Source organism: Neisseria sp. P0004.S004 (assembly GCF_051963335.1).
GTDB lineage: Bacteria > Pseudomonadota > Gammaproteobacteria > Burkholderiales > Neisseriaceae > Neisseria.
In genome coordinates this window covers 1-57,671 of the sequence record NZ_JBQCUK010000001.1, presented here as the reverse complement: position 1 = coordinate 57,671, position 57,671 = coordinate 1, and the positions used below count along the sequence as shown (strand labels likewise).

The following is a 57,671-nucleotide window of genomic DNA, read 5'->3' as shown; positions in this document are numbered from 1 at the left end:
CATTGCCGGTACGCACGGTAAAACTACAACAACCAGTCTGACTGCTTCTATTCTCGGCGCGGCAGGTCTCGACCCCACTTTCGTTATCGGCGGCAAACTCAATGCCGCAGGTACCAACGCCCGTTTGGGCAAAGGCGAATACATTGTTGCTGAAGCCGACGAATCCGATGCTTCTTTTCTGTATCTGACGCCGATTATGTCCGTCGTAACCAATATCGACGAAGACCATATGGATACTTACGGCCACAGCGTTGAGAAACTGCATCAGGCGTTTGTGGACTTCATCCACCGTATGCCGTTCTACGGCAAAGCCTTTTTGTGTATTGACAGCGAACACGTCCGCGCGATTTTGCCGAAAATCAGCAAACCTTACGCCACTTACGGCTTGGACGATACTGCCGATATCTACGCGACCGATATTGAAAACGTCGGTGCACAAATGAAATTTACCGTTCATGTTCAAATGAAAGGACATGAGCAAGAGCCGTTTGAAGTTGTTTTAAATATGCCCGGCCGCCACAACGTCCTCAATGCTTTGGCGGCTATCGGCGTTGCGCTGGAAGTTGGCGCATCGGTTGAAGCCATTCAAAAAGGCTTGCTCGGCTTTGAAGGTGTCGGCCGCCGTTTCCAAAAATATGGCGACATCAAATTGCCAAACGGCGGAACCGCGCTGCTGGTGGACGATTATGGTCACCATCCTGTCGAAATGGCGGCAACTCTGGCCGCCGCACGTGGCGCATACCCTGAAAAACGCTTGGTCTTGGCTTTCCAACCGCACCGCTATACCCGCACGCGCGATTTATTTGAAGACTTTACCAAAGTCCTCAATACTGTCGATGCGCTGGTGTTGACCGAAGTTTATGCCGCAGGCGAAGAGCCGATTGCTGCAGCCGATTCCCGCGCCTTGGCACGCGCCATCCGCGTATTGGGCAAACTTGAGCCGATTTACTGCGAAAATGTTGCCGACCTGCCGCAAATGTTGCTGGATGTTTTGCAGGACGGCGATGTCGTACTGAATATGGGTGCCGGCAGCATCAACCGCGTTCCGTCTGCATTGGTGGAATTGTCGAAACAATCATAATAAACAGGCATATTTGCCTTTGAGGGCACATAGGTCGTCTGAACAATATTTCAGACGGCCTGTATCAGTATTTAAGAAAGTAGAAATTATGCAGAATTTTGGCAAAGTGGCCGTGTTGATGGGCGGCTTCTCCAGCGAGCGCGAAGTTTCTCTGGACAGCGGCGCCGCTATTTTGGCCGCCTTGAAAAGCAAAGGCGTCGATGCCCATGCGTTCGACCCCAAAGAAACCCCGTTGTCTGAATTGAAAACCCAAGGGTTTCAGACGGCCTTCAATATTTTGCACGGCACTTTCGGCGAAGACGGCGCGATTCAAGGCGCGTTGGAACTGATGGGTATTCCTTATACCGGCAGCGGTGTGGCCGCTTCCGCGCTGGGTATGGACAAATACCGCTGCAAACTGATTTGGCAGGCCGTGGGTTTGCCTGTTCCTGAGTTTGCCATATTGCATGACGACAGCGACTTTGATGCCGTTGAAGAAAAATTGGGCCTGCCGATGTTTGTGAAACCCGCCGCGGAAGGCAGCAGCGTCGGTGTGGTAAAAGTCAAAGAAAAAGGTCGTCTGAAAAGCGTTTACGAAGAATTGAAACATTTGCAGGGCGAAATTATTGCCGAACGCTTTATTGGCGGCGGCGAGTATTCTTGCCCGGTATTGAACGGCAAAGGCCTGCCGAGCATTCATATTATTCCGGCTACCGAGTTTTACGATTACGAAGCCAAATACAACCGCGACGATACGGTTTATCAATGCCCGTCGGAAGATTTGAGCGAGGATGAGGAAAACCTGATGTGCGAACTGGCCGTACGTGGCGCGCAGGCGATTGGTGCGGACGGCTGTTCGCGCGTGGACTTCCTGAAAGATACGGACGGTAAGCTGTATCTTTTGGAAATCAATACATTGCCCGGTATGACCAGCCATAGTTTGGTGCCAAAATCTGCAGCCCATACCGGCGTAGATTTTGCTGATTTATGTATTGAGATTTTGAAGACCGCTCATGTGGGATGATGCAGGCGCACTGGGTCGGCTGACCCGCCGGCTATTGTTGCTGATGGCCTTTCTGCTGATAGGTTCGGGCATAGCTTGGCTTTACAATTCCAAATATTTCCCTGTGAAACAGATTGCCATTCAGGGCAAGCTGAAATATGCTTCCGGCAAAGAATTGCAAACTGTTGCACGAGAGCATATCAGGGGTAATATGTTCCGCGCCGATATTGATGCGGCGCAGGCCGCTTTTCAGGAGTTGCCTTGGATTGACTCGGCAATGGTGCGCCGACGTTTTCCGGAAACCGTGGAAATTATCCTGACCGAGCGCGTGCCGGTTGCACACTGGCGCGCTGGCGGCTTGGTGGACAGTAAGGGTAATGTGTTTGCCGCAAGCCTGAAACAGGATCTGCCTATATTTGAAGGGCAGCAGGGGACAGGCAAAGACATGGTCAAACATTATGCGGACTTTTCCGGTATTTTGAGTCCGTTGAAACTGACCATCAAAGAATTGATCTACACGCCGCGTTCGGCATGGCTGCTTGTATTGGACAACGGCATTACCGTACGCTTGGGGCGTGAAAATGAAATCAAACGTTTGCAGCAGTTTGCCCAGATTTGGCCGTCGCTGCTGCGTAAAAAACAAAGTCGTATCGAGTATGTCGATATGCGTTATAAGGATGGTTTTTCAGTCCGTTACAGGCCGTCTGAAAACCCTTCCGACAGTGAATAGCCGATTAGACGTGAAGCAATCTTGTTTCAAAAATAATCAAACCGTCAGTCAGACAACATAGCGAACGAGCAATTATGGAACAACAACAAAATAAATATATCAGTGCCTTAGACATTGGTACGTCCAAGGTCATCGCCTTAATCGGCGAGATTCGGGAAGATAATGAAATCCACATTGTCGGCTTGGGCCAAAGTCCTTCACGCGGCCTGCGTGCAGGTATGGTGACCAATATCGACGCTACCGCGCAAGCCATTCGTCAGGCGGTAGAAGATGCCGAATTGATGGCAGATACCAAAATTTCCCACGTTGTCACCGGTATTGCCGGTAACCATATCCGCAGCCTGAATTCACAAGGCGTGGTCAAAATTAAAGATGGCGAAGTATCGCAAGCCGACATCGATCGTGCCATCGAAACAGCCAAAGCCATCAATATTCCGCCTGATCACAATATCTTACATACCGTGGTTCAAGAGTACATCATCGACAACCAACCCGGTGTGAAAGAGCCTATCGGCATGAGCGGCGTGCGTTTGGATACCCGCGTGCACATCATTACCGGTGCGAACACTGCTTTGCAAAATATCCAAAAATGTATCCAACGCTGCGGCCTGCAAATGGATCAAATCATGCTTCAGCCTTTGGCGAGCGGTCACGCCGTTTTGACTGAAGACGAAAAAGATTTGGGCGTGTGCGTCATCGATATCGGCGGCGGTACGACCGATATCGCGGTTTATACCAATGGCGCCATCCGCCATACCGCGGTTATTCCCGTTGCCGGCGATTTGATTACCAAAGACTTGGCGCAAGCCCTGCGTACGCCGCACAGTGCAGCCGAGTACATCAAAATCCATTACGGCGCCGCTATTCCGACTATGGACGGCTTGGATGAAATGATTGAAGTTCCTAGTGTTGGTGACCGTCAATCACGTCAAATTTCACGCCGTGTATTGGCTGAAATCATCGGTCCGCGCGTAGAAGAGATTTTGGAATTGACGCTGAACGAATTGCGCCGTTCCGGCTTCCCTGAAGAAGTGCTGACTTCCGGTATCGTTTTGACCGGCGGTGCTTCTATGTTGACCGGTATTGTTGAGTTGGCGGAAGAAGTCTTTAATTTGCCGGCACGTATCGGGGTTCCACAAGAAATGGGCGGCGTATCCGAGCGTATCCGCAATCCACGCTATTCAACAGCAATCGGCCTGCTTCAGACGGCCTATGCTGCCGAAGAGGGGGAGCAAACCAGCCGAACCGGTGCAATTGCCCTGAATGATTCAGGCAAAAAAATGGGTCTGTGGGAAAAAATCCAAAGATTCTTCAGAGACAATTTCTGATAAAAGCGTTCAGGGCAGACGGTGTAGCAACCGTTTGTCCTGAATATTTAAGTAGAATTAAACGGTTTTAAATAATTGCCAAGTGAATAATTTAAAACTTGTATATTTTCTGTTAAAAATTGTAGTAAAAATATAACGCCGACAGTCGGATGATAAGAAGATTTTTGCCAGTATCAGGATACTTCTTATATAATACGGATAATAAGTTATTTTTGAACCGTCCTTATAAAGCGGGGCGCGGAGGATTATTGAATGGAATTTGTTTACGACGTAGCAGAATCAGCAACAAGCCCTGCTGTTATTAAAGTTATCGGTTTGGGTGGCGGCGGCTGTAATGCCATCAACAACATGGTTGCCAACACTATTCATGGTGTTGAGTTCATCAGTGCCAATACCGATGCGCAATCATTGGCTAAAAACAATGCGGCTAAACGCATTCAATTGGGTACAAACCTGACTCGCGGTTTGGGTGCCGGCGCAAATCCTGAAATCGGCCGCGCCGCAGCCCAAGAAGATCGCGAAGCCATTGAAGATGCCATCCGCGGTGCAAACATGCTGTTCATCACTACCGGTATGGGTGGCGGTACAGGTACCGGTTCTGCTCCTGTTGTGGCTGAAATCGCTAAAGAAATGGGTATTCTGACCGTTGCGGTTGTAACCCGTCCGTTTGCTTACGAAGGCAAACGCGTACACATCGCTCAAGCAGGTTTGGATCAACTCAAAGAGCGCGTTGACTCCCTGATTATTATCCCAAACGACAAATTGATGACTGCCTTGGGCGAAGATGTGACCATGCGTGAGGCTTTCCGTGCGGCCGACAATGTACTGCGTGACGCGGTTGCCGGTATTTCCGAAGTAGTGACTTGCCCGAGCGACATGATCAACTTGGACTTCGCCGACGTGAAAACCGTGATGAGCAATCGCGGCATCGCCATGATGGGTTCAGGTTTTGCGCAAGGTATCGACCGTGCCCGTTTGGCTACCGATCAAGCTATCTCCAGCCCACTCTTGGATAATGTTACTTTGGATGGCGCACGCGGTGTATTGGTAAACATTACCACTGCTCCTGGCTGCCTGAAAATGTCTGAGTTCAACGAGATTATGCGCATCGTCAACCAAAATGCACACCCTGAAGTGGAATGCAAATTTGGTGCTGCCGAAGATGAGAGCATGAGCGAAGACGCTATCCGTATTACCATTATTGCTACCGGCTTGAAAGAAAACGGTACTGACAACCAACTGCGTGCTGCTGCCCGTACCCAACAATTGGTACGCGGTGCGGAAGAAGCGCCTCAAGCTCAAAGCCAAAGCAGTGCTGAAAGCCTGGTTCGTACCAACCGCAATATCCGTTCTATGAATCTGACTGCGGCTGATTTCAGCAACCAGTCTGTACTGGATGACTTTGAAATTCCGGCAATCTTGCGCCGTCAGCAACACACTCTTGAGAAATAATCAGGATAAAGTATGAAAAGATCTGCCTTTAAGGCAGGTCTTTTTTATTAGTAAAATATACTTAAGGCCGTCTGAAAATTTTCAGACGGCCTTAAGTTCAAATAAAGCAAATAACAAACTTACCCTTTATTGAGAATTTGCTTGTTTTCACCCTCACGACGCAACTCTTTGGGCAAGACAAATACAATGCTTTCTTCTGCACCGTCACCTTCACGTATGGTTTCATGTCCCCAATCTTGAATGGTTTGTAAGACTTCTCGAACCAAGACTTCGGGAGCGGATGCGCCGGCAGTAACACCGACCTTGGTTTTGTTTTCAAACCATTCTTTTTTCAGATAGGAAGCATTATCGACCATATAGGCATCAACTCCGCGCAATGCGGCTACTTCACGCAAGCGGTTGCTGTTGGAAGAATTGGGCGAGCCGACGACAATCACGAGATCGCATTCTTCCGCCAATTCTTTAACAGCGGTTTGGCGGTTGGTTGTGGCGTAGCAGATGTCTTCTTTGTGCGGATTGCGGATATTGGGGAAGCGTTGATTCAAAGCTGCAATGATGTCTTTGGTTTCGTCCACCGATAAAGTGGTTTGGCTGACGTAGGCAAGTTTGTCAGGATTTTTGACGTTCAGTCCGGCTACATCGTCCACTGTCTCAACCAAAAACATTTTACCCGGAGGCAATTGTCCCATCGTTCCTTCTACTTCGACGTGGCCTTTGTGGCCGATCATGATGATTTCGTAATCTTGGGTATCGAGACGGGCTACTTCTTTGTGGACTTTGGTTACCAAAGGGCAGGTGGCATCAAAAACGCGGAAACCGCGTTGTGCTGCTTCTTCCTGTACGGCTTTGGATACGCCGTGAGCCGAGTAAATCAGCGTGGCCCCCTTGGGTACATCCGCCAAATCATCGACAAATACGGCACCTTTTGCCCGCAGATTGTCCACGACGAATTTGTTGTGAACGACCTCATGGCGGACGTAAATAGGCGCGCCGAATTCTTCGAGTGCACGTTCAACAATGCTGATGGCGCGGTCAACGCCGGCACAAAAGCCACGGGGATTGGCAAGGATAATGGTTTTTTGAGTCATGTGTGTTCCGTTTTCAGACGGCCTTTGTGTCGTTTGAAGATGTTTTTTTGTGCAGCAAACCATCTAATACCAAGCAAACCGCGCCAACGCAGATAAAGCTGTCGGCAATGTTAAATGCGGGATAGAACCAGTTTTGCCAATAGAAAAGCAGAAAATCGACAACGTGGCCGTGAATCAGACGGTCAACCACATTGCCAATTGCGCCGCCGATAATCATGGCTGCCCCCAGTTTGCCCCAGCGTCCAAACTCATCGCGCCAGATGGCACGGGCCAAATACAGGCTGATGACGACGGCCAGACCTAAAAAGAAGAATTTTTGCCAGCCGCCTTGGTCGGCCAAAAAGCTGAATGCCGCGCCTGGATTATAGGCAAGCGTCAGGTCAAAAAAATCTGGAATGATATTGAGGCGTTCGCCTTCGGTAAAGTGTTTCAAGATTTCCCATTTGCTCAGTTGGTCAAGAATGATGGCAACGAGGGAAAGTAAGAAAAAGGGTGTTTTTGCAGAAGAGGATGAACTCATGTTTTCAGACGGTTTATGTAATAAAGGGCTTATTTTACCTGAAAGCGGGCTGGAAGTGTTTGCGATGGCAGCGACGTTAAGGCCGTCTGAAAATAGAAACGCCGCCACTTGAATGTATCAAAGGGCAGCGTGGTAAGCATGTGCGGGCTTATTGGTTTTTAAGCAATGGGAAGCCCAGTTTCTCGCGGCTTTCAACGAATTTTTGTGCAACGATACGGCTCAGTGCACGAATGCGGCCGATGTAGGTTGCGCGTTCGGTAACGGAAATGGCACCGCGTGCATCCAAGAGGTTGAATGTATGACCGGCTTTGAGTACAAGCTCGTAAGCGGGCAGGGCAAGACTGGTGTCTTCAACTGCAAGCAGGCGTTTGGCTTGTTCTTCGTAGTCGTTGAATTGGCGCAAGAGCCAATCGGCATCGCTGTATTCGAAGTTGTAGGTGGATTGTTCAACTTCGTTTTGATGATAAACGTCGCCGTAAGTGACGATGTTGCCATCAAGGGTTTTTGCCCAAACGAGGTCGTACACATTTTCCACGCCTTGCAGATACATGGCGAGACGCTCGATACCGTAGGTGATTTCCCCAAGTACGGGGGAGCAGTCGATACCGCCGACTTGTTGGAAGTAGGTGAATTGGGTTACTTCCATGCCGTTGAGCCAAACTTCCCAACCCAAACCCCAAGCGCCGAGAGTAGGGTTTTCCCAGTCGTCTTCGACAAAGCGGATGTCGTGTACTTTAGGGTCGATACCCAATTCGCGCAGGGAATCGAGGTAGAGGTCTTGAATATTGGCGGGAGCTGGTTTAAGCGCAACTTGGAATTGATAGTAGTGTTGCAGGCGGTTGGGGTTGTCGCCATAGCGGCCGTCTTTGGGGCGGCGGCTGGGTTGAACGTAAGCGGCAAACCAAGGCTCCGGGCCTAAGGCGCGCAGACAGGTGGCTGGATGGGAAGTACCGGCACCGACTTCCATATCGAAAGGTTGGATAACGGTGCAGCCTTTGTCTGCCCAGTAGTTTTGTAATTTGAAAATAATTTGTTGGAAGGTGAGCATGGTGGATGGAATAGGTTGGAATAAAGAGGGTATTTTACTGTTTTGAGCCTGTTTTGGATAGGCTGAAGGAAGCGGCGTAGGTTATTTGCCGTCCAACAGGTCTGAAAAAAGGTCGTCTTCTGAAGAAACGGTGTATTTTTCTTGCGCCCATTCGCCTAAATCAATGAGTTTACACCGTTTGCTGCAGAAAGGGCGGTAGGGGCTGTCGGTATTCCAAACGACTTCTTTGTGGCAGGTCGGACATTTTACAACAGGAGCGGTCATGCAGTTTCTTTCAGTGATTGTGCAATGGATTGATAGTATTGATGCAGGCGGGCAACCTTGATTTTTGCTTCTTCCAAGCTATGGGTATTGTCCAATACATCGTCGGCATGAAGTAGTCTGTCAGATCGAGAAGCTTGGGTGGCCATGATTTGACGCGTTTGTTCTTCTGAAAAACCATTGCGTTGGTGTACGCGTTCGATTTGGACGGATTCTGGAACATCTATAACTAAAATGCGGTCGGTCTCCGCTTTAAATGCCGGATTCTCAATTAAAAGCGGGACATCGACAATGCCGTAGGCAGAGGAAGCAAGCTTTTGTTTCTGCTGTTGGATTTTGTTTAAGATTAATGGCAGAAGCAGCTTTTCCAGTTGTTTTTTAGATTGAGGCCGTCTGAAAACCTCTTCCCGTAAAGCCGTACGATTCAGACGGCCTTCATGATCAAAAACCTCATCGCCGAAAAGCTGGCGGATGGCTGGAAGCGCTTCGCCGTTTTCAGCGGTCAGTGAGCGGCTGATGGCATCGGCATCGATAATGGGTACGCTAAGTTCGGCAAACATTTGGGCGATAGATGATTTGCCGCTGCCGATACCGCCGGTCAAGCCTATCCATAATGTCATTATCGGAATCCTGATTGTACGAGCCACCATTGTACCAGTTGGGTAATAGGTGCATTGGCAACCAAAATAATCCATCCTGCCACAGCAAGGCTGGGACCAAAAGCAAAATATTGACCTTTACCGACGCGGGCAATGAGTGCGCACACCAGTCCGACCAAGGCAGCCATGAAGATTAGAACAGGCAAGATACCTACGCCCAGCCATGCCCCAAGCGCGGCCAAAAGTTTGAAGTCGCCATTGCCCATGCCGATTTTACCGGTCAGAAGTTTATAGACGGCGCATAAAGTATAAAGGCTCATATAGCCTGCGATTGCACCCCAAACGGCTGAATGCAGGGGCACGAATGTATCGTTCAGATTAAACAGCAGGCCGATCCAAATTAGGGGCTGAGTCAGGCTGTCGGGCAAATATTGCGTATCGGCATCGATAAAGGTCAGCGCAATCAATATGGCAGTCAGAATCAATCCGCCAATAGTTGCCCATGACCAGCCGTATTGCCACGCAACAATACCGAATAAGACACCTGTCAGCAGCTCAATCAACGGATAGCGTATGCTGATATGGGTTTTGCAGGTGTGGCATTTTCCACCTAGGAAAACATAGCTGAGGATGGGTATATTTTGCCAAATTCTGATCGGACTTTTGCATTTTGGGCAGTGTGAGTCTGGTTTACGCAGATTAAATGGCTGTTTTTCTTCGTCTGTCAGCTCGATGCCCAAATGCTCTTTGGAAAATTGTGTCCATTCACGCTCCATCATTATCGGCATGCGATAAATGACGACGTTCAGAAAGCTACCAATCAGTAATCCTAAAATAACAGCTAAAGGAATGGCGAATGGTGAAAGAACGGAGAGGGCGTCGATGGCAGAGTAAATACTATCAAGCATATCAACCTACGACATTACCCAAGTTAAACAGCGGCAGATACATGGCAATCAGCAAAATACCGATGAGCGAACCCAATACCACCATGATGATAGGCTCCATCAAGTGAGACAATCGGGTGACGGAGTTGTCTACTTCATCTTCGTAGAATTCGGCTGCTTTGTTCAGCATATCATCCAAAGAGCCTGACTCTTCGCCGATGGCCGCCATTTGGATCACCATGTTGGGGAACATATCTGTACTTTGCATACTGGATGTCAGCGACAGACCTTGGGTTACCTTGGCGCGGATGTCTTGAGTGGCTTCTTCATAGAGAATATTGCCGGATGCGCCTGCAACTGAATCTAATACTTCCACCAAAGGAACGCCGGCTGCGAAGAGGGTAGAAGTCGTACGCGCCCAACGGGCAATGGTCGCTTTTCGGACGATGGCGCCAAAAACAGGCAGCCTCAAAATCAAAGCATCGATTCGTTTTTGGAAGGTGGGCGATTTCTCATGGAGTTTGTACAGGCCGAAGGCGGAAGCAATCAAAAGGATGATCATAATCCAGCCGTAATCGACGAATAAATCGGACAAGTTCATGACGAGTTGGGTAAGGCCTGGCAGCTCTGCACCCATATTGGCATAAACTTCTTTAAAGGCTGGCAGCACAAACATCATCATGATGAAGATAAGCGCAATGGCCACCACGATAATGGCAATCGGGTAGGTCAGCGCGGTTTTAACCTTTTTCTTAATGGCTTGGGTTTTTTCTTTATAAACAGCCAGTTTGTCCAATAGGCTTTCTAATACGCCGCCGGACTCGCCTGCGCTGACCAGGTTGCAATAGAAACGGTCGAAATATTTTGGATATTTGGAGAACGATTTGCCTAATGCGCTACCTTGTTCGACATCGGAGCGAACCTGCATCAGCATTTCGGTCATGCTCGGATTGGAGTGGCCGCGCGCAACGATTTCAAAAGCCTGCATCAGCGGTAAGCCTGCCTTCATCATCGTTGCCAGTTGGCGGGTGAACACTGTAATGTCTTCTTGGGTAATACGGCGTTTGCGTGCGGTTTTAACTTTGCTGATACGCAAAGGGCGAATGCCTCTGCGCTGGAGTTTTTTGCGCGCCTCTTCTTCATCTTTGGCAACTACTTCACCACGGACAAGACGTTCGGTCTCGATGTTTTTTCCTTCAAATGTAAAACGCTTACCTTTGCTTCTTGAACCGAACAGACTTCTTTTTTGCTCTGCTTGAGCCATGAGTTATCCCTTGTTAGTAAGAAATAAAGCGGACTGTTTCCCCGTGCCGCTTTATTGTAATTTTCGAAAATATGGCAGTTTAGTCATTGGTATGAGCAGTTACTTCTTCCAACGAAGTCAGGCCCTGCATGACTTTCATGAGGCCGGCACGACGCAGGTCTACCATGCCTTCCTGATAGGCCATGTTCATGATATCAACTTCCGTACCGTTGTTCATAATGACTTTTTGCATTTCATCGCTGACCGGCATGACTTCATAAATACCGACGCGGCCTTTAAAGCCTTTGCCGCGGCAGCTGTCGCAACCAACCGGGCGGTAGAGCTTCCAATCTTGAGCCAAGTCCGCATCGGTAAAGCCGGCTTTTTTCAATGCCGGAACCGGCGGGCGCTCCACTTCGCGTTTGCAGCTTGGACACAGTCTGCGCAACAGCCTTTGCGCCATAATCAGGCTGACCGAGCTGGCGATGTTGAAAGGCGCGACACCCATGTTCAAAAGGCGGGACAGCGTGGCCGGTGCATTATTGGTATGCAGGGTAGAGAAAACCATGTGGCCTGTTTGGGCGGCTTTAATGGCGATGTCGGCGGTTTCCAAGTCACGGATCTCACCGACCATAATAATATCAGGATCTTGACGCAAGAAGGATCGGAGTGCGGTGGCAAACGTCAGGCCTTGTTTTTCATTGACGTTGACTTGGTTGACGCCCGGCAGGTTAATCTCGGCCGGATCCTCTGCCGTTGAAATGTTCACATCTTCCGTATTCAAAATGCTCAGGCAGGTATAGAGCGAAACGGTTTTACCCGAGCCTGTCGGGCCGGTAACCAATACCATGCCGTAAGGGCGGTTGATGGCCTCAAGCAGCATTTCTTTTTGGAAAGGCTCTAAACCGAGCTGGTCGATATTGAGCGATGTACCATCGGAATTTAGGATACGCATCACCACTTTTTCGCCAAACAACGTTGGCAAAGTGCTGACACGGAAGTCAATCGGACGGCCGTGTTTGTGGAAGGCAATTTGAATTCTGCCGTCTTGCGGAATACGTTTTTCAGAAATATCCAAACGTGCCATCACTTTGATGCGCGATGCTAACTGACCGCGCACGGCGACAGGCGGCTGTACAACTTCTCGCAACTGTCCGTCCACGCGGAAACGGACGCGCGCCATTTGCTCGTAGAATTCAAAGTGGATGTCCGATGCGCCTGCGTTTAGGGCATCGGATAAGGTTTTGTGGATGAAGCGGGGGATAGGGCCGTCTTCAGCCTCTTCATTATCGATATAAAGCGACTGAGATTGCTGCGTTGCTTCATGTTCTTCGTTGATTTCTTTCAGAATAGTGGTCGAACGCTGACCCAACCATTCCAGCAAGGAGCTGAGTTGGTCATCGGGAACTACCACCAAATCAACACTTAAACCTGAAGAAAAAGCGATTTTTTGGAAGTTTTGGATTTGAGTCGGATCGGATACGGCGAAATAAACCTTGCGTCCGCGTTTGAAAATCGGAACGCAACGGTTTTGCACCATTTGCTCTTCCGTCAGAATATCACCGACCACATTGTTACGCGGATAGTAGTGTAAATCCAAAAGGGGATAGCTGAAAACGCGCGCAACCAATTCGCCCAAGGCTTTAGGGGAGATGATGCCGTCTGAAAACAGGTTGGGCAGGATTTCTTTGCCCGATTGTAAAAGGCTGTTGTAATGTTCCGCTTGTTGATTTGAGATGGTTTGGCTTTGAACCAAAACACGCAATAATCCGACACTCATTTTATTTTCCGTTTCTTGTGCAGTTTTCCCTTTAATTTAGAGGAAAGCCGTATTATTTTATCATTATTATGATTAAAGCATATGTTTAATTATGCAAATCTGCTTAAGTTGCAAAGACATGCTTCTGCTTTAATTGTATTTTTCTTTCAGACGGCCATTATAAAGCAAGGAGAATAGGCGTTAAACTCAATATTTTAGGATGATGATGAAAAAACAACAATTTTGTCATATGAATCCAATCAATAACGAAATTATATTTCATGTTGCTATCGCTTGTCGGGAGACGGCAGAAAAGGTTGTTTTGATGGACAGACGGTTGGAATTTGAAATATGAAAAGGCCGTCTGAAACTGAGTAATCAGGTTTCAGACGGCCTTTTAGCTATTTAAATCCGATAGGATTGATTAGGCTTTGTTTTTCAGACGGCCATGCAATTCCTGTACGCTGTACACGTCCAAGTGTTCGCGGCTTTTTGCGCCTTCGCTCATGGCTTCGCCGCCGGCGATGGTGGTGTATTGCGGTACGCGTTGGGTGAGGGAGGTGCGGCGGATGCTGTGGCTGTCGGTCACAGATTGTACTGTGCTGCCGACGGTGTTGACCACCAGTGCGATTTCGCCGTTTTTAATGGCGTCCACGATGTGTGGGCGGCCTTCCTGCACTTTGTTGACCGCTTGCACGATGATGCCGTGTTCTTTCAAGTATTCGGCGGTACCGCGTGTGGCGCAGACACCGTAGCCGAGTGCTTGGAAGTTTTGTGCGGTTTTGACGATGAGCGGTTTGTCTTCGTCGCGTACGGCAAGGAAGATTTTGCCGGTTGTGCTCAAGCGTTCGCCTGCGCCGAGTTGGGCTTTGAAGTAGGCTTCGCCGAAGCTTGCGCCTACGCCCATGACTTCGCCGGTAGAGCGCATTTCAGGGCCAAGAATGGTGTCCACACCCGGGAATTTGATGAATGGGAACACGGCTTCTTTAACGGCGTAGAAGTCTGGAATGACTTCTTTTTCTACGCCTTGCTCTTTCAGCGAAATGCCTGCCATCACGCGTGCACCAACTTTGGCAAGCGGTACGCCGGTGGCTTTGGATACGAATGGTACGGTACGGCTGGCGCGTGGGTTTACTTCCAGTACGAAGACCACGCCGTCTTGTACGGCAAACTGTACGTTCATCAAGCCGACCACGCCCAGTGCGTATGCCATGGCTTTGGTTTGGCGGCGGATTTCGTCTTGAATCTCTTCGCTCAAAGAGTATGGAGGCAATGAACAGCCGGAGTCGCCGGAGTGGATACCTGCTTGTTCGACGTGTTGCATGATGCCGCCGATCACGACGTCTTGGCCGTCTGAAACGCAGTCTACGTCCACTTCGATGGCGTTGTTCAAGAAGAAGTCGAGCAATACGGGGCTGTCTTCGGAAACTTGTACGGCTTCGCGCATGTATTTTTGCAACTCTTCGGCAGAGTGAACAATCTGCATGGCTCGGCCACCGAGTACGTAAGAAGGACGGACAACCAACGGATAACCGATTTCTTCGGCTTTAACGAGGGCTTCTTCTTCGTTGTGGGCGATGCGGTTAGGCGGTTGACGCAGGCCTAAGTCGTTCAACACTTTTTGGAAGCGTTCGCGGTCTTCGGCGGCGTCGATGCTGTCGGCGGACGTGCCGATGATGTTCACGCCGTTTTCAACTAATGCGTTGGCGAGTTTGAGCGGGGTTTGGCCGCCGTAATGCACAATCACGCCCCATGGGTTTTCGGTGCGGACGATTTCCAATACGTCTTCCAAGGTCAGCGGCTCGAAGTACAGGCGGTCGCTGGTGTCGAAGTCGGTGGATACGGTTTCCGGGTTACAGTTGACCATGATAGTTTCAAAACCGGATTCGCGCAGGGCGAGTGCGGCATGAACGCAGCAGTAGTCAAATTCGATACCTTGGCCGATACGGTTTGGACCACCGCCGAGGATCATCACTTTTTTACGGTCGGAAGGACGGGATTCGCATTCTTCTTCGTAAGTGGAGTAGAGGTAGGCGGTTTCGGTGGCAAACTCGGCGGCGCAGGTATCGACGCGTTTATAGACAGGATGCAAGTTCAGCGCGTAGCGGTGTTCGCGGACTTCTTTTTCGCTTACGTTCAACAATTGTGCCAAACGTTTGTCAGAGAAGCCTTTGCGTTTCAGACGGCGTAAAGCGGCGTAATCTAAGTCTTGCAACTGGCCGTCTGAAACCGATTTTTCTTCTTTTACCAAGTCTTCGATTTGCGCCAAGAACCAAGGGTCGATGGCACAGATTTCGTGGATTTCTTCCAGCGTGAAGCCCGCGCGGAACGCGTCTGCCACAAACAGCATACGTTCAGGGCCAGGGTTGGCCAGTTCGCGGCGGATTTCCGCTTTGTCTTCGCTGCGAGGGTTGAAGCCGCACAAGCCGGTTTCCAAACCGCGCAGGGCTTTTTGGAAGCTTTCTTGAATGGTACGGCCCATCGCCATTACTTCGCCCACCGATTTCATCTGCGTGGTCAGGCGGTCGTCTGCAGCGGGGAATTTTTCAAACGCAAAACGCGGGATTTTGGTCACGACATAGTCGATAGAAGGCTCGAACGAAGCTGGGGTGCGGCCGCCGGTAATGTCGTTGCGCAACTCGTCCAGCGTAAAACCGACAGCCAGTTTCGCCGCCACCTTCGCAATCGGGAAGCCGGTTGCTTTAGATGCCAACGCGGAAGAACGGCTTACGCGCGGGTTCATCTCAATGACAATCATCTCGCCGTTTTCAGGGTTTACTGCAAACTGAACGTTTGAGCCGCCGGTATCCACGCCGATTTCGCACAATACTGCCAACGAAGCATTACGCATGATTTGGTATTCTTTGTCGGTCAATGTTTGTGCAGGTGCAACAGTGATGGAGTCGCCGGTATGCACGCCCATCGGGTCGAAGTTTTCAATCGAGCAAATGATGATGCAGTTGTCGTTTTTATCGCGTACAACTTCCATTTCGTACTCTTTCCAGCCGAGAACGGATTGCTCAATCAGCAACTCATGAGTAGGCGATGCATCAAAACCGCGTTCGCAAATCGCCAAAAACTCGTCTTTGTTGTAGGCAATGCCGCCGCCCGAACCGCCCATGGTGAAAGAAGGGCGAATCAGAGTAGGGAAGCCGACCTGTTCTTGCGCTGCCAAAGCCTCGTTCATGGTGTGGCAGACAAAAGATTTCGGGCAAGACAAACCGATTTTTTCCATCGCTTCTTTAAAGCGGCCGCGGTCTTCCGCCTTGTCAATCGCGTCTTCGGTTGCACCGATTAATTCAACATTGTATTTCGCCAACACGCCGTTGCGCGCCAAATCCAGCGCACAGTTCAGCGCAGTCTGACCGCCCATCGTGGGCAGAATCGCATCAGGACGCTCTTTGGCGATAATCTTCTCCACCGTCTGCCACATAATCGGCTCGATGTAGGTAACATCCGCCATTTCAGGGTCGGTCATGATGGTGGCGGGGTTGGAATTCACCAGAATGACTTTATAGCCTTCTTCACGCAAGGCTTTGCAGGCCTGTGCGCCCGAATAGTCAAATTCGCAGGCCTGACCGATAACGATAGGGCCGGCGCCGATGATAAGGATGGATTTTAGGTCGGTACGTTTAGGCATGATGTTTCCTGTTGGATTAAGTCTAAAGTTAATCTATTTTAACTGAAGGTAATGTTTTCAATGAATTGAGAAAGTTATGCCATTCTGCAACTTCCTCCTGTTTCTCAATAATTTTTTCAAATGGCAATAAATTCTCAAAGGTTAGGAAATTAACGCAAAATTTAATGGCGGTATCTATTTTATTTTTTAAATTTGGAATTTCTTTTACTTCCTTTGCCCAATATGCTAAGTCTTTGGATGATAATAAATCAATTTTATCTATTGGGAAATTTTCTATAAATTTTTTTAGTGTATCAGTAATTAGAAGTTTTAAATTATTCTGATCATACATTGCTTCTATACCAGAAACTGTAGCTATATTTTCTTCGATATATTTAATTCCGGTCCTACCTATATTTTCGTAGATAGCTTTTTCTTTTTCTGTCAGTTCTCTTTCAATTGTTATTTGATAAGTCCTATCTCTAGACATTTTTGAAATTTTTTTTCGAACAGTTTCCGGAATTTCTTTGCCATCTCTTAATTGACTAATATATCGATTAATATTTTTTGCAATTTTAAGTCGTGTCTCACACCATTCATTTAAGTTGTTTAAATTGAAGGTATGTAATTCTTCTCGATTAGTGTAGTCTTTGATATCTTGAGTTAATTTCGATGACATAGTTTTAAAATCAACCCCAAAATATTTTTCACCACAATCTTTTCCAATATTTGTAATATGTCCATCAGTAGATACTACAATGTAACCATTTTGATGTTGGGTGTGGCAATTTTTCAATCCACATATAACTTTTCCATGTTCTCCACTATACTGACCTATAATTTCTTTTAATTTGGTTTCTTCTGGATTTATCTCTCTTCTAAAACCAGCCATTTCTTCTAAGTCAGACCAGTTTTTTATGTAAACTAAGTTTCTATCTTTTTTTAAAGTAATCATGATAAGTCTTTAAGATGCAGTAATGTATATATAGAGTTGAATGATCTTTTATTGCTTTAAAAGTTATCTGAAAATTAGTTGACTCTTCTTGAGAGTAAGCCATAGCCCGCATGTATGGTGTGTGCGGTACGCACGCGTTCTTCATTTTCCCTGCAATCCCAACCCACTGCGTGTGTGTCTTGCGGTACATACCCCACCGATGGGTTCAAAGGTAGTCTGAAAAAACGCTTAAGACGTTTGTTCCATCTGCCTTTCGATAAAAAGCTACCTGAAAAATTCCTGCCGTTGATATTTTGGTGACTCTTTTTCAGACGGCCTTTTGTGTTTTTATGTTGCACAGGCCGTCTGAAAACTTCCTTAAAAACTAGTGATAAACGTAATCAAACCCAAAATGATACCCGGGGCGTTTGCCAGCATGACGGGGTAGTCGCGTTTTTCTTTCAAAAAGCCGTAGGCAACCCATAATGTGCAGTTGATGGCGGCGACGAGGGGTTGCAGCGGCGAGCCGGGGTTGCCTGCCAGGTTGTTTTGGATTTGCGGGATATAGGAAACGTACATGCCTACGGCGGTCAGGGTAGCGACAACGGAGAGGATGCGCATTTGTTTTTCAGTCATGGGAGTTTCCTTTCTGACTTGAGTTACAGGATTTTGAATCGCTTGATTTTCAGACGGCCTGCCGGATTTGACGGCCGTCTGAAAAATTCGCTTTATTGCTTCGCCGCTTTCATATTGTCAATGAATTTGTCAAACAGATAGCCGACATCCTGCGGGCCGGGGCTGGCTTCGGGGTGGCCTTGGAAGCAGAACACAGGTTTGTCTGTCAGTTCGATACCTTGCAAGGTGTTGTCGAACAAGGATTTGTGGGTAATGCGTGCATTGGCGGGCAGGGTGTCGGCATCGACGGCGAAACCGTGGTTTTGGCTGGTAATGACGACTTTGCCGCTGTCCAAATCTTGTACTGGGTGGTTGGCACCGTGATGGCTGAAGCGCATTTTCAGGGTTTTTGCACCGATGGCGAGGCTGATCAGCTGGTGTCCCAAGCAAATGCCGAAAATCGGTTTGCCGCTTTCCATTAATTTTTGTACGGCTTTGATGGCGTAGTCGCAAGGCTCGGGGTCGCCGGGGCCGTTGGATAGGAATACGCCGTCAGGATTGAGTGCCAATACTTCTTCCGCGCTGGTTTGTGCGGGAACGACGGTCAGGCGGCAGCCGCGCGAGGCGAGCATGCGCAGGATGTTGGTTTTCACGCCGAAATCGTAGGCGACGACGTGGAACGGTTGTTCGGCAGGGGTAACGAAACCTTTGCCCAATTCCCATTCGCCTTCGGTCCATTCGTAAGTTTCTGTGCAGGAAACTTCTTTTGCCAAATCTTTGCCGACCATGCTGCCGAATGCGGCAATCAGTTCTTGTGCTTTTTCAACCGTTGCGTCCGCACCGGTCAAGATTGCACCGCCTTGTGAACCTTTTTCACGCAACAGTGTGGTCAGGCGGCGGGTATCGATGTCGGCGATGGCGACGGTTTTATTGCGTACCAAATAGTCGTGCAGGCTTTCGGATGCGCGGAAGTTGCTGTGCAAGAGAGGCAGGTCGCGGATAATCAAACCGGCGGCGTAAACGCTGCGGCTTTCTTCGTCTTCGGCGTTGGTGCCGGTATTGCCGATGTGGGGGTAGGTGAGGGTAACGATTTGTTTGCAGTAGGAAGGGTCGGTCAGGATTTCTTGATAGCCGGTCATGGAAGTGTTGAACACGACTTCGCCGGAAGTCGAACCTTCGTAACCGATTGATGTGCCGTGAAATACGCTGCCGTCAGCGAGAACGAGAAGAGCCGGAGTGGTCATGATGGAATCCTGTTTGCCTGATGATGGTCGGTTCGAAAAAAATGGGTCGGGCCGTCTGAAAAATAAAATTGTTTACAAAAAAGACAGCCTTCGGAAATCTCGGCTAAAAAAAAACACGCTCCGCAGCTTTGATTTTGCTGTGTAACGTGCTTTTTCAGACATAGCGGTCTATGCCGTAGAAGCAGTGTATTTTAAGTCAAAATGATAGGAATTTCAAGCATAGAGCAAGGAGTCGATAATTTAAAAATGTTTTACCTTTACGGGACAATCCCTTGCTTTTGGAATGCCTGATGAGTAAGGTTGAACTAAATATCCAGTCGGGCCGTCTGAAAACTGATCAGGCAGATTGTTTCATTTTTGTTGTGTTTGAAATGTAGGCGTAGGGAAATTCAGCTGAATCAAACATGGAACAGGCTGTTTATGCTAAAATCGTAGCCTTATAAAAAATAAAAACAATGTCATTTTTAGCTGAGATTATCCGATGAAAAAAGAACACATTATGCAAAACGCTCCATCAGGCCGCCATCGCCTCATTCATGCAAGCGTCGCTTCCGCTTTAGCGCTTATCAGCTTTTCCGTTCAGGCAAATACGCAGCAATTTGCCAAAGTCCCGTTTTACCTGCAAAACGAAACCGCCGTCAGCGGCCAACCCAAAGTCAAACACAATATTATGTTTTTGATTGATGACTCGGGCAGTATGCAATGGAATGTACAAGGTAAGGAAACATCTGTATGGGCTGATAAAAGAATAACGATTACTAAGGAGGCCCTAAAATCGGTATTGAAAGAGTATGGCGAAAAACAACGATTCCAGTGGGGTTTGCAAACCCTGCATAACAATGGTCGTACTGATATTCGAGATGAGGAGGGCTTTACCGATGATTGGAAGGATGTTCAAAGGAGGGTAGATCGTATCGACCCCGGTCATGCTACGCCAATCACACGCCGCTACTATGAAGTAGTCAAAAACTTTGTGATGCCCAACATCAAATACCGTTGTCAGAAGTCTTATGTGATTGTGATGTCGGACGGTGATGCCAATATGAGTTGTAGTAACCAGGTTCCAGGCGAAGATCCTCGCTTATCTCGTAATACTAACTTCAACTATGATCGGGATTATTACTATTCAAACTATTACCATCGTATTGAACGTAGTGCAAATACACTTGCATACCAATATTTTGGGCCGTCTGAAGTAAAAGCTTATGAAGATAAACATGAGCAAGGTAAGAAATTTTCAGGAAATGGCCTTGAAGGATATTTTGATCTGCCAAATTATGATCCGAGATCGAATACTCCTGAAGGGGAGAAAAAGTTTCAATGCCAATATACTAACTATCAAAAAAATGCTTCAGGGAATTGGATACCTTTAGGCGAAATTATTGTTCCTTATTGGGATAGAAACTATAAAGATGAAAAACGCGGTCTGCGTTTCTTCAGTCAAACTTTGGCAGAAAAAGACATTAAAACTGCGGCAAAAGATGGTGTAGATGCTGCGGGTAAAAGCTGGGATGGTGATCCAAGCGATCCCAAAGGTGTAGATTACAGCAAGCAATTGGTTCAGACTTTTACTGTGGGTTTTGGTGAAGGAATTTCTGAAGTCGGGAGAGAGTATCTGGAAAACGGTGCAAGCCGTAAAAACTGGTATTTTAATGCTGCGAAAAAAGAAGATTTGCTTGTAGCTTTTAAAGCCATCGTCGACAATATTGAAAATGACAGCAAAAATACGAAATTTGAAGGAGTATCCTCTACTGCGCCGGCAACGACCAGTACAGGTATTCCCGATATGGCGGCAACGGTTCATTTGAATACCGGCTCTTGGAGCAGTCAATTGCGGTTTTATAAATTAAACCGTGATGGTACGCCTATCAATACGACAAAGTTTGACCAACCATCATTTAATAATCGCCTTACTTTGGTTAATGACGGCAGTAAGACCTATTTTATCGATAGAGTTGCAGACAATGAGGCTTCAAATGCCAAATTTGGCATTTCAGACGGCAGTGCAAAAGATAAGTTGGAATGGAAAAATGCATTGCTGAAATGGACTGGCCGAGCAGGTAGTGATGAAGCCATCAAAGCGGATGCAGGAGCAAAAGGTTATAGCCAGTCTTATCGTATCCGTCCGACTGACCCTAATGATCCAAATAAAGATGAACGTAATTTGGGCGATATTTTAGACGGTTCGGTTGCTGCTATTGGGAATAAGGATAAAGGCCGTCAAGAGTTTTTGGTCGCCGCTGCCAATGACGGCATGGTACATATTTTCCGTAATGATACGCCTAGCAATCCTTATGACTTGAAACTCAGCTATATTCCGGCAGGCATGGAACGCGAGGACGATCAAGGCCAAGCAACAACTTTAGGTAAAGTTCTGAAAGATATTGCACGCGATGGTTACGGCTCCAGCACGCCGCACCGCTATATGGTTAATGGTGGTTTTGTTCTCCGCCAAACACCTGATAAGAAGCAAACCTTTATGTTTGGTGCGATGGGTCAGGGTGGACGCGGTGCGTATGCGTTGAATATTGGTGCGGTAGCTAACAGCGATCGTAGTGGTTGGAATAAGACTGTGCCTTTGTTTGAAACAGAAAAAGGCGCTGGCAATAAGCTGGGTTATACCATTGGTTCGACACAAATCGGTCGTGTTTCCATCAAGCGCGATACCACTCCGGTCAATCTGGAATCGAATGTGCGTTATGCGGGCTTCTTGGCCAGCGGCTATCGTACTGAAGACGTGAACAGTGAGGATAATGACACGGCTTTATATGTCTATGATATGACGGGTAAAGAAGCGGGCACAAAAAATAATGGTGATCAGGTTTCTAAAGCCGGTATACTTTTGGGGGATAAAAAAATTCCTGCACCAAATGGCAAAGGTGGACTTTCTACACCGACTTTGGTGGATACCGATTTTGACGGCATTGTCGATATTGCCTATGCAGGCGACCGTTACGGCAATATGTTCCGCTTCGACTTGAGAGGTAAAACCCCGTCTGAATGGTCGGCGCAAATGATTTTCCAAGGCTCGGGTAATCAACCGATTACGTCTGCGCCTGCGGTATCACGTCGCGGTAAAGACAAGTATGTCGTTATTTTTGGTACGGGTAGCGAGATTTATCAGAATGAATTGAATAATACCAACGGTCAAATCAATGCCGTTTACGGTATTTACGACGATGTGTCTACTGATGAATCCAAAAAAGCAGTTTTGGCAAAAAGCAGTGAGTTGGAACAGCAAACCAGAGAAAGTGACGGCGACCACATTTACGTCAGCGACAATAAGGTTGGTGAAGGTAAAAAAGGCTGGAGTCTGACTTTAGATCCGAATGAACGTGTGACTGTCAAACCGACGATGATTTTGCGTACAGCCGTCGTGACCATCCGCAAGTATGAAACCAAAACAATTCATACTGACTCTTCCAGTACCGATGTTTGTTTGCCGGACAGTACGTCCACACAAACGACTGCGAAAACGATTATTCTGGGTGTAAATGCGGAAAATGGCGGCCGTTTGGGTTTGCGTGATGCGCGTATTTCCGATAAAAACCGCCAATTCATCAAACGTGAAAACAACGGTCAAGTCTATTACGCCAGCGGTATGGTGTTTGACGGTGTGGTCAACTTTACTTATCTGAACGGCTCTAAGGCCGATGATTCTCCGGTAACCGCCGATGGCGATAGCGGCGGCACGGGTACGGATAAAGAGTTGAACGCTACGCCGAGCGTGCCAAACAATAAATGTTTTGCAACCCAAGCCGAGCGCAGTCTGTTGACCAACTCTGATAAGATGCACAGTCTGAAAGTAGAAGGCCGGAAATGCGGACTCAAACGCATCAGCTGGCGTGAATTGTTCTTTTAATCGGTAAGGCTTAAGTATCGAGGCCGTCTGAAAATATCTTTTCAGACGGTCTTTGATTTAAAAAGAGCGAGTCAAAGAGAACATTTAGATGCTGTTTTTAATGATTTTCCGCAGGGTGGACAGTTGTCGGCGGCTGACGGGCAACGGGGTCGGAATATCGAGAATTTTTGCGCCCCATGTGGATGCGTATTCGTCGTTTTCGTCATCGTCCAGTCGAATCAGGCTGTCGAGGGTGTGGCGGAAGACGAGGGCGTTGCGGTGGATGCGGATGACTTTGTCGCCCAGTAATTCTTCCCAGTAAACTAGGGTCTTCGGTAATTCGTAGCTGTGGCCGTCGCCGGTAAACAGATAAACGGTTTTGTGTTCCGCCATCAGGTAACGCGCCTGTTGCCAGGGGATTTCAACCATGCGCTCGCGGTTGTACACTTTGAAATGGGTGAAGCTGTCTGCTTTTTCGCGGTTTTTCTCGATGATGCGGTCAAGTGCGGTTTGCAAGCGGGTCATTTTGATTGGTTTGAGCAGATAGTCTGCGGCAGCCAGCTCAAACGCGCGCAGGGCGTGTTCTTCGTAGGCTGTGGTGAAGACAATCTCCGGCTGGCGTTTGGCGGTACGCTTGATGCGTTCGACAAACTCGAGACCGTCGATTTCCGGCATGCCGATGTCGGCAAAGACGATGTCGACTTCGTGGACGCTCAGCCACTCCAATGCTGGCATGGCATGGTGAAAGACGTTGAGCAGTACGACATTGCATTCTTCCAATAATACACGCAAGCGTTCTGCTGCTAATACTTCGTCTTCTACAATAATGGCACTTGGCATAGCGGTATTTCTTTTTGTTGTATCGTGGGAGATCTGCCGCGCTTTGTCATCCTCAATAACGCGTCAGCCGTATGTTGTTGCAATCTTGAAATTATCACTTCGCAACAATTTTAGGAAATTTTTAAAATATACATGATTTTTCGCTTCTTGGGCGTGATTTGGAATGAATCTGAAGATTACTTACATAATTTTATGAAATATTGTAATACCTAGAGTAATTTTGTTGTAATCGTGCTAATTCATTTCGTGATAATGGACGATTTTGGGATTTTGCCCATTTGCCAGTGCGCCACCGCCCAATCGAGTAATTCTTGCGGCCGGTTTACGGCGGGTGCATCGGGTAGGTTGAGGTAGGTCAGGACTTGGCGGAGGAGTTGTTCTTTTTGATTCAAATCCAAAGCCGGAGCAAGGGTTTGTTTCGACCACTTTTGCCCTTGGTTGTTGGTCAATAGCGGCAGGTGGGCGTAGGACGGCGTAGGAACGCCGAGGCATTGTTGCAGATAGATTTGACGCGGCGTGGAAACGAGCAAGTCCTGACCGCGGACAATATGCGTTATGCCTTGATCGGCATCGTCGGCAACCACGGCAAGCTGATAGGCCCAATAGCCGTCGGCACGAAGCAGGACGAAATCGCCGATGTCGTGTGCCAGATTTTGTGCGTATTGTCCGACAATGCCGTCTGAAAAACCGATCACGCGATCGGGGACTTGAATGCGCCATGCCGGCATTTTGTTTTGCGTGTCGGGTTGTTGCTGTGGATTGCGGCAACGGCCGTTATACACAAATCCGTCTGCGCCATGTGTTGCCGCCGCCTGCCAGTCTTTGCGGCTGCAATAGCAGGGATACACCAGCCCGGCTGCTTTGAGGCGGTCGAGTGTGTCTTGATACAGGTCGTAACGGCGGCTTTGATAGGCGACTTCGCCGTCCCACTCAAAACCGAAAGCCTCAAGCGTGCGTAGAATGTCGGCAGCGGCGCCGGGCATTTCGCGCGGGGGGTCAAGGTCTTCAATGCGGACCAGCCATTTGCCCTGATGGGCGCGCGCGTCGGCATAGGAGGCGACGGCGGTCAGCAGGGAGCCGATATGAAGCAGGCCGGTAGGGCTGGGGGCGAAACGTCCTATATACATGGCAGGGTGTTTGTGTAGGGCAGGGGCAGTATGCCTGCACGGTATTTAAATCGTGATAGAAAAGGGCGTGCCGTACACGCCCGAATTTGGGTTTCAGACGGCCTGAGACTTTTCAAAATGATTTAAGTTTCAATCGGCCGTCTGTTTAATCTGCTTAAGCCAAGGGAGCCAGCAGTTTGGCGAAAGCGTCTTCAAATTGTTTCAAACCGTCTTCCTGCAAACGCGTTGCCAAAGTTTCGACATCAATGCCGAGTTTGGCGGTTTCGGCAAGCTGCGCTTGGGCTTCGTCCGTACCTTCGGTCAACGTGGCTTTGGCGGTGCCGTGGTCGATAAAGGCTTTGAGTGTCGCATCGGGAACGGTGTTGACGGTATGGGCACCAATCAGGCTGTCAACGTACAACGTGTCAGGATAGGCAGGGTTTTTCACACCGGTAGATGCCCACAAAAGTTGTACGCGGTTGGCACCTTTTTCGGCAAGTGCGGCAAATTCGCTGCTGCCGAAGTATTGCGCCCAATCTTGATAGGCGGCTTTGGCCAGCGCAATGGCGACTTTGCCTTTGAGGTGGTTAGGCAGGGTGGCGTCCAATGCGGCATCGACACGGGAAATAAAGAAGCTGGCGACAACTTGGATATGGGAAACATCATGTCCCGCTTCCAAACGTTTGGCAATGCCGCGCGCGTAGGCCGCATAGGCTTTGAGGGTTTGGGCACGGGAGAAGAGCAGGGTCAGGTTGACGCTGATGCCGTCTGAAACGAGGGTTTCGAGTGCTTCGATGCCTTCGTCGGTTGCCGGTACTTTAATCATGGCATTTTTACGGCCGATAGCGGCGTGCAGGCGGCGCGCTTCTTCAACCGTGCCTTGTGCGTCTTTGGATAATTCGGGCGAAACTTCGAGGCTGACGAAGCCGGTTTTGCCGCCGGTGGATTCGTGTTCGGTAAGGCATACGTCGCAAGCAGCTTGTACGTCGGCAACCGCCATGGTTTCGTAGCGTTGTTTCGGGGTCAGGTCTTGCTGTTTGAGCGCGGCTACTTCGTCGGCGTACAGGGCATCGCCTGCAAAGGCTTTTTGGAAAATGGCAGGATTGGAAGTTACGCCGCACACGCCCTGTTTGAGCATTTCGGCCAATTCGCCGCTTTGTACCAGCGAACGGGAGAGGTTGTCCAACCAGATTTGTTGTCCTAATGCTTTAACGTCCGATAAAATAGTCATCTCTGATTCCTTTTACATAATAGGTTTGTTTGTGAAGTGGCGGTAATGCTACGCCGATTCGATGAATTTGAACAGTTTACAGCCGATTAATTTGGGCAAAACAAACCTAAATTCAAGCATGAAAGGCGGCTTTGATGGCGGAAAACACACTTTATCTCGACTGGGCGCGCGATGTATTGGATACGGAAGCTGAAGGTTTGCGTGAAATTGCGGCGGCTTTGAACCATGATTTTGTCCGTGCGGCGGAAGCGTTGTTGCACTGCAAGGGCAGAGTGGTCATTACCGGCATGGGCAAGTCCGGACACATCGGCCGCAAAATGGCGGCGACCATGGCTTCCACCGGTACGCCTGCGTTTTTCGTCCACCCTGCCGAAGCGGCGCACGGCGATTTGGGCATGATTGTGGACCACGATGTTGTGGTTGCCATTTCCAATTCCGGCGAAAGCGATGAAATTGCGGCGATTATTCCGGCGTTGAAACGCAAAAACATCACGCTTATCTGCATCACTGCCCATCCGACTTCCACCATGGCGCGTCATGCCGATATCCATATTACCGCGGCGGTTTCCAAAGAAGCCTGCCCGCTCGGCCTTGCGCCGACTTCCAGTACGACCGCCGTGATGGCGTTGGGCGATGCGCTGGCGGTTGTATTGTTGCGCGCACGCGCGTTCACGCCCGACGATTTTGCTTTAAGCCATCCGGCCGGCAGCTTGGGCAAACGCCTGCTGTTGCGTGTGGCGGATATTATGCACAAAGACGAAGCCCTGCCTGCCGTTTTGTTGGGTACGCCGTTGAAAGAGGCCATTGTCCGCATGAGTGAAAAAGGCTTGGGCATGTTGGCGGTAACCGATGCCGAAGGCCGTCTGAAAGGCGTATTTACCGATGGCGACTTACGCCGTCTGTTTCAAGAACGCGACAGCTTTGCCGGTTTGAAAGTGGACGACATCATGCACGCTTTGCCGAAAACCATCTCCGCCGACCGCCTGGCCACCGAAGCCTTGAAAGCCATGCAAAGCGGCCATGTGAACGGTTTGCTGGTGGTCGAAGAAAACGGCATGCTGATTGGCGCGCTGAACATGCACGATTTATTGATGGCACGAATTGTCTGAATCGACGGCAAAAACGTTTTCAGACGGCCTTATGCTAGAATAGGCCGTCTGAAATAAGGAAACCTTATGCAAAACCTCTCTTCCGACCTGCAACAACGCGCTTCAGGCATCAAACTGCTGATACTGGATGTGGACGGTGTTTTGACCGACGGCCGCATTTTTATCCGTGACAACGGCGAAGAAATCAAATCGTTCCACACTTTGGACGGACACGGTTTGAAAATGCTTCAGGCCGGCGGTGTGCAAACTGCAATTATTACCGGCCGCGATGCGCCTTCCGTCGGTATCCGCGTGAAGCAGCTCGGTATCAACTATTACTTCAAAGGCATTCACGATAAACGTGCCGCCTACGCCCAATTGCGCGAACAGGCCGGTGTGGAGGAACATGAGTGCGCCTTTGTCGGCGACGATGTTGTCGATTTGCCTGTGATGGTGCGTTGCGGATTGGCGGTTGCCGTCCCTGAAGCGCATTGGTTTACTTTGCAATACGCCCATTATGTAACCCGACGTTCCGGCGGCGCAGGCGCAGTGCGTGAAGTGTGCGATTTGATTATGCAGGCGCAAGGTACGCTTGAACCTGCTTTGAAAGAGTATGTACGATGAAAATCAGATGGCGTTACGGAATCGCCTTTCCGCTGGTGTTGGCCGTTTCACTCGGCGCATTGGCGGCGTGGCTCGGCCGCATCAGCGAAGTGCAGGTCGAAGAAGTCGTCCTCAATCCGAATGAGCCTCAATATTCGATGAAAGGCATCAACGGCAAACGTTTTGACCAAGAAGGCCGTCTGAAAGAAAACCTGAGCGCGGCCGATGCCGTCCAATATCCGAATAGCGCGGACGTGCATTTGGACAAACCGCATCTTTCGTTTTACCGCGACGGCAGCCTGCTGTACGAAGTCGGCAGCGATAAGGCCGCGTACAATATTCAAAACAAAAAAGTCGTTTTTGAACAAAATGTCGTCTTAAACAAAGCGGCAGATGCCAAGCGTTTGGCCGGCATCGTCAAAACCGAACGTTTGAATGTCGATACCGAAGCGCAATACGCCCATACCGACAGCCCCGTTACTTTCCAATACGGACAGTCTAGCGGTCAGGCAAACGGCATGACTTATGATCACAAAACCGGTTTGCTGAATTTCCCTTCCAAAGTGAAAGCCACAATTTATGATACAAAAAATTTGTAAAACCTTAGCCCTTGTTGCCGTTTTTGCCGCCAGCCCGGCCTTTGCCCTGCAAAGCGACAGCAAGCAGCCGATTCAAATCGAAGCCGACCAAGGCTCGCTTGACCAAAACAACCAAAGCACCACCTTTTCCGGCAATGTCATCATCAAACAAGGCACGCTCAATATCCGTGCTGGCAGCGTAACCGTTTCACGTAACGACAAAAGCGAGCAGTTGATGAAAGCCACCGGCTCGCCCGTCAAATTCAGCCAAGAGTTGGACGGCGGCAAAGGCGTAGTCAACGGCCAAGCCAATACCGTCATGTATTCTTCCGCAGCCAACCTCGTTACTCTGTCCGGCAATGCCAAAGTACAGCGCGGCGGCGATGTGGCCGAAGGTGCGGTCATCACTTACAACACCAAAACCGAGGTTTACACCATCAACGGCAGCGCCAAATCCGGTGTGAAATCCGCCGCCAAATCCGGCCGCGTCAGCGTTGTTATCCAGCCGTCCAGTACGCAGAAAAACAAATAAGAAAACACACAAAAAGGCCGTCTGAAAAAGGTTCAGACGGCCTGAGGTCAATATCGAAAGTCAACAGAATATGAGCGCAAACAACAGCCGTCTTGTGGTTCAAAACCTGCAAAAAAGTTTCAAAAAACGCCAAGTCGTCAAAAGCTTCTCCCTTGAAATCGAAAGCGGCGAAGTCATCGGCCTGCTCGGCCCCAACGGCGCGGGTAAGACCACCAGCTTTTACATGATAGTCGGCCTGATTGCCGCCGATGCAGGCAGCGTAATGTTGGACGGCCAAGAGTTGCGCCACCTGCCCATTCACGAACGCGCCCGCCTCGGCGTCGGCTATCTGCCGCAGGAGGCCTCGATTTTCCGCAAAATGACCGTGGAACAAAATATCCGCGCCATTTTGGAAATCAGCATGAAAGACAAAAGCCGCATTGATGCCGAACTTGAAAAACTGTTGGCCGATTTGAACATTGAACGCCTGCGCAACAACCCTGCGCCGTCTTTGTCCGGTGGCGAACGCCGCCGTGTCGAAATCGCGCGCGTGTTGGCCATGCAGCCGCGTTTCATTTTGTTGGACGAACCTTTTGCCGGCGTTGACCCGATTGCCGTCATCGATATTCAGAAAATCATCGAGTTCCTCAAATCACGCGGTATCGGCGTATTGATTACCGACCACAACGTGCGCGAAACCCTCAGCATCTGCGACCGTGCCTACATCATCAGTGATGGTACGGTATTGGCTTCAGGCAAGCCGGATGATTTGGTCAACAATGAACAAGTCCGTTCGGTTTATTTGGGTGAAAACTTCAAATATTGAGTTTAGGCCGTCTGAAAAGGTGTATCTGTGTTGAAACGAATTTTTTTGTCTTCCTTTGCCGTTTTGGCAGCTACTGCCGTGCATGCCATGCCCGAACAGTCATGGCAGGATATGGGTGTGCGCTAAGGCGTGATAGATAAAAATGGCAAGCCGATAACCGGTATCGTAACGGCGACAGCTATCGTGGATAAAGAAGGTAAGCTGGGAAAAAGCCTCCATTGGGAAGTGGATGCGCTGGAATTGTTGAAACTTGCTCAAGAAGTAGGTTTGCCAAAACAAGTCGAGCCTTATAAAGAGTGTACTTATAATCAGAAAACCCAACAAACGGATTGTAAGACACTGGAAAGCCTTAAAAAATTCAGATTCTTTTATACTGTGCCAAATGGATTCAAAGAAGAGATAAAGACGAAACCTGTCCAAGTTGCTCCCCCACCTTATCCACAGCTTTCTACAGAGAATGGCGAGGAAGGGACTGTAGTATTAAATGTCTTTATCAATATAGATGGCAAAGCATTTGTATGGATACAAAAGAGTAGTGGGTCCCCGCGTTTAGATGCGGCAGGACGAAAAGCAGTTTTGAAGACAAAATTTCAACCCGCTACCTATCGCGGGAAGCCTGTTGCCATGGTTTTTGTTCTGCCTATTACGTTTGCTTTACCGTTAGAAACCATCTCTACTGTTGAATAATTCATTTATCGGTTGATAAAAGAATAATATATTGAAATAATCATCCAATATATAAACAATATATTTGATACTTTCAGACGGCCTGTATCTGACGGGCCGTCTGAAATCCATAAAGCACATTTACTATCAAACATTATGTCTTCACTCGTCCTTAAACTCAAACAGACCCAGCAGCTCAACCAGCGGCTGCAGCAGTCTTTGCGCATCTTGCAGATGTCGGGTCTTGAGCTTGAGCGCGAAGTGGAAGACTGGTTGTTGGACAATCCTCTGCTTGAGCGTCCGGAAACCGATGAGTTTGCCGATAGCGGGCTCAACCGTGCCGTCACCATGCCGCGTGCAGGTCAGCAGTTGAGCGGCGACGATGCCGAAGATATTTGGAGCAACATCGCCGAAGAAGAGGATTTCAAACACTATCTGCATGCCCAAGTGTGCGAGCATCCGCTCTCGCAAGTGGAAGCGGCCTATGTTCACGTCTTGATTGATTTTCTGAACGAACAAGGCTACCTCACCGACAGTCTCGAAGAAATCATCGACCACACGCCGTTAGAATGGATGCTGGACGAAGAGGTCCTGCAAAACGCGCTGGATGTATTGCAAACCTTTGATCCGCCCGGCGTGGCTGCGGCCGACTTGACCGAGTCGCTCATGCTGCAATTAATGCGTTTGCCGGCTTCTCCGGCTAGACAAATGGCCGCGCATTTGGTGCAAAGTTCGCTTCAAGACTTAGGCAAAAACCGCAAACAAAACGTTTTGCGTTTCCGCAAACTCTATCCCGATACCGACAGCGAAACCATAGAAGCCGCGCTCGATATGATTGCCGGGCTCAATCCCTATCCGGCCTACGGCTTTGCCTCCGCTACGCCCACGCCTTATATTCAGCCTGACGTTTGGGTCAAAGAGGGCAAGGACGGCTGGGAAGTCATCAGCAATGAGGCGGCTTGGCCGAAGCTGCGGCTGAATCAGGAGTATTGCGATCTGATGAAATCAGCGGAAGAGGGCGCACCGGAGTGGAAGGAAAAAATCAACGAGGCTAAGCAGCGCATTGATTCTTTGGAGCTGCGCAAAAGCACAGTCCTCCGCCTTGCCGAGTATATTGTCAAAAATCAGGAAGATTTTTTCATCTTCGGCGAAATTGGCCTGTCGCCCATGCTGATGAAAGATGCCGCCGCCGAATTGGGTTTGGCGGAAAGCACCATTTCGCGCGCCGCCAACCAGAAATATTTGTCTTGCCCGCGCGGCCTGTTTGCGTTACGCTATTTCTTCACACAGGCAGTCAATGCCGACGATGATGGCGAAGGGTTCAGCCAAGGCGCAATCAAAGCCGTATTAAGCCAGCTGATTGAAAGTGAAGACAGCAGCAAACCCTATTCGGACGAGGCCCTCGTCAAATTATTAAAACAACGCGGCATTGAAATTGCCAGACGTACAGTTGCTAAATATAGAGAATCATTAGACATCCCGCCGGCACACAAACGAAAATTTACCGAGTAGATATATTCCGATCCGTTTTGACGGACTAATCAACCGAAGGAGCTGTATCATGAATCTGAAAATCACCGGTCTGAATTTTGATGTTACCGAAGCCATCAAAAACTACGTTTCCGACAAGTTGGCACGAATCAGTCGCCACGCCGACAACATCATTTCCGTGACCATCACGCTCTCGGTGGAAAAAGTCAGCCAGAAAGCTGAAGCCGATGTGCATTTGGCAGGCAAAGATTTGCACGTTGAAGCGATTGAACAGGATATGTATGCCGCGATTGATGTTTTGATGGACAAGCTCGACCGTGCTGTTTTGAAACATAAAGAAAAAAGCGGCGATGTCCGCAGTACTGTCAAACCTGCTGCCGAATAAAGCTTTTGTATGATAAAGGCCGTCTGAACATTCAGACGGCCTTTTGTTTTTAAGGATTTAAAGAAGAGTTTAATTGTTTGCTTTTTCGCCACTCCACGGTGCCACTTTAAACAGCAACAACATACCCGGTATGCCCAAAGCGAAACACAGCCAGTAGAAATTGAAGTAACCCATCGCTTCAATCAGATAGCCTGCCGAAGCATTGATAAATGTACGGGGAACAGCTGACAGGCTGGTAAAGAGGGCCAATTGTGTGGCCGTGAAAGCAGGATTGGTTTCACGGGCCATATAGGCGACAAATGCCGCCGTACCCAAGCCTACACCTGCTGCTTCCGCACCAATCACGGCGGCAAGCATCATTTGTTCCGTCAGGGTAATGGTTTCAAATTTACCGAAACCCGCCAGCCAGGCAAAGCCTAGAATCGTTACCCATTGGGCTACGCCGAAAACCCACAAAGCCCTGTTGATACCGAGCTTTATCATCCAAATACCGCCTACAATACCGGCAATGACAGCAGGCCACAGGCCGGCATTTTTGGCAATGAGGCCGATGTCGGTTTTGCTGAAGCCCATGTCCAGATAAAACGGCGTTGCCAGGGAAGTCGCCATGCTGTCGCCCAGTTTGTAGAGAAAGATAAACAGCAATACCAATATGGCCTGTTTGATTCCTTTGCGGGAGAAGAACTCACTAAAAGGGTCGGAAACCGTTTGGGCAAATGTACGCGACACAGATGGTGGAATGTCAGGCTCTTTAGCTAAAAACAGGGTCATCAGCAGACCGGGCAGCATAAATAGTGCAGTAATGATGAATACGTTGTGCCAAGGCATCAAGTCGGCCAAAATCAAGCTGAGCGAACCAGGTACCAAAGCGGCGATACGGTAGGCATTGACGTGGATAGAGTTGCCCAAGCCTAATTCTTCATCTGACAAAATTTCGCGGCGAAATGCATCCAATACAATATCTTGGCTGGCAGAAAAAAAGGCGACCACCAACGATAAGCCCATAATTACATATAAATGCTGAGCAGGATTTAGGAAGGCGTAAATGAGCAAGGTCAGCAGCAAACCAATTTGCGTAACCAGCATCCAACCGCGTCGCCGTCCTAAAAAAGGTAATCTGACCAAATCAATGACGGGAGACCAGATAAATTTCCAAGTGAAAGGCAGCCCGATAAGTGCCATCAGGCCGATGGTTTTCAAATCAACATGTTCGCTGCGTAACCATGCTGGAATCAGGTTGATCAGAAAATAAAGCGGCAACCCCGAAGTGAAGCCTGTGAAAATGCAGATCAGCATTTTGCGCGAGAAAATTCGCTGCATAGTGCTGGTTTGGGGTGCGGTGGTCATAGTGGAATCAATAAAAAAGAAAAGGGATATTGTAGCAAAGATGGGGGATATGGCGAATGAACTTCTGTTATTTTTATAGAATAACAAGAGGCCGTCTGAAACTGAATGGATAAAGTTTCAGACGGCCTTTTGTTGGAACAAGCTGATAGGTTTTTGAAATGTCCGTAAGACAGGCAGATATGTTTGTTTTACGGATATTTTATTTTCGGACTGCCTTCGATGCTGCGTTGCAGTTGCGGTAGAAGGCAATCAGACCGTTGGTGGAGCTGTCGTGTGCCGGCGTGCCGCGTTCGAGTTCGGGTTCGATGGTTTTGGCCAGCTCTTTACCGTATTCCACGCCCCATTGGTCGAAGGGATTGATACGCCAAATCACACCCTGAACGAAGGTGCGATGTTCGTAGGCCGCCATCAGCATGCCGAGGTTGAAAGGCGTCAGGCTGTCGATAAGCAGGCTGTTGCTCGGGCGGTTGCCTGGGAATTCTTTTTGCGGTGCAAGACGGTCGCGTTCGTCTTGGGGCAGGGTGGCCAATTCGATTTGTACTTCGTCTAAGGTCTTGCCTTTCATCAGCGCTTCGGCTTGGGCGAAGGCATTGGCAACGGTAAAGCGGTGTTGGCGGTGGTTGCCGTAGATTGTGGTCATGGGGACGATGAAATCAACGGGAATCAGACGCGTACCTTGGTGTAGAAGCTGGAAGTAGGCATGTTGGCAGTTGACACCTTCATCACCAAAGACAATGCCGCCGGTGGTGCAGGAAACGGGTTGGCCGTCTGAAGTACGCTGTTTGCCGAGGCTTTCCATATCGAGCTGGTTGAGCCACGGGGTAAAGAGGCGCATGTTGTGGCTGTATGGGACAACGGTTTGGCCGTCTGAATGTTGGAAGTTGTTGTACCAAACGTTGATGAGCGCCATCAGGACGGGAATGTTGCGGCGGAATGGTGTCTCGAAGAAATGGGTATCCATCGCGTGCGCGCCGGCCAGCATTTTGCGGAACGCTTTTTCGCCGACGGCAACCATCAGTGGCAGGCCGATGGGCGACCAGACGGAATAGCGGCCGCCGACCCAGTCGGACATGGCGAAAACTTTGTCGGGGGAGATACCGAAGTTTTGGGCTGCGGCCACATCGGCGGAAATGGCGCAGAAGTGGCGGTAGATGCCGGAATCAGGCAAACCTGCATCACGGTACCAAGTACGCGCCGCATAGGCATTGAGCAGGGTTTCCGGTGTGCGGAATGATTTACTGGCAATGCTGAATACGGTGGTTTCGGGGTTGAGGCCGAGAAGGGTTTGGGTCAGGTCGGCATCATCGGAGTTGCTGACAAAGTGGACGCGGATGTTTTGCCAATAAGGCTGCAGCGCCTGTGTGGCCATGCGCGGGCCTAAATCGGAGCCGCCGATGCCGATGTGAACCAAGTCGGTAATCGGTTTGCCGGTAATGCCTGCGTGGGTGCCGTCCAAAAGTTGGCGTGCGAATTCGAGGGTGCGGTTGAGTTCGTGATGAACTTTGGACACGATGTTTTCGCCGTCGACGTAAATGGGTTGGGCATTGGCCGGCAGGCGCAGGGCGGTGTGGAGGACGGCGCGGTGTTCGCTGGTGTTGATTTTTTCGCCGTTGAGCATAGCCTGCATATATTGTGGCAAATCGGCTGCTTCGGCCAGTCGGCACAATAAATCAAGGGTATTTTCATCCAGACGGTTTTTGCTGTAATCAAATAACAAACCGTGCAGAATTTCGTGCATATTATTGAAACGTTCGGTATCTGCAGCGAAACGTTCGCGCAGGGTAACGTGTTGCGTATCGGCATGATGGGCTTCCAAGGCCTGCCATGCGTCTGAGTATGCGGTCATCTCGTTTCCTTAGTATGTAACGGTAAAATAAGCAGGATAGATAGGTATTTCCTGCTTTTTTGTAGTGGCTTGTAGTTTAACAAATTTGAACAGGTTTTGGGAGATGGCGGGGGTGGTTTTGTTTAAGAAATGTATGCAAAATGAAAAAGAAATGATTGATTATCATCAAGTTTCTGTAAAAAAAAGGGGTATGACACCGATGTCTGCTGTGTTATCCTATGTAACATTATTGAAATCCTGTCGGGGCGGGTTCGTAAGATGGCTACAATTTATGATGTCGCTGCTTATGCCGGAGTGTCTCCCAAGACGGTCAGCCGGGTGATTAACGGCGATGCGCCGGTCAGCGATAAAACCCGTTCCAAAGTAGAAACAGCGATTGCCGCTTTGGGCTATATCCCGTCTTCTGCGGCTCGGATTATGCGGTCCCACCGTTCCGGCTTGGTCGGCCTGATTACCGGCGCCATTTCGCGGACGGGCGAGAATACGGGCGGACACGGCATTCCGGATATGTTCTTGATTAAGGGCATTCAGCAGCGGATTCGCGCACAAGGCAAGATTTTGATGATTGCCGACATCGACAACAAGCCGGGTCAGCCCGGTCAGATGGAGCCGCTGATCCGTACCTTTATGGAACACCGTGCCGAGGGGATTTTGTATGTGGCCGGTTTTCATCAGGAAGTATTGTTGCCGGAAGTGCCCAACCGCTGCCCGATGGTGTTGGTCAACTGCTTTGATTTGGCAGGTACGCCGTCGGTTTTGCCGGACGACGAGGCAGGGCAGTATGGCTTGGTGCGCCGGATTATCCAAAGCGGACACAAACGGATTGCTTATGTGACTTTACAGCCGGGCGTAGAAGCGACGAGATTGAGATTGGCCGGATACCGCCGGGCTTTGGCGGATGCGGATATTGTCTTTGATCCTGATTTGGTGCAGACAGGGTATCCTAACTTCAGCAATGACAGCGGGTCTTTGATTTCGGCTATTTTGAAATTGCTGTCTTTGCCGATTCCGCCGACGGTAATTTGCTGCGGCAACGATGAAATGGCCGTGCGCGTGTACGGGATTTTGAGGATGCGCGGCGTACGGGTTCCTGAGCAAGTCTCCGTTGCCGGCTACGATAATCACAGTGCGATTGCGGAAACGCTGTTTCCGCCGTTGACCAGCACCGAGCTGCCTTATCTGCGCATGGGCGAAATGGCGGCGGATTTGCTGTTCCAATACATCGAACATCCGGCCGGTACGGCTCAGCCCGTCAAGGTTGTTGGGGAAACCATCTGGCGTCAGTCTGTGATGAATAAATAGTTTCAGACGGCCTAAAAATAAGCTTTAAACAACACAAAACACATCAAAACAAGATTATATAAACGGTCAAAATAAAGGCCGTCTGAAAACAGGGTTGCCTCATTAAAAAAGGCGGTCCAATACAATAAAAGCGTCATACTGCTGAAATTGGAGTTTGTTGTTTCCATAGTTTATTATCCAGGAGTAGCCTTCCTATGAAAATCTCCCCACAAGTGGCGATGACACTTCGCCAGATTATGCTGATGAACTTCGGTTTCTTCGGCATTCAATACAGCTTCGGGTTGCAGCAAACTGCGATTAACCCGATTTTCAGCTTCCTTCATGCCGACCCGAGCCAATTGCCGATTTTGAATATGGCAGGCCCGATTACCGGTTTGCTGGTGCAGCCGATGATTGGTGCAATGAGTGACCGCACTTGGGTGCCGGGATTGGGTCGCCGCCGTCCGTATTTCTTGATCGGCGCCATCGGTTGCAGCCTCTGCCTCTTTATTTATCCGCACGTTACCGCCTTGTGGGTGGCCGTATTGCTGCTGTGGCTCTTGGACATCAGTAACAACACGGCAATGGAACCTTTCCGTGCCTTTATTGCCGATACCGTTCCTGAACAACAGCAATCCACCGGTTTCTTGATGCAGTCCGTGTTTACCGGCTTGGGCATTACCCTGGCCAACGTTTCCCTCTATATCTTCCAACAAATCGGCTGGTTGCAACAAACTTCCGAAGCGGGCATTCCGTATTGGGTATTCGGTTCGTTTTATATTGGTGCGGTCTGCTCCATCGGTTCGGTTTTGGTTACCGTTTTATCAACGGCCGAACGCGAGCCCAGCCCTGAAGAAATGGCGGCCATTAAAGCCCAGCCGAGCGGTCCGGCTCATGCTGTTAAAGATATTGTCGTTGCCGTGCGTGAAATGCCGACCGCCCTGTGGCAACTGGCTTTGGTGTATCTCTTTCAATGGTACGCGCTCTTCATCTACTGGCAATATATTTCCCATAGTATCGTCCAATCCGTCTGGGACTCGACCGTTGAGAATACCGAAGCGTATAGCCAAGCGGTTGCATGGACCGGCCTGGTAAACGGTTTCTACAACGTGGTAACCTTTATTTCCGCCTTCGGCCTGATGTGGATGGCGCGCAAATACGCCGCCAAATATGTTCACGCCTTTGCCGTAACCCTTGCCGCGCTGGCCTTGCTCACCATTCCGCACATCGGCAACAAATACCTGATGTTTGCGCCGATGATTGGTTTCGGTGTCGGTTGGGCAAGTATGATGGGCGTGCCGTTTATGATTGTGGTCGGCTCTATCCCTAAAGAACGTTACGGCGTGTACATGGGTATTGTGAACATGATGATTGTGATTCCTATGCTGATTGAAACCGTATCTTTCGGCTGGGTGTACAAAACCTTCTTGGGTTCAAACCCTGCCAACGCGATGACTTTTGCCGGTGTTTCCCTGGCTATTGCCGCCGCGTTGACCTTAACCATTAAAACTGCGGCCAAACCGGCTACTGCAGAATAACGAAGTTTTGATTTAAAACCAAAATGAAAAGGCCGTCTGAAACATGAAAGGGTTTCAGACGGCCTTTTTGGTCGAAACAAATCATATTTGCCGACTTGATTCGGTAAGCCTTATTGCCGCCGAGGTACCGTTCATCACTCAAATTGGCTATGACTGCCGATTTTGCTTTACAATATCCTCCTTTAATTGATTTCGTTTTACCATCCTGATGACAGAACACATTTCCGCTCCCAGTCCATCCCCCGTCGGCGAAGACTACCTGCTGTTAGGTCAGTACGCCGAACGCGCCTATCTCGAATACGCCATGAGCGTGGTCAAAGGCCGCGCGCTGCCTGAAGTTTCAGACGGCCAAAAGCCCGTACAACGACGTATTTTGTTTGCCATGCGCGATATGGGTTTGACGGCGGGGGCGAAGCCGGTGAAATCAGCGCGCGTGGTCGGCGAGATTTTGGGTAAATACCACCCTCACGGCGACAGTTCTGCCTATGAGGCGATGGTCCGCATGGCGCAGGATTTTACCTTGCGCTATCCCTTAATCGACGGCATCGGCAACTTCGGTTCGCGCGACGGCGACGGGGCGGCGGCGATGCGTTACACCGAAGCGCGGCTGACGCCGATTGCGGAATTGCTGTTGTCCGAAATCAATCAGGGGACGGTGGATTTTGTGCCGAACTACGACGGCGCGTTTGACGAACCGCTGCACCTGCCCGCCCGCCTGCCCATGGTCTTGCTCAACGGCGCATCAGGCATCGCTGTGGGCATGGCGACCGAAATTCCGTCGCACAATTTGAACGAAGTCACCCAGGCGGCGATTGCGTTGTTGAAAAAGCCGACGCTGGAAACCGCCGACCTGATGCAATATATTCCCGCGCCCGATTTTGCCGGCGGCGGTCAAATCATCACGCCGGCGGACGAGTTGCGCCGGATTTACGAAACCGGCAAGGGCAGCGTACGCGTGCGTGCGCGTTACGAAATCGAGAAGCTGGCGCGCGGACAATGGCGCGTGATTGTGACCGAACTGCCGCCGAACGCCAATTCCGCCAAAATCCTTGCCGAAATCGAAGAGCAAACCAATCCGAAACCGAAAGCGGGCAAAAAGCAGCTCAACCAAGACCAGCTTAATACCAAAAAGCTGATGTTGGATTTAATCGACCGCGTGCGCGACGAGTCCGACGGTGAACATCCCGTGCGCCTTGTGTTCGAGCCGAAATCCAGCCGCATCGATACGGATACCTTCATCAACACGCTGATGGCACAGACTTCGCTGGAAGGCAATGTGTCCATGAACTTGGTGATGATGGGGCTGGACAACCGTCCCGCGCAGAAAAATCTGAAAACGATTTTGCAGGAATGGCTGGATTTCCGCGTTGTGACCGTAACACGTCGTCTGAAATTCCGTTTGAGCCAAGTGGAAAAACGGCTGCACATCCTTGAAGGTCGTCTGAAAGTCTTTCTGCACATCGACGAAGTGATTAAAGTCATCCGCGAATCAGACGACCCGAAAACCGATTTGATGGCGGCGTTCGGGCTGACCGAAATCCAGGCCGAAGACATTTTGGAAATCCGCCTGCGTCAGTTGGCGCGTTTGGAAGGTTTCAAACTCGAAAAAGAATTGAACGAATTGCGTGAGGAACAAGGCCGTCTGAATATCCTTTTGGGCGACGAAAACGAAAAACGCAAGCTGATTATCAAAGAGATGCAGGCGGACATGAAGCAGTTTGGCGACGCGCGACGCACGCTGGTGGAAGAAGCCGGACGCGCCGTGTTGACGCAAACCACCGCCGACGAACCCATCACGCTGATTTTGTCGGAAAAAGGCTGGATACGCAGCCGTGCCGGACATAACCTCGATTTAAGCCAAACCGCGTTCAAAGAAGGCGACCGCCTCAAGCAAACCCTTGAAGGCCGTACCGTTTTACCCGTCGTCATTCTCGATTCATTGGGCAGAACCTACACGCTCGATGCCGCCGAAATCCCCGGCGGACGCGGCGACGGCGTGCCGGTTTCATCGTTAATCGAGCTGCAAAACGGCGCCAAACCCGTCGCCATGCTCACCGGCCAGCCCGAACAGCATTACTTGCTTTCAGGCAGCGGTGGCTACGGCTTTATTACCAAGCTGGGCGATATGGTCGGACGCGTGAAAGCGGGCAAAGTGGTGATGACCGTGGACAGCAGTGAAACCGTCCTGCCTCCGGTTGCCGTCTATGCTTCTTCGCTCATCAATCCCGACTGCAAAATCGTACTGGCCAGCAGCGACCACCGTCTCTTGGCGTTTTCCATCGGCGAACTCAAAGTCATGCCCAAAGGGCGCGGTTTGCAGTTGATGTCGCTGACCGACGGCGCGTCTTTGGAACACGTTATGGTAACGACCTCTCCTGAGTTTACCGTTGTATCGGTCGGCCGCCGCGGCGCCGAGCATCAGGAAAAACTGCGGATTGCCGATATTGACGGCAAGCGCGGTAAAAAAGGCAAAGTATTGGAAATATCAGGCCGTCTGAAAAGTTTGTCTTAAGGCAAAAACCAATATATTCAAATAAATTAAATTTACTACGACATTGCATGAAAATAAAAAAGGTTCACTTATGAACAGAGCCAATCTTCAAGAGCTGGGTAATCTGAGGGAGCGGATTCCCGGCGTCATCAACATCGCCCGAATAGCCATCGTCTTGCCGCTTTTGGTTCTGCACGCTTTCGGTAGCTACACGGGCGGCAACCTGATTGGCGTTTCGTTGCCGGCGGTTGAGTTTTATATCTGGATAACGCTGTATTTCTTCCTGATTATGCTCTCCGTGCTCCGCCCGGGCTGGCAGTGGCAATCCTTGGATTTGCCCAACGCCAGCGCCGTGGTCGACATTACCATGATCATGGTTTTGGTGTATATTTCCGGCGGTACGGCTTCAGGTTTCGGGATTTTGGTTTTGCCGTTTGTTGCCACGTCGTGCCTGCTCAGTTATGGCCATTATCCCATGCTGTACGCAGGCTATACGGCAATGCTGTTTATTTTGAACCTGTTTTTAGACGGCAGTATGCGTTTCGATTCGTTTAATTGGGACGCAAAATCAGTGGCGAATTCTTTAATGCTGATCGGCGCCAGCTATCTGGTGGCGATGCTGACCTCGTTTGCCGCTCGTTATCTCGAACAGGCCACAGAGTCCGCCAGCCGCCATCAATTGGCCTACCGCCGTATCAGCGGCTTGAACCATTTGGTTTTAAACCGCGTACAAGAAGCGGTGGTGGTGATTGATGCGACCCAGCGCGTGTGGCTGTTTAACAAACAGGCAAAAATCTATTTTCCCAGCCTGATTATCGATCAGCAGGAAATCGTGTTCGGCGAGCTGGTGGCCCGCTGGCAGCGCCAACCCGACAAACCTTTTGAAACCGATATCCATATTTTCCAACACGCCATGCACGTTCGTGCCGTTCCATTGATTCAGGAGCAAACCGAGCTACTGATGCTGTACGTCCGCTCATTGCGTGAAGTGGCTGCGGAGGCCATGTCCACCAAGCTGACTTCGCTCGGACAGTTGACTGCCAACCTTGCCCACGAAATCCGCAACCCGATGTCCGCCATCCGTCATGCCAGCGATTTGTTGCAAGAGGGCGATGAGGCAGACCCGCTCAAGGCCAAGCTCTACAACATCATCGACAGCAATATCCAACGCATCGACAAGATGTTGGAAGACGTATCCCTGCTTAACAAACGAGACAACATCAGCCGCCAGCCGATTAATCTGATGAAATTCTGGTTGGAGTTCAAGCAGGAATTTACCTTGAACAATCCCGATGCCATCGGCTGTCTGCGTATGAATATGGACGGCAACAACCTGACCGTATTGGTTGACCCCATGCACTTGCAGCAAGTGATGTGGAACTTGTGCAACAACGCTTGGCGACATAGCCGTCAGGACGAAAACGCTATTACCGTCCTTATCCGCTCTAGCGGCAGGATGCATATTTCCATCGTCGTGGCGGACAACGGCAAAGGCGTGCCGCCGGATGTACGAAATCATCTGTTCGAGCCGTTTTACACCACCGAAAAACAAGGCACCGGTTTGGGGCTTTACGTCGCACGCGAGTTGGCACACGCCAATATGGGGCAGCTGCATTATCACCCTGAAATGAACGGGTTTGAATTGATTTTACCGAAGGAGCAAGCGCAGGATGAATAAATTGCAAGAGCCGGTTTTGGTTGTCGATGACGAGGCAGACATCCGCGACCTGATGGAAATGACCCTGATGAAAATGGGTCTGCGCGTCGATACTGCGGCTGGGGTTGAAGAAGCCAAAGACAGGCTGGACAACAACGATTATTTGCTGGTGTTGACCGATATGCGTATGCCCGACGGCTCCGGCCTCGAGGTGGTCCAATACATCGACGAGTTGATGCTCGACACGCCCGTCGCCGTGATTACGGCTTTCGGCAATGCCGACCAAGCCGTTGAAGCCTTGAAAGCAGGGGCGTTTGACTATCTGCAAAAACCGATTACGCTGTCGCAACTGCGTTCATTGGTGAAATCGGCTGTATCGGTTTCAGACAATACCAACGAACCCACGCCGTCTGAAAAAGTCAAATCTCAGCCTGCGCCTGTTTCTGCCGCCCTGTATAAACCCGAACCCCAGCCGGTCAAGCCTGTTGTTACGCCGCCCAAGAGCGTACAGAGCGAATTTAACCGGCCTTTGACCGTTCCGGAAGGGCTCAATTCCTTAAGAGAGCGGTTTTCAACCGGCAACATTAATCCTGCTTTGCAAGAAGAGCCTATCCTGAAAGGCGACGACGATATGCCGCGCCTGTTGGGTACTTCGCCGCAAATGGTCGAAGTACGCCATCTGATTCGCAGATTGGCACGCAGCCTGGTTCCCGTTTATATCTCCGGCGAATCCGGTACCGGTAAAGAGCAGGCGGCGCGCACGATTCACGAGCTGTCCGACCGCGCCGACAAACCGTTTATTGCCGTCAACTGCGGCGCGATTCCTGAAAACCTGATGGAAAGCGAATTTTTCGGTTACAAAAAAGGCAGCTTTACCGGCGCGGACCAAGACCGTCTCGGCTTTTTCCAACACGCCGACGGCGGCACACTGTTTCTCGACGAAGTTGCCGATTTGCCGCTTGCCATGCAGGTCAAACTCCTGCGCGCCATCCAAGAAAAAGCCGTGCGCCGTATCGGCGATGCGAGGGAAACCTTTGTGGACGTGCGCATTATTTGTGCAACCCATAAAAACCTCGAAGCCTTGGTTGAAAGCGGCGCATTCCGCCAGGACTTGTATTACCGCCTCAACGTTGTCTCCCTGCACATGCCGCCTTTACGCGAAATGCGCGAAGACTTGGGCGCGCTGATTCTGTATTTGCTGTACAAACACCGTCACGGCAATCAAACCTACAAACTCAGCCCGAAAGCCCAAGAAGCCCTGCTGCATTACAGCTATCCCGGCAACTTCCGCGAGCTGGAGAATATCCTCGAACGCGCCGTTGCACTGACGGTCGGCCAAGTGATACAAGTGGACGACTTGCAGATTCAAAACGCCCCGCAGGCCAAAGCCGATCGCAGCAGCCTTTCTTTTGACGACATCGCCGAACCTGACGCGCGCGAAACCACGCTCAATCACAGCCCCATTCCGCCGTTTGATCCGCGCACCATGCAGATACAGGATTACCTCGACCAAGTGGAACGCAGCATCATCGAGCAGGCCTTGCAGCAAACCCGTTACAACCGTACCCAAGCCGCCAAACTTTTGGGCATCAGCTTCCGTTCCATGCGCTACCGCATGGAACGCTTGGACATCAATTAAAACGTTCAGACGGCCCAAGTTTTCAAGGCCGTCTGAAACATAAGCCTTATGTACAAGATTTATTTTGACGAAACCGCATCTGCCAAACTTCGCAGCCTTGCCGCGCCTTTCAGGCTGACCGTTATCGACCGGCAGCTTGAAGCAGGTAGTTTCCTTATCGCTGACGAAAGCGGCATCAGTTTATGCCGCGCCGGTGAAAAAGGCCGTGTCCGCGTTGATTTTGATGGCGGTGCCGCCCATTATCGGCGCACTAAAGGCGGAGGCGAGCTGATTGCCAAAGCCGTCAATCATACTGCGCAACCGACTGTCTGGGACGCTACCGGCGGACTGGGGCGCGACAGCTTCGTGCTTGCCTCGTTGGGTTTGAATGTACACACTTTTGAACAAAATCCTGCTGTTGCCTGTCTACTTTCAGACGGCCTCAACAGGGCAGGGCAAAGTGAAGAAACACGGGAGATTGCCCGGCGAATTACTTTGCACTTTGGCAATGCCGTTGATTTGATGCAGGAATTGGCCGCGAAAAACGGCAGGCCCGATGTGGTATACCTCGACCCGATGTATCCGGAACGCCGCAAAACCGCCGCCGTGAAAAAAGAAATGGCTTACTTTCACGACTTGGTCGGCGCGGCACAAGACGAAGCCGAGTTGTTGGAGGCGGCATTGGATACCGCCAAAAAGCGCATTGTCGTCAAACGCCCGCGCTTGGGCGAATTTCTCGACGGGCGCAAACCGGCATATCAATACACCGGCAAAAGCACGCGTTTTGACGTTTACCTTCCGACAAGGCCGTCTGAAGACTAGAAGCAAACTTGCAACATATCAAAAGAAGCCGCCGACGTTATCAGCGCGGCGGCAAAGTGTGCTATAAATACCTTTTCCCAAACTTCATTGGAGCAAACTATCATGGAATTAGTATTCATCCGTCACGGACAAAGCGAATGGAACGCGAAAAACCTTTTCACCGGCTGGCGTGACGTTAAGTTGAGCGAGCAAGGTTTGGCAGAAGCCGCCGCAGCAGGTAAAAAGCTGAAAGAAAAAGGCTATGAATTCGACATCGCCTTTACTTCCGTCCTGACCCGTGCCATCAAAACCTGTGACATCGTTTTGGAAGAATCCGACCAACTGTTTGTTCCGCAAATCAAATCATGGCGTTTGAACGAGCGCCACTACGGCCAGCTGCAAGGTTTGGATAAAAAACAAACCGCAGAAAAATACGGCGACGAGCAAGTCCACATCTGGCGCCGCAGCTACGACACCCTGCCTCCTCTGCTCGATCCTAAAGACCCGCATTCCGCACACAACGACCGCCGCTATGCCAACCTGCCTAGCGATGTTATTCCCGATGGCGAAAACCTCAAAGTTACCCTCGAGCGCGTCCTGCCTTTCTGGGAAGATCAAATCGCTCCGGCCATCCTGAGCGGCAAACGTGTCTTGGTTGCGGCACACGGTAACTCCCTGCGCGCGTTGGCCAAACACATCGAAGGCATTTCAGACGAAGACATCATGGGCTTGGAAATCCCGACCGGCCAGCCACTGGTGTACAAATTGGATGAAAACCTGAAAGTGGTTGAGAAATTCTACCTGTAAGGTAAAGGGAAAAAGGACGTGGCGGACACGTCCTTTTTTGTATTTGTCTGTTTGAGGCCGTCTGAAAGCAATTGATGGTAGGGCGAAATGAAAAAAGGACGCGTAAAGCGTCCTTGATGGAGATTAAACCCTGTATTACTGGTTTTTCTCGATAACTTCTTTGAGGTGGGGCATAGGGCTGTAACCGCTTTGGCTGCGGCCGTTAGGGAAGACCAGGGTCGGCGTGCCGTTGAAGCCGAATTGTTCGCCCAATGAAGTGGTTTCCGCAACAGGGTTTTCGCAGTTTGCTTTGCCGCTTGGGAGTTTGCCTTTGCGCATCCAGTCGGTCCATGCCTGGGTCGGATTAGGTTGGCACCACAACAGCTCGGCTTTGCGCGCGGCATCAGGGTGCAGGCTCGGAATCGGCATCATGAAGGTGTAAATCGTGATGTCGGTCATTTTTTCAAATTCATGCTCCAAGCGTTTGCAGAACGGGCAGTCCGGATCGGAGAAAACGGCGACTTTCAGTTTGCCGTTGCCGCGCACTTCTTTGATGGCTTTGTCCAAAGGCAGGGAAGCGAAGTCGATTTTGTTCAAATCGGCTGCGCGTTCTTCAGTCAGGCTTTGGCGCGTGTTGACGTTGATGAGGTCGCCGACGAGCATATAGTCGCCTTTGGCATCGGTATAGATGATTTGTTTGCCGCTGACGACAACTTCGTAAATGCCTTTAATCGGTGTTTCACTGACGCTCAAAACTTTCAAATCTTGGGCGGCATAGACTTTTTCCAAACGCGCTTTCAAAGAAGCGGCAACGGATTTGTCGGCAGGCGCTTCCGCTTTGGCAGCCGGCGCAGGCGCGGCATTGGCATTGGATACGGCAGGTTGACCGCATGCCAACAAAGGAAGGACGGCAAACGGTGTTAATATTTTGATTAACTTGGTTTTCATGCGAGAGACTTGCGTGTGTTGAAAGTAAGGCATTGTATCAAACCTCTGTCATGCCTGCATTGTATTGAGGCTCAATTTATCGTCTGAAAATAGCTTTCGGCTGTTAAAATACGAAAAAATGATTTGATTGTTTGTATGATTTACCACCGCATCGCTGTGAACGTGCCGCTTTCAGACGGCCTTTTGACTTATTCGCATTCTGAGCCGCTCCCTTCGGGAACGCGGGTGCTTGTGCCTTTCCGCAATAAAACCGTGGTCGGGATTGTGTGGGAAACGGATATTGCGCCCGATATGGATACGGCACGGATTTTGAGCGTTCAGACGGCCTTTGTGGAAGAAAAGCCGTTGCCTCAAAGCTGGCGTGATTTGTTGGCGTTTACGTCGCGTTATTACCACTATCCGACCGGGCAGGCTGTGTTTGCCGCGCTGCCGCAGGGTTTGAAGGAAACGCGCGCAGTGGAAATGCCGCAGCCGCCGTTGTTTTATGCGCTGAACGAAGCGGGCAGGGCGCAAACACCGCCGCCGTCGCGGTTCAACAAAAAAGCGGCTTTGTGGGACGCGCTGCTGTCGGGCGGAATGACGATGGCGGCGTTGAAGCAGGTGAACGCGCAGGCGGCGAAATTAATCGAAGATTGGGCGGAGCAGGGTTGGATTGAAACGACGGAAGCGGCGAAGCCTGCTTTAAGGCCGTACCACGGGCAGGCTTCGCACTCTGAATTTGTGTTAAATGCCGACCAGCAGAAGGCTTCCGATGAAATTCAGACGGCCTTTGGCAAATTCCAGCCGTTTTTGCTGTACGGCATTACCGGCAGCGGCAAGACCGAGGTGTATTTCGATGCGATGGCGAAAGTGTTGGCACAGGGGTGGCAGGTGTTGTTTTTGTTGCCCGAAATCAACCTCACGCCGCAGCTTTTGAAGCGGGTGGAAAACCGTTTTGCCGACGTGCCGACCGCCGTGTTGCACAGCCAGATGGCGGCAGGCAAGCGCACGCAGGATTATTTGCGCGCGATGTTGGGGCAGGCGAAGCTGGTGATAGGCACGCGGCTGGCGGTGTTCACGCCGATGGATGATGTCGGGCTGATTGTGGTCGATGAGGAACACGACGGCTCGTTCAAACAAGACAACGAATTGCGCTACCACGCCCGAGATTTGGCGGTGTGGCGGGCGAAGCAGAGCGGCTGCCCCGTCGTGTTGGGCAGCGCCACGCCCAGTTTGGAGAGTTGGCACAAGGCGCAAAGCGGCGCGTACCGCCTGCTGCAACTGACCGAGCGCGCCCATACCGCCGCGCAACTGCCGCAAGTGGAAATACTTAATGTAGGCCGTCTGAAACTCGACAACGGCTTCTCGCCGCAAGCCTTGCAGCTTTTGAAACAGAATTTTGAGGCGGGCGGCATGTCGCTGGTGTACCTCAACCGTCGCGGCTTCGCGCCCGCGCTGTTTTGCGGCGACTGCGGCCATACCTTCGGCTGTCCGAACTGCTCCGCCAAAATGGTGCTGCACCAACGCGCCCGCCAACTGCGCTGCCACCACTGCGACCACCGCGAACCCATCCCGTTCAAATGCCCCGACTGCGGCAACCAAGACCTGACCGCCGTCGGCCACGGCACGCAGCGCGTCGAAGAAACCCTGCGCGCCTTCCTGCCCAAGGCCGCCGTCGTTCGTGTTGACAGGGACAGCACCGCGCACAAAAACGACTGGGCGGATTTGTACCGCCGCATCGCCGATAACGAAATCGACATTCTGGTCGGCACGCAGATGCTCGCCAAAGGCCATGATTTCGCGCGGCTCAACCTCGTTATCGTCTTAAACGCCGACGGCAGCCTGTACAGCGCGGACTTTCATGCGCCGGAAAGGCTGTTCGCCGAGCTGATGCAAGTGTCCGGCAGGGCGGGGCGCGCCGACAAACCCGGCAAGGTGTTGATACAGACCCAACTTCCCGAACATCCCGTTTTCGCCGCCGTCAAAGCGCAGGACTACGCCGTGTTTGCCGAAAACGAATTGAACGAACGGCAAATGTTCGCCATGCCGCCCTTTGGTTTTCAGACGGCCGTTCGCGCCGACGCGCCGCGCGTTGCCGATGCGATGGAATTTCTCAACGCCGCCAAAGAAACCCTCGCCCCGCTTTTGCCCGAAAGCGTTTCCCAGTTCGGCGCCGCCCCCATGCTGATGGTGCGCCTAGCCGAACGCGAACGCGCGCAAATCTTCCTTGAATCGACATCCCGACAGGATTTGCATCGCGCCGTGAGTTTGTGGGTGCAGGTGTTGCAGCAAAACCGCGACGGCAAAATCCGATGGTCGGTGGACGTGGATGTGCAAGAGGCTTGATTGGAATAATGCAATCAATATAAATATAAAAGGCCGTCTGAAAATCTGTTTTTCAGACGGCCTTAAGTTTTGAAATCAGTTTAGAAGAATTTTGCAGCGATATAGCCGAGAGCAAGCAGGCTCAAAACGGCGAATACGATGGCCATTGTAAGCAGAAACTGTGTTTTCTTCCTCGCTGCAAGTGCGGCCAGCTCAGGATTTTGGCCTAACTCTTCGCGTAATTGGGATTCCAATTCGGCGCGGATTTTTTTGCGCAGTTTTTTCTCTTCCTGCTCGCGTTCGTATTTGAGCTTGTGGGCAATTTCGGTTTGTTTTTTGTGCTCGAAAGAAATTTTTTCCTGCCATTCAATGCGTTTGCGCTGGATGGCAAGCTCGTTTTTTTCTGTCAAATCAAAGTGGCAGGTCTTACATTCCTGTGCATCGAGTTCGTCAATAATTGTCATACAGACGGGGCATTGGATAGGGTCGGGAGTGTTGACTGCCAACACGGGTTCTTCTTCGAGCGCCTCCAATTCCATGGCCTGACGGACAATGACGTCCAAACCTAAATAGCTGAAGTAATGCTGCGCATTTTCGCGCTCGTCTTGCGTGCATTTTTCGGCCACAATGGCTTGCGGACGCTCCGCCAAGGCTTGAATCAGGCTCTCGGCTTCGTTTTCGGGCAGGTTGTCATACAGGCAGGCATGGATGCGCTCCTTATCCGTGTTCGGCGGATAAGAAACATATACGTCGAAAAATTTTTCTTGTTTGCTCATTGATATCCCATGAATATTTCGACTGCGTCAACCCAATGGGTTGGGCCAGGGGTTTTGTTATTGTATTTGAGCTGTTTTGGCTTGCGATGCAGGCAAAAACAGAGGCCGCAGTCTGAGGCAGACCGGATAGGGGGTGCCTTCGTGTCGTTAATCGGCTGGACAATGATTTTTTATTTATATGGCAATATGCATGTCCAATGTTATGTCTATTGTAGAGTAAATATTCACGCCCGATATTATTATTATAAGATAAATCCAATATTGTTTAAAATAAATTCACACAAAAGGCCGTCTGAAGATACAGACGGCCTGTTTTTCATGAAGAAACGGATTGTTTATACGGAGAAGGACGAGCCGCAACCGCAAGTCGTTTCGGCATTCGGATTGCGGATGACGAATTGAGAACCTTGCAGGCTTTCGGTGTAGTCGATTTCCGCACCAACCAGATATTGGTAGCTCATCGGGTCGACCAAGAACGTCAGGCCGTTTTTTTGGATTTCGAAATCGTCGTCGTTTTTGATTTCGTCAAAGGTAAAACCGTATTGGAAGCCGGAACAACCGCCGCCGTTGACGAATACGCGCAATTTCAGGTCGGGATTGTTCTCTTCGGCAATCAGGTCGGCAACTTTGGTGCAGCAGCTGTCAGTAAAGATAATAGGGCTTTCGTCTGACATGATGTGATTCCTTTTATATGAATATTTTTACTATTGTCGCGCAAACCGTTAGCCAAGGCAAGTTTGTGCAGACAGGGTCTGCCAGCTTACATGGAGGGCATGGCAGAAATTTCAAGCGCCAGTATGTCAGATTTAGATGCTTCTGCCAAACCATTCGACTCGGCCGATGATGGCAACGTCGTCGGTCGGGTTTTTCAGGTCGATTTCAAAAGTAGGGTAGGCTTCGTTGGCGGAAATGACGTTGACGATGCCGCCGGGTATCAGTTGCAGGCGTTTGACCAGAAGGTTTTCGTTGAGGCGCAAAACATAGAGGCCATCGCGCGGCGTGGTTTGGCCGTGGTTGATGAGGATGGTGTCGCCATCATTCAGCACGCCTTCCATCGAGTCGCCTTTGACTGAGATAACGGAAAGGTTTTTGATGTCGCGCGTCACATAATTTTCTATCCAATAGCGTCGGAACGCCATGGCAAACATGGGCTGCTCATCGCCGACGAGCTGGCCGTGTCCGGCCGCAGCTTGGATGTCGTAACGCGGTACGAAGACAAATTCGTCTATATCGACTGGATTGCCCAGTGTATCGGTTGCCGTGGCTTTCGGGGCTTCGGAATCGGGGAAGGGGGAACCTTCTCCTGTCAAAAGCCAGTCTATGCTGCAGCCTTTAAGTTGTTTGATTTTTTTTAGCGTTTCCGATTTCGGCAGGCCGCCTTCGTTCCAGATACGGCTGAATCCGGCGATGGTCATATCGATGTCGGCGGCGATTTTGGCTTGGCGGGCTTCATCTTTCCATAAGAAAGCCAGGCGGTCTTTAAAGGTATCCATGTTTATGCCTTTATGGAGGTATGTTTTTTATATGGTTTGGATGATTTGAGTGTATTTTACCTTAGTTTTTACAAAATTGTAAGAAAAAAATTACTCAATCTAAGAAAAAGTATTGCATATTTTATTTTTTCTTAGTATTATTCGTTTTGTCTTAGATAAATTGATATTTCTAATTTTCTATTCGATTTTTCTTAGTTTAGTTTTATTTGGTTTAGTTTTTCTGACTTAAACCTGCTATATGATTATGATGAGAGGTGTGAAATGACTCGTTCGCGTAAAAATATTTTTTGGGTGCTGCTGGCGTTGGTGCTGGGTTTTTTTGCCCTGCCTTTCGGATCTTCGGAAGCGCATGAAGCGGACGGTAATCTGACGGCTTCAGAATGCGAACGCTTGGGCAGTTTGAGTCTGGATCAGATGGACGGCAGGCTGCTTGCCTTCGCCAAAGAATGCGATATGGTGGAGGCCACCCACGATTGGGAGCAACAGTACGGTAACTTGAATGAAGAAGAAATGCTTGCCGGCGTGGTGTATGAGTGATGTTTGCGTATGAATTAATAAAGGCCGTCTGAAAACCATTGTTTCAGACGGCCTTGTGTTTTTAATAAGGATGGCTTAAGGCATCAACGGCGCATTGGTCAGGCCGGTGGTTTCAGGCAGGCTGAACATGATGTTCATATTCTGCACGGCTTGACCGGCTGCGCCTTTAACCAAGTTGTCGATGACGGAAAGCACAATCCACACATTGTCTTGATCGGGCGCTTTTTGAACGCTGATACGACAAATATTGGCGCTGCGCACGCTGCGGGTTTCAGGTGTCGAACCTGAAGGCAGGATATCGACAAAAGGACTGTCGCGGTAGTATTCACGCAGTAAGGCTTCAGGATCGGTGTGTTCTTGCAGGTGCAGATACAGGGTGGCGTGCATACCGCGTATCATCGGAATAAGGTGTGGCACGAAAATCAGGCCGTCTGAAACCTGGTCTTGCAGTCCGGACAGGGTTTGTCGGATTTCAGGCAGATGGCGGTGGCCACCGACGCCGTAGGCTTTGAAGTTGTCGCCTGCTTCGCACAATAGGGCATGGGTGCTGGCTTTGCGGCCTGCGCCGGAAACACCGGATTTACAGTCGGCAATCAGCGGCGCATTGGTTTTCAGACGGCCTGCTTGAAGCAGCGGCAATAAGGGCAGGGAAACGCAGGTGGGGTAGCAGCCCGGATTGGCCACCAGCATGGCTTTGACGATGTCGTCTTTGTGAAGTTCGCACAAACCGTACACTGCTTGGGAAACGAGTTGCGGCGCGGCATGGGTCATTTTGTACCATTGTTCCCATGTGGGGATGTCGCGGATGCGGAAGTCGGCAGACAGGTCGATCACGCGTACGCCTTTTTCGACAAGGGCTGGCGCTTCTTTCATGGCCACGCCGTTGGGTGTGGCGAAGAATACGAGGTCGCAGCGGTCAAGCCCGGCCTCTTCGGGCGTTTGGAATGCAAGGTTGTAAATGCCGCGTAGGCTGGGGAAGTAGTCCGCTACTTCAATACCGGCTTCGCTTCGGCTGGTAACGGCGGTAACTTCTGCGTTGGGGTGGCTGCTGAGCAGGCGCAACAATTCGACGCCTGTGTATCCGGTTGCACCGACAATACCGATTTTAATTTTTGTGGTCATGGTGTGGCTCCTTTGTAGGGATGACGATGCGTTTGATTATATAGTAATTGATTGCCGTCGGTCAGCGGTGCTTGTGCCAAGCTTTGCAAGGGACGGTTAAACAGGCCGTCTGAAATATGGAATGAATAATATTCGGGAGCGGGTTTCAGACGGCCTGAGCGTTGGGAAAACGCAGTTTGCGGTTTGATTTGTCTGTTGATTTGTGATGGGTGTTTCGTCTTTATCCTATCCGTACGAATACACAATAAAAATGTAAAAAAATGCCCCCGGGTTGGAGGACCGGAGGCAAGTATCCAAGGAGTAGCTCTCATCAATAAGAACTAGTTACTTGGTACTATATCCCTTGTTAGGATGGAAAGCAAGCGTTTTGCACATTTTAACGTTTAAATAATTTTTTCATTCAAATTCAGCGAACTATCAAACAAGGCTTGAATCTTGGGTTGGTGGCTGATACCGATGACCAAAGTGTCGGGCAAATGTTGTTTTAGGGTCTGCATCAACATCAGGGCGGATTCGTCATCAAGCTGGTTGGTGGCTTCGTCGAGGAACAGGATTTGCGGTTTGTGCAGCAGTGCGCGTGTGAGGCTGAGGCGTTGCTGTTCGCCGCCGGAGAGGATGCCGTGCCATTCGTATGGGGTGTCCAAATCGTTGATCAACGTGTGCAGCCTACCCGTGGGACTGTTTAGGCCGACTTGTTCCAAAACGGTTTGAATCAAATGGTCGTCTTGGCAGGCCGCATAGGGATAGCTGACGGTTTGACGCAGGGTATCGGTAGGCAGGTAAGGGCGTTGCGGGAAAAACAGGCGGCTGCCTTCGAGTGAAAAACTGCCTTGATAATACGGCCATAAACCGGCCAGCACGCGCAACAGCGTGGATTTGCCGATGCCGCTTTTGCCTTCGAGCAATAGCCATTCAGGGGTATGGGCTTCAAGGCTGATGCCGGAGAGCAGGGGGGTGCCGGTTTGGGTGTGGATGTTAAGGTTTTGCAGGACTGCCTTGCCGCGATGATGCGGCAAATCTGCTTGGTGTGGCTGAAGGACGGGGCTTTTGTGTTCTGCTTGTTCTAAGGCCGTCTGAAAACCGGAAAGCCGCTCGATGACTGCCGCCCATTCAATCAGGCGGCGGTAGGAGTCGGTAAACCAGCCGAAGCTGTCTTGGACGCGGGCAAACGATGTGCGCGTCTGCATCATGTCGCCGAAGGTCATGGTTTTGGCGAGATACATGGGCAGGGTGGCGAGGATGGGGATGAAGATGCTGATGCGGACATAGGTCGCCCAGAAGGTTTCTTGGCGAAATTCGCAGTTTGTCAGTCGCCGCCAGTTGTCGCGGATGCGGAGGTAACGTTGTTTCAGACGGCCTGTTTCCGCTTCGCCGCCGTTGTAGAAGGCGATTTGTTCGGCATGGTCGCGTACGCGCAGGAGGGCGGCGCGGTAGTCGGCTTCACGGTGCTGGCGGTCGATATTGAGGTTTTTCAGTTTGCGGCCGACAAGGTGGGCGATGACGGTGCTGAAGATGGAATAAATCAGGGCAACCCAGACGAGGTAGCCGTGTATGGTGATGTTGTGTCCGCCGATGTTGAAGGTCTGCACGCCGGAGAGCGTCCACAGTACGGCGACGAACGCGCTGAATTTGGCAACGTTGTTGATGAAGGAGCGAAAGAGGCTGATGCTTTTGTCGGCGAGGAGGTAGATGTCTTCGGCGATACGCTGGTCGGGGTTGTCCGGTTCGCCCGTCAGGCGCAGGCGGTAGTGTTTGTGGCCTTCGAGCCAGTTTGTTTGGAATTGCTCGGTCAGGTGGGTGCGCCAGCGGAAGATGAGGCGTTTTTGCAGCCAGTCGCCGCAAACGATGCAGCCGATAATCATCGCCATGTAGCCGAGGTATTCGACAATAAGCGCGGGCATGGACGCGCCGTCAAATGCGGCCAGCGCGTCGTAGAAACGTTTGTCCCACGCAGCGATCCAAACGCTGATGGTGATGGAGCAAAGGGTGAAGCCGATGAGGACGGCGAGCATCAACCATTGGAGGCGGCCGTGCGCCCCCGACCAGAAAGGACGGGCGAGGTAAAAGAATTTTTTGAGTGTTTTCATAATGCTTGCGAATGCGTGCGAATGGCCGTCTGAAAGTGAAATTGTACTTTCAGACGGCCTTTTTATCAGCAATAGTTGGTTTATGCTTTTAAAAAATGAGCGGTCAAACCGTGCTTGCTATGCTGCTATTTACATTTTCCATTTCAGGCTGAACACGGCGTTGCGCGGTTCGCCGTAGAAGTTGCCGCTGTTGGCGGCACGGCTGTATTGGTTTTCGTAGTAGCGTTTGTCGGTCAGGTTGTTGACTGCCAGCCCCAGTTGCAAGTTTTTGCTCGGGCGGTATTGGACGTTGGTATTCCAAATGGTGTAGCCGCCTTGCTTGATGGAGCCGTAGGAATTGGCGGTTTTGCTGCTGCTCTTTACCCCCAGTCCGACCGTCCATTTGCCGTTATCCACCGGCAGGACATAGCTGGTGTAGAGGCGGAACATATGCTTCGGCGTATGGCTGCTGAAGTTGTAGCCTTTTTGGCGCGATTCAACATTGCCGGTAACGCTGCTGCGGTTGGTGCTGCGGTTGAAGGTGTAGCCTGCGTAAACCTGCCAACGGTCGGTCAGGCTGCCGGAGATTTCGGCGTCCAAACCGCGGCTGCTTTGATCCAATGGTTCCCAATAAGGATGCGGTTTGGCATTGACACGTTGGTTGTTGTTGTCTTTGTCGGTACGGTAGAGGGCGACGGAAGTATTCAGACGGCCTTCGTTCCATTCGCCTTTCCAGCCGAGTTCGTAGTTGCGTCCCATAATCGGAGGCAGCAGGTTGTCGTTGTAGTCGCGGTTCATCGTTTGTTTGAAGATGGACGTATAGGCGGCGTAAATACTTTGTTTAGGCGTGATGTCGTAAGTGATGCCGGCATAAGGAACGAAGCGGTTGCGTTTGAGCGAGTCTAATGAACCTGCTGCCCCGTCTTTGAGGTCGCGATCCCAATAGAAGTCGCGTTTCCAGCTGGTATAGCGTCCGCCTGCGATGATGTGCAGTTTGTCGGTAGGATTGATGCGCGCGCCCAAACCAAAGGCGTGGGTAGTATAACGGCCGTCGCCGCCACGGGCTTTGGCTGTGGCAGAATCCCAATCGGGTTTGGCTTTTTCGCTGCCGTTGAAGGCATCTGCGTCATAGGTGCTGCTGTCGTTGAGCCAGCGGTTGCTTGAGTTCACGTTCTCTTTGGAATAGCTGTGCATGAAGAAGAGGTCGTGATTTTGGCCGAAAGCGAAGATGCGGCCGGTCAGGTTGTTTTGGAAAGTGAACTGGCGGTTGCCTGCATCGTAACGGTCGAAGCTGTATGTGGTCCCCAGGCCGTCTGTACCGATGCCGTTACCCGTGCCGCCCAGCGTGTAATATTCTTTTGAACTGGTGTTCTTGCGCCAGTCCAGTTTGCTGCTCAGTTTCCAGTTGTCGTTGAAATAATGTTCTAATTCGGCAAAAAGATTGTATTTTTTCAGGTGGGCTTCGTTCCAATCCGCACCCAGATAGCGGCTGCGTTTCCACTCTTTGCCGTCTGCACGCATCGGCAGGCCGTCCGGATCGGGCGTTTCGGTTTGGTTGAGGTAGCTTGCGCCCCAAGTAAGTTTGCTGTTGTCGCCGATGTCTTTGTCCATCACGCCGTAAAGCAGGATGTCGCGTCCGCCGGATTGGTCTTTGAAGGTTTTGTTGCTGCCTACCGAGCCGACAAAGCGTCCGCGCAGGCCGCGTTCTTGGCTTAAGGTGCCGGATGCATCAAAGACGCTGTTTACTTTGCCCCATGAGTTTGCCATCAAATCGGCGGAAAGCTGGCGTTTTGCAGTCGGCTTTTTACGGACGGCGTTTACCGTGCCACCGGGTTCGTTGTTTGCCTGTGTCAAACCTGCCGCACCGCGCACCACTTCAATGTGGTCGTACATTGCCATATCGGTTGCACTGGTCGGGTCGCCGGCCGGGCCGCCCAAGCCGAATCCGCCGGGAGAGCCGAGTTGAGTGGCAATGCCGTCTTCTTCAAACTGTTCGATAAAATAGCCGCGCGACATGAAATGCGTGCGTCCGCCACTTTTGAAAACATTGATGCCCGTAGCGTTTTGCAACGCACCTTCTAAGTCGGTAATGCCCTGGTCTTCAATTTGTTTTTTGGTAATGACGCTGACGGATTGGGGGATCTCCCGCGGAGAGAGGATCAGCCCTGTGGTTGAGCGCAGGGCGGATACGGTGTAGCTGTTTTGACTTTCAGTACGCAGGCTTTTGTTTTTACCCACTACGGTAACTTGTTCCACTTCAGCCTGTTGTACTTCTTCGGCAGCCTGCGCGGCTTGGGGCAGTGCGGCAAGGCAGAGGGCAAGTGTGCTCAGTTTGAATAGTTTTTCAGAATGATGCATTTGATGAGGTCCTTGATAAAGAAAGGTCTGTTTATTTTTAAATATTGGCGGTAATATCTGTTTAAATTGGGGGCTGACGTAGATTAGCCCTAAATTCCACACCAATCCCGCAGAATTTTTAGTTGCCGGGACGGTGTGCCGAAGTT

At 50.4% G+C, this 57,671-nt stretch carries 48 protein-coding genes (1 of these 48 running past the window's edge); 23 read left to right on the top strand and 25 right to left on the bottom strand.

Features of this window, described 5'->3' with window-relative positions:
- The 5 genes from murC to ftsZ all read left to right on the top strand — a co-directional run.
- Positions 1-1,081, top strand: partial view of a UDP-N-acetylmuramate--L-alanine ligase gene (gene murC, locus ACTHRY_RS00240; protein WP_049322566.1) — the 3' portion only. Its footprint begins 329 nt before the window's first position; the window shows 1,081 of its 1,410 coding nt (coding positions 330-1,410); the start codon falls outside the window, past its left edge; its stop codon occupies positions 1,079-1,081.
- Between the two features lie 88 nt (positions 1,082-1,169).
- Positions 1,170-2,084: a D-alanine--D-alanine ligase gene (locus ACTHRY_RS00235; RefSeq protein WP_049322565.1), complete on the top strand. Its 915-nt coding sequence runs from the start codon at positions 1,170-1,172 to the stop codon at positions 2,082-2,084.
- The gene (locus ACTHRY_RS00230) at positions 2,074-2,793 is read left to right on the top strand and encodes a cell division protein FtsQ/DivIB (RefSeq protein ID WP_049322564.1); all 720 of its coding nucleotides are present in this window, start codon (positions 2,074-2,076) and stop codon (positions 2,791-2,793) included. Before ACTHRY_RS00235 ends, ACTHRY_RS00230 begins: the two co-directional genes overlap by 11 nt.
- Positions 2,794-2,867: 74 nt before the next feature.
- Complete coding sequence (ftsA, locus tag ACTHRY_RS00225) at positions 2,868-4,121, top strand: cell division protein FtsA (RefSeq protein WP_003682483.1); 1,254 nt, start codon at positions 2,868-2,870, stop codon at positions 4,119-4,121.
- Positions 4,122-4,373: 252 nt separating this feature from the next.
- Positions 4,374-5,573 (top strand): cell division protein FtsZ, encoded by a 1,200-nt coding sequence (ftsZ, locus tag ACTHRY_RS00220; protein ID WP_049322563.1) that lies wholly within the window; start codon positions 4,374-4,376, stop codon positions 5,571-5,573.
- A gap of 119 nt (positions 5,574-5,692) precedes the next feature.
- Here the strand turns inward: ftsZ and ispH are convergent, their stop codons facing one another.
- The 12 genes from ispH to carA all read right to left on the bottom strand — a co-directional run bounded on the left by ispH (position 5,693) and on the right by carA (position 19,390).
- Positions 5,693-6,661, bottom strand: a complete 969-nt coding sequence (gene ispH / locus ACTHRY_RS00215) for a 4-hydroxy-3-methylbut-2-enyl diphosphate reductase (protein WP_049322562.1) — start codon at positions 6,659-6,661, stop codon at positions 5,693-5,695.
- A 13-nt stretch (positions 6,662-6,674) separates the two neighbouring features.
- Positions 6,675-7,181, bottom strand: coding sequence for a signal peptidase II (lspA, locus tag ACTHRY_RS00210; protein ID WP_049322561.1), 507 nt, complete (start codon positions 7,179-7,181; stop codon positions 6,675-6,677).
- A 148-nt stretch (positions 7,182-7,329) separates the two neighbouring features.
- Entirely contained in the window at positions 7,330-8,229 is a 900-nt protein-coding gene (glyQ, locus tag ACTHRY_RS00205) for a glycine--tRNA ligase subunit alpha (RefSeq protein WP_003685919.1), read from the bottom strand.
- Positions 8,230-8,310: 81 nt separating this feature from the next.
- Positions 8,311-8,493, bottom strand: coding sequence for a DNA gyrase inhibitor YacG (gene yacG / locus ACTHRY_RS00200; protein ID WP_049322560.1), 183 nt, complete (start codon positions 8,491-8,493; stop codon positions 8,311-8,313).
- Complete coding sequence (coaE, locus tag ACTHRY_RS00195) at positions 8,490-9,110, bottom strand: dephospho-CoA kinase (RefSeq protein ID WP_049322559.1); 621 nt, start codon at positions 9,108-9,110, stop codon at positions 8,490-8,492. The genes yacG and coaE overlap by 4 nt, the downstream gene beginning before the upstream one ends.
- Positions 9,110-9,997: a prepilin peptidase gene (locus ACTHRY_RS00190; RefSeq protein WP_049322558.1), complete on the bottom strand. Its 888-nt coding sequence runs from the start codon at positions 9,995-9,997 to the stop codon at positions 9,110-9,112. The genes coaE and ACTHRY_RS00190 overlap by 1 nt, the downstream gene beginning before the upstream one ends.
- A gap of 1 nt (position 9,998) precedes the next feature.
- Entirely contained in the window at positions 9,999-11,240 is a 1,242-nt protein-coding gene (locus ACTHRY_RS00185; protein WP_049322557.1) for a type II secretion system F family protein, read from the bottom strand.
- A gap of 79 nt (positions 11,241-11,319) precedes the next feature.
- Positions 11,320-12,999, bottom strand: coding sequence for a type IV-A pilus assembly ATPase PilB (gene pilB, locus ACTHRY_RS00180; RefSeq protein ID WP_440373941.1), 1,680 nt, complete (start codon positions 12,997-12,999; stop codon positions 11,320-11,322).
- 403 nt (positions 13,000-13,402) lie between these two features.
- On the bottom strand, positions 13,403-16,618 hold the full coding sequence (carB, locus tag ACTHRY_RS00175) for a carbamoyl-phosphate synthase large subunit (RefSeq protein WP_440373940.1): 3,216 nt from the start codon (positions 16,616-16,618) through the stop codon (positions 13,403-13,405).
- Positions 16,619-16,646: 28 nt separating this feature from the next.
- The gene (locus ACTHRY_RS00170) at positions 16,647-17,552 is read right to left on the bottom strand and encodes a hypothetical protein (RefSeq protein WP_003748321.1); all 906 of its coding nucleotides are present in this window, start codon (positions 17,550-17,552) and stop codon (positions 16,647-16,649) included.
- 357 nt (positions 17,553-17,909) lie between these two features.
- A complete protein-coding gene (locus ACTHRY_RS00165; RefSeq protein ID WP_016687622.1) occupies positions 17,910-18,167 on the bottom strand; it encodes a SemiSWEET family transporter in 258 nt (85 codons plus the stop codon).
- 92 nt (positions 18,168-18,259) lie between these two features.
- The gene (gene carA, locus ACTHRY_RS00160) at positions 18,260-19,390 is read right to left on the bottom strand and encodes a glutamine-hydrolyzing carbamoyl-phosphate synthase small subunit (RefSeq protein WP_070645900.1); all 1,131 of its coding nucleotides are present in this window, start codon (positions 19,388-19,390) and stop codon (positions 18,260-18,262) included.
- Between the two features lie 481 nt (positions 19,391-19,871).
- Here carA and pilC point away from each other — a divergent pair, with 481 nt between their 5' ends.
- A complete protein-coding gene (gene pilC, locus ACTHRY_RS00155) occupies positions 19,872-23,252 on the top strand; it encodes a PilC family type IV pilus tip adhesin (RefSeq protein ID WP_049322552.1) in 3,381 nt (1,126 codons plus the stop codon).
- 84 nt (positions 23,253-23,336) lie between these two features.
- Here the strand turns inward: pilC and ACTHRY_RS00150 are convergent, their stop codons facing one another.
- From ACTHRY_RS00150 to tal, 3 genes are all read right to left on the bottom strand, one after another.
- Positions 23,337-24,071 carry a LytR/AlgR family response regulator transcription factor gene (locus ACTHRY_RS00150; protein WP_003686784.1) on the bottom strand — a complete coding sequence of 245 codons (735 nt, stop codon included), beginning with the start codon at positions 24,069-24,071 and terminating at the stop codon, positions 23,337-23,339.
- A 239-nt stretch (positions 24,072-24,310) separates the two neighbouring features.
- Positions 24,311-25,198, bottom strand: a complete 888-nt coding sequence (gene gluQRS, locus ACTHRY_RS00145) for a tRNA glutamyl-Q(34) synthetase GluQRS (protein ID WP_049322551.1) — start codon at positions 25,196-25,198, stop codon at positions 24,311-24,313.
- 154 nt (positions 25,199-25,352) lie between these two features.
- Positions 25,353-26,408: a transaldolase gene (tal, locus tag ACTHRY_RS00140; protein WP_049322550.1), complete on the bottom strand. Its 1,056-nt coding sequence runs from the start codon at positions 26,406-26,408 to the stop codon at positions 25,353-25,355.
- Between the two features lie 134 nt (positions 26,409-26,542).
- Between tal and ACTHRY_RS00135 the strand changes: the two genes are divergently transcribed.
- The 8 genes from ACTHRY_RS00135 (at position 26,543) to hpf (ending at position 32,556) form a co-directional block, all read left to right on the top strand.
- Positions 26,543-27,517, top strand: coding sequence for a KpsF/GutQ family sugar-phosphate isomerase (locus ACTHRY_RS00135; RefSeq protein ID WP_049322549.1), 975 nt, complete (start codon positions 26,543-26,545; stop codon positions 27,515-27,517).
- Between the two features lie 66 nt (positions 27,518-27,583).
- Positions 27,584-28,120, top strand: coding sequence for a KdsC family phosphatase (locus ACTHRY_RS00130; protein ID WP_300480735.1), 537 nt, complete (start codon positions 27,584-27,586; stop codon positions 28,118-28,120).
- On the top strand, positions 28,117-28,698 hold the full coding sequence (gene lptC, locus ACTHRY_RS00125; protein WP_440366649.1) for an LPS export ABC transporter periplasmic protein LptC: 582 nt from the start codon (positions 28,117-28,119) through the stop codon (positions 28,696-28,698). The genes ACTHRY_RS00130 and lptC overlap by 4 nt, the downstream gene beginning before the upstream one ends.
- The gene (gene lptA, locus ACTHRY_RS00120) at positions 28,679-29,209 is read left to right on the top strand and encodes a lipopolysaccharide transport periplasmic protein LptA (RefSeq protein WP_004518852.1); all 531 of its coding nucleotides are present in this window, start codon (positions 28,679-28,681) and stop codon (positions 29,207-29,209) included. Before lptC ends, lptA begins: the two co-directional genes overlap by 20 nt.
- Before the next feature lie 70 nt (positions 29,210-29,279).
- Complete coding sequence (lptB, locus tag ACTHRY_RS00115) at positions 29,280-30,014, top strand: LPS export ABC transporter ATP-binding protein (protein WP_003679854.1); 735 nt, start codon at positions 29,280-29,282, stop codon at positions 30,012-30,014.
- A gap of 183 nt (positions 30,015-30,197) precedes the next feature.
- Entirely contained in the window at positions 30,198-30,701 is a 504-nt protein-coding gene (locus ACTHRY_RS00110; RefSeq protein WP_440366650.1) for an energy transducer TonB, read from the top strand.
- Between the two features lie 135 nt (positions 30,702-30,836).
- Complete coding sequence (rpoN, locus tag ACTHRY_RS00105) at positions 30,837-32,192, top strand: RNA polymerase factor sigma-54 (RefSeq protein WP_440366651.1); 1,356 nt, start codon at positions 30,837-30,839, stop codon at positions 32,190-32,192.
- Positions 32,193-32,241: 49 nt separating this feature from the next.
- Entirely contained in the window at positions 32,242-32,556 is a 315-nt protein-coding gene (gene hpf / locus ACTHRY_RS00100; RefSeq protein WP_004518850.1) for a ribosome hibernation-promoting factor, HPF/YfiA family, read from the top strand.
- A gap of 69 nt (positions 32,557-32,625) precedes the next feature.
- On the opposite strand, the gene ACTHRY_RS00095 is transcribed toward hpf, so the two are convergent.
- Together ACTHRY_RS00095 and pgi are read right to left on the bottom strand one after the other, a co-directional pair.
- Positions 32,626-33,876: an AmpG family muropeptide MFS transporter gene (locus ACTHRY_RS00095; protein WP_440366690.1), complete on the bottom strand. Its 1,251-nt coding sequence runs from the start codon at positions 33,874-33,876 to the stop codon at positions 32,626-32,628.
- Between the two features lie 226 nt (positions 33,877-34,102).
- On the bottom strand, positions 34,103-35,749 hold the full coding sequence (pgi, locus tag ACTHRY_RS00090; RefSeq protein WP_440373939.1) for a glucose-6-phosphate isomerase: 1,647 nt from the start codon (positions 35,747-35,749) through the stop codon (positions 34,103-34,105).
- 258 nt (positions 35,750-36,007) lie between these two features.
- Between pgi and ACTHRY_RS00085 the strand changes: the two genes are divergently transcribed.
- The 7 genes from ACTHRY_RS00085 (at position 36,008) to ACTHRY_RS00055 (ending at position 45,942) form a co-directional block, all read left to right on the top strand.
- The gene (locus tag ACTHRY_RS00085) at positions 36,008-37,051 is read left to right on the top strand and encodes a LacI family DNA-binding transcriptional regulator (RefSeq protein WP_440373938.1); all 1,044 of its coding nucleotides are present in this window, start codon (positions 36,008-36,010) and stop codon (positions 37,049-37,051) included.
- A 194-nt stretch (positions 37,052-37,245) separates the two neighbouring features.
- Positions 37,246-38,568: an MFS transporter gene (locus ACTHRY_RS00080; RefSeq protein WP_036493357.1), complete on the top strand. Its 1,323-nt coding sequence runs from the start codon at positions 37,246-37,248 to the stop codon at positions 38,566-38,568.
- Positions 38,569-38,776: 208 nt separating this feature from the next.
- Positions 38,777-41,080: a DNA topoisomerase IV subunit A gene (gene parC, locus ACTHRY_RS00075; protein ID WP_049322540.1), complete on the top strand. Its 2,304-nt coding sequence runs from the start codon at positions 38,777-38,779 to the stop codon at positions 41,078-41,080.
- 70 nt (positions 41,081-41,150) lie between these two features.
- A complete protein-coding gene (locus ACTHRY_RS00070; protein ID WP_049322539.1) occupies positions 41,151-42,737 on the top strand; it encodes a two-component system sensor histidine kinase NtrB in 1,587 nt (528 codons plus the stop codon).
- Positions 42,730-44,355, top strand: coding sequence for a sigma-54-dependent transcriptional regulator (locus tag ACTHRY_RS00065; RefSeq protein ID WP_440373937.1), 1,626 nt, complete (start codon positions 42,730-42,732; stop codon positions 44,353-44,355). Before ACTHRY_RS00070 ends, ACTHRY_RS00065 begins: the two co-directional genes overlap by 8 nt.
- A 48-nt stretch (positions 44,356-44,403) precedes the next feature.
- Positions 44,404-45,156, top strand: a complete 753-nt coding sequence (locus ACTHRY_RS00060) for a class I SAM-dependent methyltransferase (RefSeq protein ID WP_049322537.1) — start codon at positions 44,404-44,406, stop codon at positions 45,154-45,156.
- A 102-nt stretch (positions 45,157-45,258) separates the two neighbouring features.
- Positions 45,259-45,942, top strand: a complete 684-nt coding sequence (locus tag ACTHRY_RS00055) for a 2,3-diphosphoglycerate-dependent phosphoglycerate mutase (RefSeq protein WP_049322536.1) — start codon at positions 45,259-45,261, stop codon at positions 45,940-45,942.
- Between the two features lie 135 nt (positions 45,943-46,077).
- On the opposite strand, the gene ACTHRY_RS00050 is transcribed toward ACTHRY_RS00055, so the two are convergent.
- Complete coding sequence (locus ACTHRY_RS00050) at positions 46,078-46,869, bottom strand: DsbC family protein (protein ID WP_003748365.1); 792 nt, start codon at positions 46,867-46,869, stop codon at positions 46,078-46,080.
- Between the two features lie 135 nt (positions 46,870-47,004).
- On the opposite strand from ACTHRY_RS00050, the gene ACTHRY_RS00045 reads away from it, so the two are divergent.
- The gene (locus tag ACTHRY_RS00045) at positions 47,005-49,194 is read left to right on the top strand and encodes a primosomal protein N' (RefSeq protein ID WP_049322535.1); all 2,190 of its coding nucleotides are present in this window, start codon (positions 47,005-47,007) and stop codon (positions 49,192-49,194) included.
- 80 nt (positions 49,195-49,274) lie between these two features.
- Here the strand turns inward: ACTHRY_RS00045 and ACTHRY_RS00040 are convergent, their stop codons facing one another.
- The 3 genes from ACTHRY_RS00040 to ACTHRY_RS00030 form a co-directional block, all read right to left on the bottom strand.
- Positions 49,275-49,949, bottom strand: coding sequence for a hypothetical protein (locus ACTHRY_RS00040; RefSeq protein ID WP_036493339.1), 675 nt, complete (start codon positions 49,947-49,949; stop codon positions 49,275-49,277).
- 335 nt (positions 49,950-50,284) lie between these two features.
- A complete protein-coding gene (gene erpA, locus ACTHRY_RS00035) occupies positions 50,285-50,623 on the bottom strand; it encodes an iron-sulfur cluster insertion protein ErpA (RefSeq protein ID WP_003680162.1) in 339 nt (112 codons plus the stop codon).
- A 132-nt stretch (positions 50,624-50,755) separates the two neighbouring features.
- Positions 50,756-51,442, bottom strand: coding sequence for a S24 family peptidase (locus tag ACTHRY_RS00030; RefSeq protein ID WP_003680158.1), 687 nt, complete (start codon positions 51,440-51,442; stop codon positions 50,756-50,758).
- A 261-nt stretch (positions 51,443-51,703) separates the two neighbouring features.
- Here ACTHRY_RS00030 and ACTHRY_RS00025 point away from each other — a divergent pair, with 261 nt between their 5' ends.
- Positions 51,704-51,979 carry a hypothetical protein gene (locus ACTHRY_RS00025; RefSeq protein WP_003748371.1) on the top strand — a complete coding sequence of 92 codons (276 nt, stop codon included), beginning with the start codon at positions 51,704-51,706 and terminating at the stop codon, positions 51,977-51,979.
- 75 nt (positions 51,980-52,054) lie between these two features.
- Here ACTHRY_RS00025 and argC read toward each other — a convergent pair whose 3' ends face one another.
- The 4 genes from argC to ACTHRY_RS00005 all read right to left on the bottom strand — a co-directional run bounded on the left by argC (position 52,055) and on the right by ACTHRY_RS00005 (position 57,525).
- Entirely contained in the window at positions 52,055-53,101 is a 1,047-nt protein-coding gene (argC, locus tag ACTHRY_RS00020; protein WP_049359682.1) for an N-acetyl-gamma-glutamyl-phosphate reductase, read from the bottom strand.
- A complete protein-coding gene (locus ACTHRY_RS00015; RefSeq protein ID WP_152691274.1) occupies positions 53,098-53,412 on the bottom strand; it encodes a hypothetical protein in 315 nt (104 codons plus the stop codon). The genes argC and ACTHRY_RS00015 overlap by 4 nt, the downstream gene beginning before the upstream one ends.
- 72 nt (positions 53,413-53,484) lie before the next feature.
- Entirely contained in the window at positions 53,485-55,188 is a 1,704-nt protein-coding gene (locus tag ACTHRY_RS00010; RefSeq protein WP_049322533.1) for an ABC transporter ATP-binding protein/permease, read from the bottom strand.
- Between the two features lie 129 nt (positions 55,189-55,317).
- Positions 55,318-57,525, bottom strand: a complete 2,208-nt coding sequence (locus tag ACTHRY_RS00005; RefSeq protein ID WP_049322532.1) for a TonB-dependent siderophore receptor — start codon at positions 57,523-57,525, stop codon at positions 55,318-55,320.
- Between the last annotated feature and the right edge of the window lie 146 nt (positions 57,526-57,671).

Bases quoted from the DNA above. Each gene is read 5' to 3' on its own strand.
- ACTHRY_RS00050 (WP_003748365.1), bottom strand. From the start codon at position 46,869: ATGAAAACCAAGTTAATCAAAATATTAACACCGTTTGCCGTCCTTCCT.
- lptB (WP_003679854.1), top strand. From the start codon at position 29,280: ATGAGCGCAAACAACAGCCGTCTTGTGGTTCAAAACCTGCAAAAAAGT.
- lspA (WP_049322561.1), bottom strand. From the start codon at position 7,181: ATGAGTTCATCCTCTTCTGCAAAAACACCCTTTTTCTTACTTTCCCTC.
- pilC (WP_049322552.1), top strand. From the start codon at position 19,872: ATGAAAAAAGAACACATTATGCAAAACGCTCCATCAGGCCGCCATCGC.
- hpf (WP_004518850.1), top strand. From the start codon at position 32,242: ATGAATCTGAAAATCACCGGTCTGAATTTTGATGTTACCGAAGCCATC.
- glyQ (WP_003685919.1), bottom strand. From the start codon at position 8,229: ATGCTCACCTTCCAACAAATTATTTTCAAATTACAAAACTACTGGGCA.
- ACTHRY_RS00040 (WP_036493339.1), bottom strand. From the start codon at position 49,949: ATGAGCAAACAAGAAAAATTTTTCGACGTATATGTTTCTTATCCGCCG.
- ACTHRY_RS00015 (WP_152691274.1), bottom strand. From the start codon at position 53,412: ATGAGAGCTACTCCTTGGATACTTGCCTCCGGTCCTCCAACCCGGGGG.
- ACTHRY_RS00060 (WP_049322537.1), top strand. From the start codon at position 44,404: ATGTACAAGATTTATTTTGACGAAACCGCATCTGCCAAACTTCGCAGC.
- ACTHRY_RS00185 (WP_049322557.1), bottom strand. From the start codon at position 11,240: ATGGCTCAAGCAGAGCAAAAAAGAAGTCTGTTCGGTTCAAGAAGCAAA.
- gluQRS (WP_049322551.1), bottom strand. From the start codon at position 25,198: ATGTATATAGGACGTTTCGCCCCCAGCCCTACCGGCCTGCTTCATATC.
- ACTHRY_RS00170 (WP_003748321.1), bottom strand. From the start codon at position 17,552: ATGATTACTTTAAAAAAAGATAGAAACTTAGTTTACATAAAAAACTGG.
- ACTHRY_RS00055 (WP_049322536.1), top strand. From the start codon at position 45,259: ATGGAATTAGTATTCATCCGTCACGGACAAAGCGAATGGAACGCGAAA.
- argC (WP_049359682.1), bottom strand. From the start codon at position 53,101: ATGACCACAAAAATTAAAATCGGTATTGTCGGTGCAACCGGATACACA.
- ACTHRY_RS00165 (WP_016687622.1), bottom strand. From the start codon at position 18,167: ATGACTGAAAAACAAATGCGCATCCTCTCCGTTGTCGCTACCCTGACC.
- carB (WP_440373940.1), bottom strand. From the start codon at position 16,618: ATGCCTAAACGTACCGACCTAAAATCCATCCTTATCATCGGCGCCGGC.
- ACTHRY_RS00150 (WP_003686784.1), bottom strand. From the start codon at position 24,071: ATGCCAAGTGCCATTATTGTAGAAGACGAAGTATTAGCAGCAGAACGC.
- rpoN (WP_440366651.1), top strand. From the start codon at position 30,837: ATGTCTTCACTCGTCCTTAAACTCAAACAGACCCAGCAGCTCAACCAG.
- ACTHRY_RS00235 (WP_049322565.1), top strand. From the start codon at position 1,170: ATGCAGAATTTTGGCAAAGTGGCCGTGTTGATGGGCGGCTTCTCCAGC.
- lptA (WP_004518852.1), top strand. From the start codon at position 28,679: ATGATACAAAAAATTTGTAAAACCTTAGCCCTTGTTGCCGTTTTTGCC.
- ACTHRY_RS00085 (WP_440373938.1), top strand. From the start codon at position 36,008: ATGGCTACAATTTATGATGTCGCTGCTTATGCCGGAGTGTCTCCCAAG.
- ACTHRY_RS00070 (WP_049322539.1), top strand. From the start codon at position 41,151: ATGAACAGAGCCAATCTTCAAGAGCTGGGTAATCTGAGGGAGCGGATT.
- ftsZ (WP_049322563.1), top strand. From the start codon at position 4,374: ATGGAATTTGTTTACGACGTAGCAGAATCAGCAACAAGCCCTGCTGTT.
- ACTHRY_RS00010 (WP_049322533.1), bottom strand. From the start codon at position 55,188: ATGAAAACACTCAAAAAATTCTTTTACCTCGCCCGTCCTTTCTGGTCG.
- ACTHRY_RS00025 (WP_003748371.1), top strand. From the start codon at position 51,704: ATGACTCGTTCGCGTAAAAATATTTTTTGGGTGCTGCTGGCGTTGGTG.
- ACTHRY_RS00030 (WP_003680158.1), bottom strand. From the start codon at position 51,442: ATGGATACCTTTAAAGACCGCCTGGCTTTCTTATGGAAAGATGAAGCC.
- ACTHRY_RS00065 (WP_440373937.1), top strand. From the start codon at position 42,730: ATGAATAAATTGCAAGAGCCGGTTTTGGTTGTCGATGACGAGGCAGAC.
- ACTHRY_RS00130 (WP_300480735.1), top strand. From the start codon at position 27,584: ATGCAAAACCTCTCTTCCGACCTGCAACAACGCGCTTCAGGCATCAAA.
- carA (WP_070645900.1), bottom strand. From the start codon at position 19,390: ATGACCACTCCGGCTCTTCTCGTTCTCGCTGACGGCAGCGTATTTCAC.
- pgi (WP_440373939.1), bottom strand. From the start codon at position 35,749: ATGACCGCATACTCAGACGCATGGCAGGCCTTGGAAGCCCATCATGCC.
- parC (WP_049322540.1), top strand. From the start codon at position 38,777: ATGACAGAACACATTTCCGCTCCCAGTCCATCCCCCGTCGGCGAAGAC.
- ACTHRY_RS00190 (WP_049322558.1), bottom strand. From the start codon at position 9,997: ATGCTTGATAGTATTTACTCTGCCATCGACGCCCTCTCCGTTCTTTCA.
- lptC (WP_440366649.1), top strand. From the start codon at position 28,117: ATGAAAATCAGATGGCGTTACGGAATCGCCTTTCCGCTGGTGTTGGCC.
- tal (WP_049322550.1), bottom strand. From the start codon at position 26,408: ATGACTATTTTATCGGACGTTAAAGCATTAGGACAACAAATCTGGTTG.
- ACTHRY_RS00135 (WP_049322549.1), top strand. From the start codon at position 26,543: ATGGCGGAAAACACACTTTATCTCGACTGGGCGCGCGATGTATTGGAT.
- ACTHRY_RS00230 (WP_049322564.1), top strand. From the start codon at position 2,074: ATGTGGGATGATGCAGGCGCACTGGGTCGGCTGACCCGCCGGCTATTG.
- pilB (WP_440373941.1), bottom strand. From the start codon at position 12,999: ATGAGTGTCGGATTATTGCGTGTTTTGGTTCAAAGCCAAACCATCTCA.
- erpA (WP_003680162.1), bottom strand. From the start codon at position 50,623: ATGTCAGACGAAAGCCCTATTATCTTTACTGACAGCTGCTGCACCAAA.
- ACTHRY_RS00005 (WP_049322532.1), bottom strand. From the start codon at position 57,525: ATGCATCATTCTGAAAAACTATTCAAACTGAGCACACTTGCCCTCTGC.
- ACTHRY_RS00080 (WP_036493357.1), top strand. From the start codon at position 37,246: ATGAAAATCTCCCCACAAGTGGCGATGACACTTCGCCAGATTATGCTG.
- ftsA (WP_003682483.1), top strand. From the start codon at position 2,868: ATGGAACAACAACAAAATAAATATATCAGTGCCTTAGACATTGGTACG.
- coaE (WP_049322559.1), bottom strand. From the start codon at position 9,110: ATGACATTATGGATAGGCTTGACCGGCGGTATCGGCAGCGGCAAATCA.
- ispH (WP_049322562.1), bottom strand. From the start codon at position 6,661: ATGACTCAAAAAACCATTATCCTTGCCAATCCCCGTGGCTTTTGTGCC.
- ACTHRY_RS00045 (WP_049322535.1), top strand. From the start codon at position 47,005: ATGATTTACCACCGCATCGCTGTGAACGTGCCGCTTTCAGACGGCCTT.
- yacG (WP_049322560.1), bottom strand. From the start codon at position 8,493: ATGACCGCTCCTGTTGTAAAATGTCCGACCTGCCACAAAGAAGTCGTT.
- ACTHRY_RS00095 (WP_440366690.1), bottom strand. From the start codon at position 33,876: ATGCAGCGAATTTTCTCGCGCAAAATGCTGATCTGCATTTTCACAGGC.